Origin of the sequence: Caulobacter sp. UC70_42 (assembly GCF_044056025.1) — a bacterium.
Lineage (GTDB): Bacteria > Pseudomonadota > Alphaproteobacteria > Caulobacterales > Caulobacteraceae > Caulobacter.
The window spans coordinates 1-57077 of the sequence record NZ_CP171994.1 but is presented as its reverse complement, the minus strand read 5'-3'; the positions used below and the strand labels follow the sequence as shown (position 1 = coordinate 57077).

Here is a 57077-nt window from a genome sequence, read left to right as displayed (position 1 = left end):
GCGCATCCGGCCATGTCGCTGGGCAGCTATCCGTTCTTCAGCCCGCCGGACGTCTATGGCGCCAATCTCGTCCTGCGCGGTCGCGACGCCGCCGAGCTGGACGCGGCGGTCGCCGAACTGATCGCCGCCCTGACCGAGGCCGGGGCGCTGAACATCGAGCTGCTGGCGGATCCGGCCTAGAGGGGCAGCGCGGGCTCTATTCCTCGCCGGCGATGGCCTTGGCCAGGTCCACCAGATGCTTGCGCATGCCTGTCGACGGGATCGCCAGGTAGGAACGCGCCAGTTCCGGACCGCCGGGTTGCGACCAGAACGCGGCCATCTCGTTGGCCAGGTCGGCGGCGGTGGTGTCGGCCTCCTCGGGATCGTCCAGACCTTCGAAGAAGAAGCCGATCGGCGTCTTCAGGAACATCGCCGTGGCGTGCAGCTTGCTGGCGCTGATCCGGTTGGACCCGCCCTCGTACTTCTGCACCTGCTGGAAGGTCAGGCCCAGGGCGTCGGCGAGCGACTGCTGGGAATAGCCGAGATCCTTGCGACGCATACGCAGGCGGCGGCCGACATGGATGTCGACGGGATCAGGGGTCTTATCTTCAGCCATGCTCACAAACTCGGACGCGACGGTGGGACGGAAACGACTCATCGAGTGGCGATAAGCGAACGCCGTAGCGATCTTGAGCGGAGTCGATGTCCCAAGAAACGTATAATCTATGCGGTTCGTCGTATTCACGTAGGGCGGGAAAGGCCTGGCGGCGCACGCCTTTTGGTCACATCGCGCAGCGCGGGTTCCGCGTCAGGGCCGCAACCGCTCGCGAGGACGGGATCGCCGTCGATTGCAGGGACGGTGGGACTCGAACCCACACGGGGGGCTTCAACGGATTTTTGAGTCCGGCGTATCTACCCATTCCGCCACGTCCCCGTCGCATGGATCCCATAAGCCATCGGTCCGGCGGGTCGAGGCTCGACGGGGCGCGCGGGCGTGCTAGCGTCGCCGTTCAAGTTGGATGGGGACGGATCGAATGCGTGATGGGATCAAGGCCGCGGTGCTGGCGGCGGGCATGCTGGCGGCGGGCGCGGCGAACGCGGCCCAGGTCGAAGCGGTCAGCGCCGCGCGGCTGCTGGACGTGGCGAGCGGCAAATACGTCGACAACCCGCTGGTGATCGTCACCGACGGCCGCATCACCAGCATCGGCAAGAAGGGCGATGCGGTTCCGGCGGGGGCCAAGGTCGTCGACCTGCCGGGCGCGACCCTGCTGCCGGGCCTGATCGACATGCACACCCACATTGACGGCCTGGCCGAAATCGGCGGCTACAACAGCCTGGAATACAGCGACCGCTTCTGGAGCGTGGTGCAGGTCGCCAACGCGAAGAAGACGCTGGAGGCGGGCTTCACCACCATCCGCAATGTCGGCTCGGCCGACTTCGACGACGTGGGCCTGCGCGAGGCGATCGACGGCGGTTATGTGATCGGGCCGCGCATCGTCACGGCGACCTGGGCGATCGGCGCGACCGGCGGCCACTGCGATTCGACCTTCTTCCCGCCGTCGATGGACCAGAAGAGCCCCTACAACATCGACAGTCCCGAGGAGGCGCGGAAGGCGGTCCGGACGCTGAAGAAGTACGGCGCCCAGGTGATCAAGATCTGCGCGACGGGCGGGGTGTTCTCGCGCGGCGACGAGCCGGGCCAGCAGCAGCTGACCTATGACGAGATGCACGCCGTGGCCGACGAGGCCCACATGGCCGGCATCAAGGTCGCCGCCCACGCCCACGGGGCGGCGGGCATCCGCGAAGCGATCAAGGCGGGCATCGACACCATCGAGCACGCCAGCCTGGTCGACGACGAGGGGATCAAGCTGGCGGTCCAGCACGGGACGTACTTCGCGATGGACATCTACAACACCGACTACACCCAGGCCGAGGGCAAGAAGAACGGCGTCCTGGAAGACAACCTGCGCAAGGACCGCGACATCGGCGAGATCCAGCGCCAGAACTTCAAGAAGGCGCTGAAGGCCGGGGTGAAGATGATCTATGGCACCGACGCCGGGGTCTATCCGCACGGCGACAACGCCAAGCAGTTCGCGGTCATGGTCCGCTACGGCGCCACGCCGCTGCAGGCGATCCAGTCCGCGACCCTGACCGCGGCCGAGGCCCTGGGCCAGTCCAAGGACGTCGGCCAGGTGGCCGTCGGCCGCTTCGGCGACATCATCGCGGTGGCCGGCGATCCGCTGGCCGACGTGACGGTGCTGGAAAAGCCGGTGTTCGTGATGAAGGGCGGGGCGGTGGTCAAGCAGCCCTGATCCTCGGGCGCCGCTTCAATATGTCGCGGCCTTTGGCGCGTGAGTTGACGGGCGTTGACCGCTTGTATGTAGGTCGGGTGGCAAGGTTGTCTTTGATGGAGACGCCCCCATGAGTCGAACATCCGCTCACCGCGCCTTTCGGCGGACCATGAACCTGATCGCCGGCGGCAAATCCCTGTCGTTGGCGTTGCAGGCCATCGTGCAGGCGGTCGAGGCCGAGGATCCAGCAATCCTCTGCAGCATCGTGCTGCTCGACGCCGAGGGCCGCCATCTGGTGATCGGCGCGGCGCCTAGCCTGCCCGAGTCCTATAATCAGGCCATCGAGGGCGTCGAGGTCGGCCCCAATGTCGGATCATGCGGGACCGCGGCCTATCTTGGCCGTCGGGTCGTGGTGGAAGACATCCAGTCCGATCCGCTCTGGGCGGACTTTCGTGAGCTGGCCGCCGATGCGGGCTTGGCCGCCTGCTGGTCGCAGCCGATCAAGACGGCCGGCGGTTCGGTGGTCGGCACCTTCGCGATCTATCACCGCGAGACCCGCGCGCCGAACGAGGAGGACATCGCCTTCATCGAGGCCGCCGCCGAACTGGCGGCGATCGCCATAGACCGGCGGCGCGCCGAGGAGGTGCTGGCGGCCAGCGAGGTTCGCGCGCGGCTTTCGGCGCAGCAGGCCCTGGAGACGGCGCAGAACCTCTCGAGCTTTTTCGAGGTGTCGGCCGACATGCTCTGTATCCGCGACATGGAGGGACGGTTCGTCAAGGTGAACCGGGCCTGGGAGACGGTCCTGGGCTATCCGGTCGAGACGCTGGAGGGGGCCTGCCTCCTGTCCCTGCTGCATCCGGACGATCTGGAAGCCACGCGCGCCAACATGGACCGGGCCGACAGCAATGGCGACGTGAACGGCTTCGTGAACCGCTATCGCCGCGCCGACGGGTCCTATTGTCAGCTGGAATGGCGGTCGCGGCGGCGCGGCGATCTGGTGTTCGGCGTGGCGCGCGACGTCACCGAACGCCTGCGGATCGAGGCCGAAATGGCCGAGGCCCGTCACGCCGCCGAGGCCGCCAACAAGGCCAAGAGCGATTTTCTGGCCAATATGAGCCACGAGATCCGAACGCCGTTGAACGGCGTCATCGGCATCGCCGCCGCTCTGGGCGAAACCGCCCTGACGCCGCAGCAGACCGAAATGGTCGCCCTGATCCGACGGTCCGGCGAGACCCTGGAGCGACTGGTGTCCGACATCCTGGACGTCTCGAAGATCGAGGCGGGCCAGATGACCATCCAGGCGCAGGCCTTCGACCTGGGCGCGGTCCTTGACGGCCTGCTGGACGTCGCGCGGCTCCGGGCCGAGGAGAAGGGCGTGGATATCCGCGTCGAGCGCAGCGCGACCGCGCAGGGCGCCTTCCTGGGCGACAGCGTGCGGATCGGCCAGGTGCTGAACAACCTGCTATCCAACGCCGTGAAGTTCACCGATCGGGGAGAGGTGGCCGTCCGGATCGACGTCGACGATACGGGCGGTGGCCAGGCTTCGCGCCTGTGCGTCGAGGTCGAGGACACCGGGGTCGGTTTCGACGCGGCCAAGGCGCAGATGATCTTCCAGCGCTTCAGCCAGGCCGACAGCACAATCACCCGCCGGTTCGGCGGTTCGGGCCTGGGTCTGTCGATCAGCAAGGCTCTGGTCGAGATGATGGGCGGCGAGATCACGGCGAAGTCCAGCCCAGGCGCCGGCAGCCTGTTCCGGGTCGTCCTGCCGCTGGATCGGACCGAAGCCGCCGCGGCGGCAGCCGACGACCTGGCCGTCCCGGCGACCCGAGCCCAGGGGTTGCGGGTTCTGCTGGCCGAGGATCACCCCATCAATCAGCGCGTGGTGCAGCTGATTCTCGAGCCTTGCGGCGCCACGGTGACCGTGGTCGAGAACGGCGCCCAGGCGGTCGAGGCCATGGCCTCGCAAGTCTATGACGTGGTGCTGATGGACATGCAGATGCCGGTCATGGACGGGTTGGCGGCCACCCGCGCCATCCGCGGCCTGGAGGCTCCGGGCCGCCGCACGCCGATCATCATGCTCAGCGCCAACGCCATGGCCGGCCATCGCCAGGATGCGCTTCTGGCCGGGGCCGACCTGCATGTGGCCAAGCCGATCACGGTGGCGGCCCTGCTTGACGGCATCGGCCAGGTAATGACCTCCGATACGCGCCGCGCCGGCTGACGGCGGCGGTTTCCCTTCACCTTTGCCGGCTGAACGCCTAAATCGGGCGGCTTGCGGTCGTCGGCCGCCTGAACCATTCTCGGACTTGGCTGCGTGATCACCTTTCAGGACGTCTCCAAAACCTATGGCCTCGGCGGTCACGCGGCCCTCAGCGAGGTCTCGCTGTCGGTGAAGGCCGGCGAGGTGTTCGGCGTGATCGGCGCATCGGGCGCGGGCAAGTCGACGCTGATCCGGTTGATCAACGGCCTGGAGACGCCGACCGGCGGCAAGGTGATCGTCGACGGCGACGACGTCGCGGCCCTGGGCGTCGAGGGCTTGCGGGCACTGCGCAGGCGCGTCGGGATGATCTTCCAGCACTTCAACCTGCTGTCGGGCAAGACGGTCGCCCAGAACGTCGCCTTCCCGCTGAAGCTGGCCGGGCGTCCGGCCGCCGAGGTCAAGGCGCGCGCGGCCGAGCTGCTGGCGCGCGTCGGCCTCACCGCCCACGCCGACAAGTATCCGGCCCAGCTGTCTGGCGGCCAGAAGCAGCGGGTCGGCATCGCCCGGGCGCTGGCCACCAATCCCAAGGTGCTGCTGTGCGACGAGGCCACCAGCGCCCTCGACCCGGAGACCACCGAGCAGATCCTCGACCTGATCTCGGGGCTGAACCGTGAGCTGGGCCTGACCATCGTGCTGATCACCCATGAGATGGACGTGGTCCGCCGCGTCTGCGACCGGGTCGCCGTGCTGGACGCCGGCCGCGTGGTGGAGGAGGGGCCCGTCGAGGACGTCTTCCTGCATCCCGAGAGCGCCACCGCCCGCCGCTTCGTGCGCGAGGCGGACGGTGAAGTGACAGCCGCCGCTGGCGTCGATGGCCGCGTCGTGCGCCTGACCTTCCGGGGCGAAGCGACCTACAAACCGGTGCTGGGCGAGGTGGCCCGGACCACCGGCGTCGACTATTCGATCCTGGGCGGACGCATCCACCGTCTGCGCGAGACGCCCTACGGCCAGCTGACCCTGGCCCTGGCCGGCGGCGATGTCGCCGCCGCCATCGCCCAGTTCCAGGCCTCCGGCGTGCGTGTCGACGAGCTTTCCGGGGAGACCGCCCGATGAGCGTCTCGAACATCGACTGGAGCGAGATCGGCCAGGCGACCATCGACACCCTGTCCATGCTGGGCGGCTCGCTGGTGCTGACCATCGCCCTGGGCCTGCCGCTGGGCGTGATCCTGTTCCTGACCGGCAAGGGCCAGATGCTGGAGAACAAGGTCGCCAACGGCCTGCTGTCGCTGCTGGTCAACGTGCTGCGGTCGGTGCCGTTCGTGATCCTGTTGATCGTGATGATCCCGCTGACCGTGGCGCTGGTCGGCACGTCTCTGGGCGTGGCCGGGGCCATCCCGCCGCTGGTGGTGGGCGCGGCGCCGTTCTTCGCCCGCCTGGTGGAGACCGCCCTGCGCGAGGTCGACAAGGGCGTGATCGAGGCCAGCTTCGCCATGGGCGCCAAGCGGCGTCAGGTGGTGCTGGGCGCGCTTCTTCCGGAAGCGCTGCCGGGCCTGGTCGCCGCCGCGACCGTCACCGCCGTGGCCCTGGTGTCCTACACCGCCATGGCCGGGGTGGTCGGGGCGGGCGGCCTGGGCGACCTCGCCATCCGCTTTGGCTACCAGCGCTTCCAGACCGACGTGATGATCGTCACCGTCGTGCTGATGCTGGTGCTGGTCCAGGTGCTGCAGATGATCGGCGACGCGGTGGTGCGCCGCGTCTCGCACAAATAGAGCTGACGATGACCGACGATATCGACGCCGACGTCCACTGGGACGCTGATTTCGCCAAGGGGCTGCTGGGCAAGACCCTGCTGATGAACCTGACCTTCCTCGACGAGGACGGCGAGGTGGCCGAGCGCCAGCAGTTCTTCGGCGTGGTCATCGACGCCACAGAGGACGAGGGCATCGTCCTGGACCTGCTGGGAGAGCACGACGGCGACACCTACACCCTGCCGCCCCAGACCTCGGCCATTCAGGCCGCCGAAGCCGGCGTCACCACCCTGGCCGGCGAGACGCCCGACTTCATCGCCAACTGGGTCATCCACGGCGAGCCGGACGTTCCCGAAGCCGCGAACGACGAGGATTAGGCCTGGTCGAACGGGTGCGGCAGGCGGCCGGCCTTGAACAGGATGTCCGGGTTCTCGTCGTAGTCGCCCAGCTCGACATCGGCGCTGGCCGAGAAAGCGACCACGCCTTCGCGCAGCGGCGCCAGGCGCTCGGCCTTTCGGCGCGCCTCTTCCGCCGTCTTGCAGCCGATCTGCTGTTCGGCCTTGAGGGCCTGCCCGCGTCCGGCGACATAGGCTTGCACGATGTGGACGGTTTCCTTGGCCATCTCCATCCAAGCCGCCTGTTCGAGAGAGCGGTCAAGCGATCACTCGACGCCCTGCCAGGAAATCTGATTTCCTCCCGAGCCGCTAACCGGGCAAAAGCCTACCCATCAGATCGCCTTATGGAGCCGTTCATGGTCGCCCGCCGCGCTATCCTCGTTCTCGGCCTCGCCGCCATGACGCTCGCTGCGTGCGGCCCCAAGGAACCCAAGGCCAGCGCGCCCGACACCCTGACCGTGGCAGCCACCGCCGTGCCGCACGCCGAGGTGCTGGCGTTCATCAAGCCGAAGCTGGCCGCCGAAGGCCTGAACATCGAGATCAAGGTGTTCAACGACTACGTCCAGCCCAACACCCAGGTCGCCGAGAAGCGCATCGACGTCAGCTATTTCGAGACGTTGCCGTATCTGGAGAGCTTCAACCACGACAAGGGCACGAACCTGATCCCGATCCAGGGCGTCCACGTCGAGCCGATCGGCGCCTATTCGTCGAAGTGGAAGTCGATCGCCGCCCTGCCGGACGGCGCCACCGTGGCCATTCCCAACGACGGCAGCACCGAGGGGCGGTCGCTGATCCTGCTGGCCAAGAACGGCGTCATCACCCTGAAGGACCCCACGAACGCCCTGGCCACGCTCCGCGATATCACCGGCAATCCAAAGAACCTGAAGTTCAAGGAGCTGGAAGCGCCGGCCTTGCCCCGTGTGCTGAACCAGGTCGACCTGGCGGTGATCAACACCAACTACGCGCTGGACGCCAAGCTGAACCCGTCCAAGGACGCGCTGATCATCGAGGACAAGACCAGTCCCTATGTGAACTACCTGGTCGGGCGTCCGGACAATAAGGACGACCCGCGCGTCAAGAAGCTGGCGGCGGCCCTGACGACGCCGGAGGTCAAGGCGTTCATGGAGCGGAAGTACGCGGGGGCGGTGGTCCCGGCGTTCTAGTCGCTAGCCACTTCTGAAATTTCACACTACCTATCAGCGACCGCCGCTCACGGATCCGTCCATGGCCTCGCTTTCGCTCAACGCCGCTCGCACCCTGGTGCTGGACGTCGCCAACTCCTCGGGGCTCGAGGACTGGTCGCCGGACCTGCAGAAGACCAAGGTCTATGAGCGGATCCTGCTGGACCTGATCCTGGGCGAGCTGCCGGCGGGCGCGCGTCTGGACGAGCAGTCGCTGGCCGCCCACTACGACACCGGCCTCGCCGGGGTGCGTGACGCGCTGGGGCGGCTGGCGCTGGAGGGCCTGGTGATCCGCCGGGCCCGTTCGGGCACCACGGTCGCGCCGCTGGACCTTGTCGAACTGCGCCAGGGTTACGAAGCCCGGGTGCTGATCGAACCGCACTGCGCCAGCCTGGCCGCCAAGCACGCCTCCAAGGCCGAGGCCCGGGCGATGTATGACGTCTTCGCCGACGGCGAGGCGGCCGCCAGGACCTGCGATCTGCCGGCCCTGGTGGCCATGGACCTGCGCTTCCACGCTCTGGTCGCCCGCGCTTCCGGCAACCTGGCCCTGGCCCGGATCCTGATCCCGCTGCAGCACAAGGCCGCCCGTTTCTGGGTGTTCTCGTTCAACGGCGCGACCGAGCAGGAGCTGCTGGACGAGATCGAGGAGCACCGCCAGGTCGCCCGGGTCATCGCTGGCGGCGACGCCGAGGCCTCGCGCAACGCCATGTTGCGGATCCTGAACGTCCAGCCGGAAGCCCAGACCCGGCCGCACGTCGGCGCGGCCTAGCCTCAGCCAGAAAATCTGCGACTTTCCCGCCACAGCCCCTTCGCAATCTCAACTGAAATGTCAGAAGGCATTTTGACGAAGATCAAGACGTCCCCAGATATCGGCGCGTGACCGCCCGGCCTTTCCGCGCGGCGGCGAGAAGGCCGAAACTCCGATGCCGTTCAGAAGCGCGTTCCTGTCCGCCAGCGTCCTGGCTCTTTCGAGCATGACGGGCTTCGCCGCTTACGCCGAAGACCAGGTGGCCGATCAGGTCGATGCGGTGATCATCGTGGCGCGCGACAAGGCGGGCCTGCTGGAAAGACAGCCGAGCCAAACGGTGTTCGGCCTCGCCAAGCCGCTGGTCGAGACGCCGCGCTCGGCCAGTCTGGTCAGCGACGTGACCCTGGAGCGCTATGGGGTGCAGACCCTGGACGGCGTCACCAAGGTCTCGCCCGGGACCCACACGGCCAGCTTCTACGGCGTGCCCGGGGCGCTCAACATCCGCGGCACCCTGGCCGAGAACTACTTCAGGGGCTTCAAGCGGGTGGAGAACCGCGGGACCTATTCGACCCCGATCGGCGGGGCCTCGCGCATCGAGATCCTGCGCGGCCCGCCGACTCCGGTCTATGGCGCCGGCAAGGTCGGCGGCCTGGTAAACTTCATCCCCAAGTCCGCCCGTGACGAGGGCCGCTTCCTGGCCGAGCCCGAAGGCGAGATCACCGCCACGGTCGGCGGCTACAACAAGAAGCTGGTCACCGCCCAGTTCGGCGCGCCCGTGAACCTCGGCGCGGCCGAGGGCGGCGTCTATGTCTATGGCGAGGCCGAGGACAGCCACAGCTACTACAAGGGCGTCTATCCGCGTCACCAGACGCTGGAGGTCTCGTCGGACTTCGACCTCGGCGACGGCTGGAGCACCGCTTTCGGCGGCATGGCGTTCCACTCGGACGGCGACGTGCAGACGCCGGGCTGGAACCGCCTGACCCAGGACCTGATCGACAACCGCACCTACATCACGGGCCGCGACACCAGCCTCGTGGACGCAGACCACAACGGCAAGCTGACGCCCAATGAAGTGGGGTTCTATCCCTACGCCAGCGCCCTCTACATCCCGTATTACGGCTCCCCTGGCACGGACGCGGCCCACACCTTGGACACCGGCGTCGGCACGACGAAGCTGGACAGGCGCACGGTCTATATCAGTCCCGCCGACTTCTCGAAGACCAACACCCGGACGCTCTATTTCGACCTTGCCAAGGACCTGGGCGGTGACCGCGCGATCAAGCTGCAGCTGTTCCATGACCGCCTGGAGAACCGCCGCTTCGTCTCCTATGGCTATCCGGCCACGACCGACGCCAAGGTCAGCGAGATCCGCCTGACCTACGCCTTCCCGACCGATGTCGGCCCTGTCCGCGCCCGAACTCTGGTCGGCGGCGCGCATCGCTGGTTCGAGGGCCGCCGGCGCGAGAGCTTCAACAGCGGCCTGATCGCGCTCGATCGCCGGGACATCAGCTTCGGCGCCACGCCGACCGACACCATAGACAGCCCGTTCGACACCGAGCCCGGAAACATCGGGCTGCAGTGGGAGAACGACAACCGCTCGACGTGGAAGCAGACCGGGGCCTTCGTCACCTCAGACATCGAGGCCGGGCGCTTCAATCTGGTGCTGGGCGGCCGCTGGGACCACTACAGTGTCGAGAGCGAAGACACCGGCGTCCTGAGCTACGTCATCGCCGGCAGGCAGGCGGATGATCGGAACAAGGCGACCTGGAACGCCAGCCTGACCTACAGGCTGCCGATCGGCCTGATGCCCTATGTCAGCTACGCCAAGGCCGCGGCCCTGGAGATGAGCCAGGCCGGCGACGTCGCGCCAAACCTGGTGGCCGACGGCTCGTGGCTGTCGAGCTCGGACCTGACCGAGGCGGGCGTGAAGTTCCAGTTGCTGCGCGGGACCTTGATCGGCTCGCTGGCGGCCTATCGCCAGAACCGCACTCAGATCGCCGGCGCCATCGCCCCGCCGGTGGTGCAGGGCACACGCGCCAAGGGCGTCGAGGTCGAGGTTCGCTGGCTGGCGTCGGAGCATCTGTCCTTCACCTTCGCCGGCAACAGCCAGCGCACGACGGTGAAAGGGCCGGACACCTCGTTCCAGTACATTCCGGCCTATACGGCGGGCGTGCCTGGCGCGCAGGGTTATGGCGGCTCGTACGTGGTGTGGAGCTTCGCCAGCCTGCCGGGCCGCGGCGGCGACTATGCCTACACCCTGATCCCGAGGTCGGTGGTCAGCCTGTACGGGACCTACACCAGCAAGGGCTATGACTGGGGGCAGGCCGGGGCGACGGTCGGCGTCAGCCATGTCAGCCGCACGGCGGGCACGGTGCAGAACGCGGTGCGCTATCCGTCCTATTCCTTGGTCAACGCTTCTGTTTTCGTGAACCACGGGCCGTACACCCTGTCGGTCAATATCGATAACCTGTTCAACAAGTTCTATTTCACCCCAGACGCCGACACCTACGCCAACCTCGGCGCCTTGCCGGGCAAGGGCAGGGAGTGGCGGGCCACCCTGAAGCGGACGTTCTGATCGTGACGACATCCTTGTCTGAGACTCCCCCGCGAGGCGGGGGAGTGGCCTCCGAAGACCGCTTCCGCCCGTGGCTGTTGCTGGCGGCGTTCAGCCTGCTGCTGTTCCTGATCACCGCCTCGACCTACGGTTCGCTGGGCGTCGTCCTGCCGGCCATGATCGGCGAGCTGAAATGGAGCTTCGAGAAGGCGTTCCTGGGCTTTTCGGTGCTGGGCGTCTTCACCGGCGCCTCGTCGTGGCTGCCGGCCATCCTGATCCGCCGGATCGGCGTGCGCGGCACGCTGTTGCTGGGCGCGGCGGTGCTGGCGGGCGGGTTCCTGGGGCTGGCCAACTCCGAGAGCCTGCTCAGCTACTATGTCGGGGCGGCGGCCTGCGGCGTCGGCTTCCAGATGGCGGCCCTGATCCCCGGCACCCACGTCCTGTCGTCGCTGTTCCGCAAGCGCGCCCTGCCGTTCGGGATCTACTTCACCTTCGGCTCGCTGGGCGGCGCGGCCGGGCCGTGGATGACCCTGACCCTGATGGGCATGAGCGGCAATGACTGGCGAGCCTATTGGATCGTCCAGGCCGGGCTGGCCGCTGTCGTCGGCCTGGTCTGCGCCATGATGGTCGGTGGCTCCAGGTGGCTGAACCAGGCCGCCCACGAGGTCGACCTGGAAGTCGAACAAGAGGCCCGCGAGGCGCCGGCCAACGCTCGCGTCTACTGCACGGCCTACGAATGGACCGTGCCTCAGGCGCTGCGGACCCCGCAGTTCTACATCCTGGTGGCCGCCTATTTCAGTCACCTGCTGGTTGGGGTGACCGTGGCCAGCGTCTCGGTGACCCACCTGACGGAGCTGGGCGTCGCCGCCGGCGTCGCGACGGTCGCGGCCGCGGCGCTTGCGGCCAAGATGCTGAGCCTGGAATCGCTGATGCAGACCCTGGCCCGCCTTGCTGGCGGGGCGCTGGGGCGACCGGATCGATCCGCGCTGGTTGCTGATCTTCGCGCAAGGGATGCTGGTCATTGGCCTCTTGGCCCTGGCCAAGGCCGCTAGCCCCACCTTGATGCTGCTCTATGCCATCGGCACCGGCGTCGGCTTTGGCCTGACCGTGCTGGCCGTGACCGTGCTGTTGCTGAACTACTACGGCCGTCAGTCGAACCTGGAGCTGTTTTCCCTGACCTGCCTGGTCGGCGCGGTCTCGGCGGCGGGGCCGTTCATCGCCGGGGCCATGCGCGACCGGCTGGGCAGCTTCTCACCGACCTTCGAGCTGTTCGCGGCGGTGACGGCGGTGGTGTTCGTCGCCGTGCTGGCCATGCGGCCGCCCCAGGCGTCAGCCTGACCAGCATAGAAAAAGCCGCCCCGGCGAACCGGGGGCGGCTTCGTCTTTTCGCGATTGAGCTCGAGCGAGCTTAGAACGCGGCCTTCAGGCTGACGGCCACGCGGCTGTCATAGATCTTGCCGTAGCTGTGTTCGTCGGTGTCGTGATAGCGCACGTCGATCGTGGCGTTCTCGCCGAGCAGGAAGCCGACGCCGACGTTCCAGGTGTTGTAGTCGCCGTAGTTCTTGATTTCCTGGTGACCGACCGCGCCCGAGAGGGTGAAGTACTTGTTCAGCGGCAGGGCGGCGTTGCCTTCGTAATAGGTCGCGTCGCCACCCTTGCCCGGCCATTCCGGCGAGTAGTAGACGGCGGCGCCCAGGGTCGCCGGACCGAAGGTGTGCGACGCGGCGGCCTTCAGTTCGGTGTAGCTGTTGGCGCCCGGCGCGCCGTTCTTGTCCTTGCGGTAGCCGTAGTACAGCACCCCGAAGTCGAACGAGGTGTCGCCCACGGTCGGCTTCACGCCGGCATAGAAGTCAACTTCCAGGTCCGGGTCCGGCACGCCGAAGTCGACGTTCGAGGCCCAGGCGCCAGCGTAGAAGATGCCGTAACCGGCGTCGACGCCGCCCGAGATGGCCGGATCGCCCTGGGTCTGGCTGATGCCGCGGAACACGTAGTCGTTGGTGATGCCCAGGTTGAACGAGATGGTGGGCTTGGTGGCTTCCTGGGCCATTGCGGCGCCCGAGAGGGCGACGGTGGCGGCGGCTGCGGCCAGCACGATCTTCATGGTTTTCATTTCTATCCCCTTATCTGTGTCGTTCCCCCGGGCTGTGGACCCGGAACCCCGACGCGCGCCTGCAAGCGCTTGCGTCCCCCAAGGATTAGTTGAGGGCGTACCTTTTGTTGCAACCGGGGACTCGAAAGCGCCAGCGAGATCGGCGCCCAAAGCTCAAAGTTTGAGCGTAGTGTGACGCTTTTGCTTCAGAATGGACGCAGACAAGTCACAGGTGCTTAAAAAGACGATAGCGCTTGGCCTGTGGCTTTACCGCATTGAAAGACTTGCTCCGCCCAGGTGCAGGCCCGCATCGACAAGAAGTGTCTCGCCCGTAACGTGGCGGGATGCTGGCGAGGCCAGGAACACTGCGGCGCCGGCGATGTCCTCGGCCGTCGAGGCGACCTTCAACGGCGTCGCCGCGGCGGCGCCCGCCCTCAAGCGTTCCATCGACTCGTCGGACACATCCTTGAACCAGGGCGTGTCGATGAAACCGGGGCAGATCGCGTTGACGCGGATGCGGGGGCCGAGCGACCGCGCCAGCGACAGAGTCATGGTGGTCATGGCCCCCTTGGAGGCGGCATAGGGCACCGACGAGCCGATCCCCTGGGCCGCCGCGATGGAGCTGGTGTTGACCACGGCGCCCGGCGACGGCGCGGCCTCCAGCAGCGCGCGGGCGGCGCGGACCATCTGGAAGGCGCCGACCACATTGACCGCGTAGAGCTTCAGGAAGTCCTCGGCGTTCACCGCGTCGAGGTCGGCGTGGTTGGGCGCGAACTTGGTCACGCCGGCGTTGTTGAACAGGGCGTCGATGCGGCCGGTCGGCGCGGCGGCCGCGACGATCTTCTTGCAGTCTTCGTCGCTGGCGACGTCGCCTTGGACCAGGACCGCTTTCGAGCCCTCGGCCTCGACCAGGCGGGCGGTCTCGGCCGCCTCGTCGGCGCTGCGGGCGTAGTTGACCACCACCAGACCCGCGCCGCGCCGGGCGACCTCCACCGCGATCGCGCGGCCCAGGCCCGTGGAGGCCCCCGTGATCACCACCGTGAAGCCGTCGAAGTCCCGTCCCGACATGGTTCTCTCCCAAACAAGTGTTTGCGACCTTGTAGCGGCAGGCGCATGGCTTGTCTCGCGGGGCGCGGGAGCCTAAATCGCGCCGATGACCGATCTCAACGTCACCCAGCTGGGCCGCGTCGTCGACGCGCCCGAGAGCCCCGAAGCCGCCACCCTCGAGCGCGTGCCCAATCCGCAGCACGACGTGTTGTACCTGGCCCGCTTCGTCGCGCCGGAATTCACCTCGCTCTGCCCGGTCACCGGCCAGCCGGACTTCGCCCACCTGGTGATCGACTACGCGCCGGGCGATTGGCTGATCGAGAGCAAGTCGCTGAAGCTCTATCTGACCAGCTTCCGCAATCACGGCTCGTTCCACGAGGACTGCACTGTCAAGGTCGCCCGCAAGATCGTCGAGGTCGCCCAGCCACGCTGGCTGCGCATCGGCGGCTACTGGTACCCGCGCGGCGGCATCCCGATCGACGTCTTCTGGCAGACGGGCCCGGCGCCGGAAGGCCTGTGGGTCCCTGACCAGGGCGTGGCCCCGTATCGCGGCCGAGGCTGAAAAGGCGTCGCCGCGCCTCTGAGGCGCGGCGACAGGGGTTTTTGGAGCAACCGCCCCGGACGGGGTTCACCTGTCTGAGGGATTTGGCCAGGGGCGCCTGGCCGAGGCGGTCGCGCCTTCATCGCCCAGCGGAGAAGCGCTGTCGGGTCTCGTGCGACCGGGCCGCGTGAGCGGGCGGCGGAGCGACGAAAGCGGACGCCGGCGCGCCGGACGCGGGCTGTGCTTTCGCCACCTTCGGCTACACTGGAAGGCATGACCGCTCCGGACGCCGGCTCGAGATCTTCCCCTCTGTCGCGGCAGGCCGCGATCCTGACCCTGGGCGTCTGGGGGCTGGACATGCTGCTGTTCGGTTTGCCGCCCCTGGCCGCGGGCAAGCCGCCATTGGCCGGGGTGACAGCCAGCTATGTCCTGTTCGCAGCCCTGGGGCTGCTGCTGTCGATCCTGGTCTATCGGCGCGCGGGACTGACGACGCGCGAGGACGGGGCGATCCGGTTCGCCGCCCTGGTCCCGACCGTGCTCTGCCTCGCCGCGGTCATCGCCGTGTTCGACATGGTCGTCGGCGGTCCCGTGCGCGCCATGCTGGATGGCGCCCATCCGACGGGGCGGGCCATCGCGGCCCGCGCGGCCGGTCAGTTCCTGATGGCTGCCTGGATGTTCGCCTTGCTGGGCGCGCTGTACCTGATGATGATCGCCCTGCGCGTCACCCACGAGCGGGAGCGGCAGCTGGCCGACGCCCGCGCCCAGGCCCTGGCCGCCGAGGCCCAGGCCAGCGCCGCGCGGCTGGCCGCCCTGCGCTACCAGCTCAATCCGCACTTCCTGTTCAACACCCTGAACGCCGTTTCGGCCTCGGTGATCACCGGCCGCAACGACGAGGCCGAGTCGATGCTGGCCCGCCTGGCCGAGTTCCTGCGCCTGACCTTGGCGGCCGATCCCCAGGCGATCATCCCGCTCGAGGACGAGCTGGCGACCTGCAGGCCTATCTGGAGATCGAGAGCGTCCGTTTCCGCGACCGGCTGGGCGTGGCGTTCTCGTGCCCGAACGAGCTGCTCGGCGCGCTGATCCCCAGCTTCGTGCTGCAGCCGCTCATCGAGAACGCGGTCAAGCATGGCGTCGCCCCCACCAGCCGGCCCGTGACCATCCGCCTCGAAGCCTCCCGCGACGGCGATGATCTGGTGGTGATCGTCGAGGACGACGGCGAGGCGCCAAATCCTGCTGGAGCCCAAGCGACGGGCGGCATGGGCGTGGGCCTGACCAATGTCCGCCAGCGGCTGGAGGTGCTGTACGGCGCGCGCGGCGTCTTGCAGGCGGCTCCGCGAGAGCGCGGGTTCCTGGTGCTGATCCGCATCCCGCTGGCGCTGGAAACCCAGGCGAGGGCGGCCTGATGCGGCTGAAGGCCCTGCTGGTCGACGACGAGCCCGCCGCCCTGGAGCGGCTGACGGCCCTGTTCGATCAGATCCCCGATGTCGAACTGGTCGGCGTGGCCCGCAATGGTCGCGAGGCGGCGCAAGCCATCGCCGACCTGTCGCCCGATCTCGTGATGCTCGACATCCAGATGCCCCAGCTGAGCGGCCTGGCCCTGGCGTCCGAACTGCCGGCCGAGCACAGGCCCGAGATCGTCTTCGTCACCGCTTTCGAGGTCTATGCCGCCGACGCCTTCGCGGTGGAGGCCGCCGACTATCTGCTCAAGCCCGTGCGCTTCGACCGCCTGCGCCAGGCTGTCGAGCGGGCTCGCCGCCGCCGCACCTTGCAGAAGGTCTACGAACGGGCCGAGGCGGCGACCGCGCCGGCTCGGGAGACCGACCTCGACGGCATCTGGGTGGCCACTCGCAACGGCCATGTCCGCGTGGCGGTCGGCGAGATCGACTGGATCGAGGCGGCCAAGGACTATGTGCTGCTGCACACCGCCACCCGCAGCCACATCCACCGCATCACCATGAGCGCCCTGGAGCAGGGGCTGGACCCCGCCAAGATGATCCGCGTCCACCGCTCGGCCTTCGTCAGCCCGGACCGGGTCGAGGCGGTCAACCGCCTGGGCAAGGGCCTGATCGCGCTGGTGCTGCGGGACGGCGTCGCCGTGCCGGTGGGGCCGACCTATGTGAAGGCGGTCCAGGCCCGGCTGGGTCTGGCGGTCGAGGCCTAGCCCTTCGCCAGCCGCCGCCGGTTGGCGCGCACCTTCTTGCGCAGATGCGCCAGCGAACCCGCCGCGATGGCGGGCCCGGACGCGCCCAACTGACCGGTCATGGCCAGCATCGGCAAGGTCATGCTGGTGGCGAGCTTCTCGCCGACCATCAGCTGGGCCTCGGCCTGGGCCGCCGCCCCGCCGGCGGCGAGCTTCATCATGCGCAGGCCGATCACGGTCGAGGCTTCCAGCCCCAAAGACCAGGAATCTAAGGCCAGGCTCGTCCAGGGGTCTTTACGCTTGGCCATGGGGTGTCCTCGTTGTGCTGAAGGAACGCGGCGAGCCTAACTAGGGCTCCACTCCGTCGTGATCGCCGCCACGTCGGGGCGCACGCGCTCCTGCGGCTGCTCGGTCGACGTGCCGAGATAGAGGTAGCCGGCGACCTGCTCGCCCTCGGCCAAACCTAGGATCGCCGTGGCGCGCGGGTCGTAGCTGTACCAATCGGTGATCCAGTTGGCGCCCCAGCCCAGCGCGGCGGCGGCCAGCAGCAATTGATGGCAAACCGCCGAGGCGCTCTGGCGCTGCTCCCACTCGGGGATCTCACCCGGGATGAAGCGCGAGATGACGGCCACCGCGACCGGCGGACGGGTCAGCTTGCGCAGGGCGGCGTTGGCCTTGACCGGATTGGCCTGGCTGTCGGCCAGCTGGGTGATCCGTTCGGCGAAGGCGTCCTTCGCCGCGCCCTTCAGGATCACGAACCGCCAGGGGGCCAGCTTGCCGTGGTCGGGCACCCGCGCGGCGACGCGCAGCAGATCGGCCAGCTGGGCGTCGTCCGGTCCCGGGGCGGCAAGACTCATGGCCGAGGCCGAGCGGCGCCTGGCCAGGAAGGCGACGACTTCGGGCGACGCCTCGATCGGCAGCGTTTCGGCGAATTGCGGCGCGGGGGGAACTGAAGCGGCCAAGACGGTTTCTCCGAAACGATATAAGCCGCACACCTATGGCCGCGGCGCGGCCGCCACAAGTCGCGTGAGCCGCCATGTCCGAAAAGCCCGCCTGGCTGAAGCCGCACGGAAAGCCCTGGGGCGTCTCGTCCCGTCAAGTCGTGTACGACAACCCGTGGATCACCCTGACCGAGTATCAGGCCATAGCCCCGACGGGCCGGCCGGCGCTGTACGGCAAGGTGGGTTTCAAGAACCAGGCGATCGGCGTCGTGCCGCTGCACGCGGACGGCACGGTGACTCTGGTCGGCCAGAACCGCTTCTCGCTGGCCAACTACAGTTGGGAGCTTCCCGAGGGCGGCGCGCCGCTGGACGAGGATCCGCTGGACGGCGCCAAGCGCGAACTGGCCGAGGAGGTGGGTCTCCAGGCCGCCGACTGGCGCCAGATCCTGCGGATGGAGCTTTCCAACTCGGTCACCGACGAGATCGCCTACGGCTTTCTGGCCATGGATCTGACCCCTACGGAAACCGCGCCGGACGAGACCGAGGACCTGGCTGTCGCCCGCGTGCCGTTCCAGGAAGCGCTGGACGCGGCGACCGCCGGCCACATGCCCGACGCAATTACGGTGGCGTTACTGCTGCGGACGCACCATATGGCCGTCCGAGGGGAACTGCCGGCCGAGTTGGCGGCTCTCATCTTGGCGTAGCCGGCTTTCATCGGCTGGTTCGAGCATTTTTCAAAAAAATGCTCTATGAGTATAGCCTGCTGGGAAGGGAGAGCCCGATGGCCAAGCCTCTGGAAGTCGTGACGGCGGAGACGGAAACCCCCGTCTGGATCGCCCTGCGCAACCAGGCCGAACATGCCGCCAAGGCCGAGCCGGCCCTGGCCTCGCTGCTGAACGCGGTGATCCTGAGCCATGACAATCTGGCCGACGCCCTGACCTTTCAGCTGGCGCGCAAGCTGGGCGACCAGGAGATGCGGGCGATGACGGCGCGCGAGTTCGCCGCCGACGCGTTCAAGAGCGACCCTTCGATCGTCGAGGCGGCGGAGGCCGACCTGAAGGCGGTGTTCGAGCGCGATCCCGCCTGCAAGGGCTATGTCCAGCCGTTCCTGTTTTTCAAGGGCTTCCTGGCCCTGCAGACCCACCGCGTGTCGCACTGGCTGTGGACCGAGGGTCGCGAGACCCTGGCCTTCTATCTGCAGAGCCGGTCCAGCGAAGTCTTCCAGGTCGACATCAATCCCGCCGCCAGGATCGGCAAGGGCGTGTTCATCGACCACGGCACGGGCATCGTCATCGGCGAGACCGCCGTGGTGGGCGATGATGTCTCGATGCTGCACGGCGTGACCCTGGGCGGCACCGGGGCCGAACGCGGCGACCGCCACCCCAAGATCGGCAACGGCGTCCTGCTGGGCGCGGGGGCCAAGGTGCTGGGCAACATCACCGTCGGCGACTACGCCAAGATCGCCTCGGGTTCGGTGGTGCTGCGGGCCGTGCCCGCTCACTGCACGGCGGCCGGCGTGCCCGCGCGCCTGGTCAACTGCCCGACCTGCGAGGAGCCTGCCCGAACCATGGACCACACCCTGGCCGAGGCCGTCTATAGCGGCTCCGACATCTGATCGCGCGGATGCCCATGGGCGCTTTGCTTCGCGGCCTGGTTGGGCTGATCCTGTCGTCCGTGCTCGTGACCAGCGCCCTGGCCGCGACCGCGCCGGTCGGCGGCTACACCGTCGTGAAGGCCTATCCGCACGACACCGCCGCCTTCACCGAGGGCCTGTTCTATCGCGACGGCTTCATCTTCGAGAGCACGGGCCTGAAGGGCCGCTCGTTCATCCGCAAGTGGAATCTTGAGACCGGCGTCTCCGAGCAGGAGCGCATCGTCGACAGCCGCTATTTCGGCGAGGGCGTCGTCGACTGGAAGAACAGGCTCTACGCGCTGACCTGGACCGACGAGATCGGGATCATCTACGACATCGACAGCTTCGAGCGGATCGGCGAGTTCAGCTATCCGGGCGAGGGCTGGGCCCTGACCCGCGACGACAAGCGGATCATGATGAGCGACGGCACCTCGTTCATCCGCTTCCTGGACCCTGAAACCTTGAAGGAAACGGGGCGTATCGAGGTCACCGACCACGGCGTGCCGGTGCGCAACCTCAATGAACTGGAATGGGTGAAGGGCGAGCTGCTGGCCAATGTCTGGCAGACCACGCGCATCGCCCGCATCGACATCAAGACCGGCAATGTCGTCGGCTGGATCGAGCTGGCGGGCCTGCTGAAGGACGCCGGCGTCACCGGGACCCAGGACGACGTGCTGAACGGCATAGCCTATGACGCCGTCGGCGACCGATTGTTCGTCACCGGCAAGCTGTGGCCCAAGCTCTACGAAATAAAACTCGCGCCGGCGAATTAGCGGGCGGAACCACGTTCAGGGACTGGCGTTTATTTCACGTCCGCCCCTCTACGCCCCCCCGACCTAGTGGGCGGACCTGGGCCCTGGCAGCGTAACGCGCCGGGGCCCAACCCCTATCTGGGACATGGTTTCTTGTTGATCAGCCTTGCTTGGCGCAGGCGACGAGGGCGGGCTTCTTCAGTGAGATTTGATCGACTACCGGCGGTCGCTTGGCTGTGACGCCATAGATCACGGCGGTCCAGATCGCCATCAGGGCCAAAACCTGGGGCAGGGTGATGCGTTGCGGAGCTGCGGCGGGCATGCGCGCGACTATCCATCGGTTGCGCCGCCTGGGATAACGACTTATCGGTCGGCCTTCTGTGAGGTTTAATCACATGGCCCGCCGACAGCTGCCCTCGCTCAACGCCCTGCGCGCCTTCGAGGCGTTCGGCCGCCATGGGCGCATGACCCTGGCCGCCGATGAGCTGTGCGTGACTCACGGCGCGGTCAGCCGCCAGATCCGCCAGTTGGAAGAGCATCTGGGCGTCGCCCTGACCGAAGGCCCGCGCACCCGCCTGCGCATGACCCAGGCCGGGCTAAGGCTGGCCCAGGCCCTTTCCCCAGCCTTCGACCAGATCGAGGCCGCCGTGCCGCGTCCGGAGCCGGTGGGACCCAAGCCCCTGGTGGTCTCCTGCCTGCCCACCTTCGCCATGAAGTGGCTGATCCCGCGGCTGCCCGGCTTCCAGGCGGCGCATCCGGACATCCCGGTCCGAGTCGCGGAGTCCAACGGGCCGTTCGACTTCAAGGGCGATGGCGTCGATCTGGCCATTCGCATGCGCTCGCCCGACACGGTGGTGACCTACGACGCGGTGGTGACGCCGTTCATGGAGCACTTCCATGGGCCAGTGATGGCGCCGGAACTGGCCAAAACGCCGATGACTCTGGAGCAGGTCTGCGCCCTGCCGCGCCTATTGACCCGCACCTTCCCGGAAAGCTGGTCGGACTGGGCGCGCAATTTCGAGGTCGCCGACCTGCCGCCGCCCGTCAGCGAGCAGGAGTTCGATCACTATTTCTACATGCTGGAAGCCGCCGCCGCCGGCATGGGCGTGGCCATCGGACCATGGGCCTTCGTGCAGCGCGACCTGGCCAGCGGACGCCTCGTGGCGCCGCTCGGCTTCACGTCCGGCCGGGCCAAGATCGTGGCCGTCACGCCGCCCGATGGAGCCACCGACGAGGCCGTCCTTTTTCGCGACTGGCTGCTGTCCGAAGGAGCGTCCACACCTCATCCGCCGGAAGCGCTTGCGCCCCACGCCCCGGACGCTAGTTTCGCCCCGACAACGCGCTCCCGGGCGCACAGCTAGAACAAGAGGCCCCCCGTGGACGCCAACGACATCGCCAAGCTCGAAAAGCACCTGAAGCGCACCTTCGGCAACCCGCACATCGCCGTGAAGCCGCGCCCCAAGCAGAAGGACTCGGCCGAGGTCGAAGTCGCTGGCGAGTTCATCGGCGTGCTCTTCCAGGACGAGGACGAGGACGGCTCGTTCATGTTCGAAATGGCCATCCTGGCCGAAGACCTGGACTAAGCCTCTCTGGTCGCCGCGCGCCTCTGGCCAGAGCTGGCTTGGGGCCGCGCGGCGGATCGTCCTGTTGTCGCGCTTGAATGGACGCATGACCGCCAACGTCCTCGCCCATGTCCTGGATCGCCCCGTCGTCTCCACCCTGACCGGCCGCCAGAAGCATCTGGCCGTCCAGCGCGGCGGCGCGATCCGGATGCATCCCGACTTCGGCCTGTTCGCCGGGACGCTGGACGACAGCCCCGAAGGTCTGGCCGACCTGGGCGCGCTCGTCCGCGAGATGGGGACCGTCGGCCTCGTTGAACCGACCACGCCATCGCCGCCGCCCGGGACACGGATCGTCTCCAGCGCGCCGTGCCTGCAGATGGTCGCCGAGCGCGTCGCGCCGGCATGGGATGTGGACTTCGACATGCTGCCGCTGGGCGACGCCGACGCCGCCGAGATGCTGGCCCTGGCCACCCTGACCAAGCCCGGCCCGTTCTTCTCGCGCACCCATCAGCTGGGCGACTTCATCGGGGTGCGGGTCGACGGGCAGCTGGTCGCCATGGCCGGCCAGCGGATGCGGCCCGACGGCTATACCGAGGCCAGCGGCGTCTGCGTCCATCCCGACCATCGCGGCAAGGGCTACGCCGCGCGCCTGCTGCGCGAGGTGACGGCCACGATCCTGGCGACGGGGGAGAAGGTCTTCCTGCACAGCTACGCCGACAACGCCACGGCTATCGGGCTCTATGAGTCGCTGGGCTATCGGGGGCGGGCCGAGGTGATGTTCACGATCCTGGCGGCGGATTAGGCAACGCTCAGTAGGCCAGCCGGCCCTTCATTTCGTCGAACGGTATCATGACGTGCTGGCGATAGGCTGGCCGCTCGCGAAGTTGCGCGTACCAGGCCTCGACGTTCGGCGTCTTCGGCCGTTCGATCTCAAGTTCGTAGTAGCGGTAGAGGTGTGTTCCGGCCGGGATATCCGCCAGGCTCGGCGCCGCGCCACCCAGGAACGGTCGGTCGGCCAGCACCTTGTCGAGCAGTTTGAAATGCCGAGCACAGGCGGCGAGGGCGGTCAGGATCGCCAGTTCGTCCCGCTGGGCTTCCGGCGTCCGGTACCAGCCCCAGAACACGCCGGTCAGGAAATCACGCTGCAAGGCGGTCTGGGCCCAATCCATCCAGCCATCGGCCTCGGCGCGCTCGGCGGGCGCTTGCGACCACCAGGCCGAGCCGCCGTATCGCGCGGCGAGATAGCGCAGAATGGCGTGGGACTCCAAGACGACCACGCCGTCGTCGTCGATGCCGGGACCCGTCCATGCGGGTTCATGGCCAGAAAGTCGGGGTCGTGGAGTCCGCCGTGGTCGCCGCCGGCGGGGAGGTGCTGGTGGGGAAGACCAAGCTCCCCCACCAGCCACAACACCTTCTGGACATTGAAGGAGGAGCGGCGGCCCCAGACCCTCAACGCCATGGGCCTTACGCCTCGGCCGTCTTCCTGGCCGCGCCGCGCGCCCAGTTATAGAGCCCGAACACCACGACCGCCGCGGCGATCAGGGACAGGATCATGCCGACGTGCTCGGACGGCGCGAACGGCAGGGCGAGAGGCTCGCCCTTGCCGGTCCCGACGATCAGGCCGGCCAGGGCGACATTGAACAGGCTCTCGCCGACGATGAAGCCCGAGGCGACCAGCACGCCCAGGCGCTTGGCGGCCTCGCCGGTGCGGTCTTTGTCGACCAGCTTGTCGTAGATCCAGCCGACCACGGCGCCGACGACGACGGGGGCGGTGACCGTGCTGGGCAGATAGATGGCCAGGCCCACGCCCAGGGCCGGCAGGCTGTAGCGGCCGGCCGAGGTCTTGCGCAGCGTCTCGTCGACGGCGACCAGGGCCAGGCCGATAAGGGCGCCGACGCCCAGCAGGCTCCAGTTCAGGTCGCCGCCCAGCACGCCCTTGGCCAGGGTCGAGATCAGGGTGGCCTGGGGCGCGGCCAGCGGGTCATTGGCGATGGCGTTCAGGTTCGGGGCGCCGGCGAAGCCGTTCGACAGGTTCAGCAGCTCCAGTACGAACGGGATGACCACCGCGCCGGAGATGACGCCGATGATCAGGCCGACCTGCTGCTTCCACGGGGTGGCGTCGACCAGTTGGCCGGTCTTCAGGTCCTGCAGGTTGTCGTTGGCGACCACGGCCACGGCGAGGACGACGGTGGTGACATAGAGGGCGAAGGCGACCAGGGCCTTGGTGACGTCAGGGCCGATGACGCCGCGGCCGACCGCGCCGACCATCAGCGAGGCGCCCAGCACCGTCAGGATGGCGATGCCCGAGACGGGGCTGTTGGACGAGCCGATCAGGCCGGCCATGTAGCCGCAGACGGCGGCGGCCAGCAGGCCGGCGATCAGCACATAGCCGATGCCGATGGCGACCAGGGGGACCGTCAGGTGGGCGATCGGGCCGCCGACCAGGAAGTGGGCCAGGAACCAGCCGGCCGGGGCCAGCAACAGCAACGAGATCAGGCCGACGATGGTGATCGGGATGTCCTGCTCGATGCGGGGAATGACGCCGCCGGCCTTGCGGGCCTTGCCGGCGTCCAGCGACGAGACCAGACCGCTCCAGATCGGGGCGGCCAGCTTGCCGAGGGTCCAGATGGCCGCCGCGCCGATGACGCCGGCGCCCATGAAGCGCACCTCGGTCTTCCAGACGGTCAAGGCGTGGGTGGCCGCGTCAGCGCCGGGGATCTGGTGGAGCGTGGTCATGATCGGGACGAGCACGCCCCAGGCGATGGCCAGGCCCGCGAACATGGCGATGCCGACCGTGATGCCCATCAGGTGGCCCGCGCCCATCAGGGCCAGCGAGCTGGAGGCGCCCAGGCCCGTCGCGCCGGCCCCGGCCTTGAAGTAGCCGGCCACTTCGGCGGCGAAGATCTTGGCGGCGGCCAGGGCGCCGAAGGCGGCCGAGGCCAGAGTGCCCAGGGCGACGGCGACCAGGCCCGCCTTGCCCTCGGCCGCGCCCTCGCGGGAGCCAGTGCCGACCTTCAGCACCTCGGCGGCGGCGACGCCTTCGGGGTAGGGGAGGTTGGAGTTGGTGACCAGGGCCCGGCGCAGGGGGATGGTGTACATCACGCCCAGGATGCCGCCGACGGCGCAGGCGCCGAAGGTGGGCAGGAACGGAACATGCGCCCACCAGCCGATCATCAGCAGGCCCGGCAGCACGAAGATCACCGACGACAGCGTGCCCGCCGCCGAGGCGATCGTCTGGACGATGTTGTTTTCCTGGATGGTCGCCGTCTTGAACGCCCGCAGCAGGGCCATCGAGATGACGGCGGCGGGGATCGAGGTGGCGAAGGTCAGGCCGACCTTTAGGCCCAGATAGACCTGGGCGGCGGTGAAGACGAGGGTGATCAGGACGCCGAGGAGGACCCCTCGCAGGGTCAATTCTGTGCGCGGCGCTACGGGGTCGGCCATGAACGAGTCCGGAAAAGTTAAGACGGCGGACCTTGCACGTCCGACCGCCCGCAACTCAAGCTCGGATTTGGGGCCATGAAGGCCCAAAGGCCCCCGTTTCGGATCGAAACGAGGGCCCCAGGGGATGGTTGTTCTAACGAAGCGCTAGAGGACGCCCAGCATCTCCGCGACCAGCGGATGACGGACGATGTCGCGGTCGGCCAGACGGACGACGGCGATGTTGTCGACCGCCTCGAACCGCGCGGCGACATCGGCCAGGCCCGAGATGCCGGGCAGCAGGTCCGACTGGTTCGGGTCGCCGGTGACGACCATGGTCGAGCTCCAGCCCAGCCGCGTCAGCAGCATCTTCAGCTGCATGTAGGTGCAGTTCTGGGCCTCGTCGATGACCACGAAGGCGTTGTTCAGAGTGCGGCCGCGCATGAAGCCGACCGGGGCGATCTCGATCGCGCCCTCGGCCATCAGAGCCCGCATGCGCTTGACCGACAGGCGGTCGGTCAGGGCGTCGTAGAGCGGGCGCAGATAGGGGGCCAGCTTGTCCTCCATGTCGCCCGGCAGGTAGCCGATCGACTCCCCGGCCTCGACGGCGGGGCGCGACAGCACGATGCGGCCGACGCGGCCCGCTTCCAGGGCCTCCACGGCCTTGGAGATGGCGATGTAGGTCTTGCCGGTGCCGGCCGGACCCAGGGCCATGACCAGATTCTTCTCGTCGATGGCTTCCATCAACTGCGCCTGGCCTGGTGATTTTGGTTTTATGGTTTTCAAGTAGCTCTGATCGCGCTCCGGATTGTTTGGCGCGCCATCATGCCCCAAGGGATTCCAGCTGTTCCCCCGGTCGCGAACATCCACCGGCAGGCGGCGCACCTTGGCGTCATCACCATATTGGCCGGTCTCATACGCGCCTTCGCGCGCCATCCGCTTCAGGGCTCGCTTGGTCATCAAAGCCTCCATGAGGGCAATAAAAAAGGACGAGGCCAAAAGGCGTCGTCCTTGTCGGTGAGCTGGATGATGGAGACGAAGTCGCGTGCGCGGCGAGGCGGCCCGGAGGGGCTTCCGATAGGCGGTGCTGTACGCCGGAACGCCAAATGCGACACCTTCTTCGTCAGCGGGTGGGCCGATGGCGGTGGTCGCCCCCGACCCGTACGAGATAAGAATCATCCCCGCTGGAGGAATGTTCCCTCTCGAATCGCCCAACTACAATGCCGCATTATGGTTTCCGGGGGGTTAACCGGAAAATGGCGCGCAAGAAAACGAGGCATACGGATGACTGTCTATTCCCTGGGCGCCACGACGCCGACGCTTCCCCCGCAAGGCGAATACTGGATCGCCCCAACGGCCAGCGTGATGGGCAATGTGATTCTCAAGAAGAACGCCAGTATCTGGTGGGGCTCGGTGGTGCGCGGGGACAACGATCCCATCACGATCGGCGAGAACAGCAATGTCCAGGACGGCTCTGTTCTTCACACGGATGCTGGCGTTCCTCTGACCATCGGCGCCAACGTGACCATCGGTCACATGGTGATGCTGCACGGCTGCACGATCGGCGACGGCTCGCTGATCGGGATCGGGGCGGTGGTGCTGAACGGGGCCAGGATCGGGAAGAACTGCCTGATCGGCGCCGGCGCCCTGATCACCGAGGGCAAGGAGATCCCGGACAACTCGATGGTCATGGGGGCGCCGGGCAAGGTGGTGCGCGAGGTCAGCGAACACCATACCATGATCCTGCAGGGCTCGGCCCTCCACTATGTCGAGAACTGGAAGCGCTATGTCCGCGATCTGAAGGTGGTGGCCGAGTAGCCTGGAGAGGTCAGGGAGCGCCGCATGCTGCTTGGGGGATGCGATGCGGCGCTCCCCCCTCCTCGCGCGGGTGAGCGCGAGGAGGGCCCGCCGCGCGAAGTCCATCCGCGTGGCGAGACGGCGCGGGCGAGCCCGCCTCCGTTTCGACTTCAGGTAGTATGTAGCGCGGTTCGGGTTGAGGGGGAACGTATAACTCGCGTTTTCCCTTCACGACGTGAGGGAACCTTGCGCTGTGATCGATCCCGGATCACTCTCTGGCTTAACAATGATAACCTTCCAGGGAGGGCGTCGGGGCATGGCCAGCGAACGCTATGATTACGTCATCATCGGCGCCGGCTCGGCCGGCTGCGTGCTCGCGGCGCGTCTGACCGAGGACCCCGGCGTCAAGGTCCTGCTGCTGGAGGCCGGCGGCAAAAACACCTCGCTTCTGGTCAAGATGCCGGCCGGCGTGGGCGAGCTGATCAAGGCCAAGGGTGAGCAGAACTGGGGCTTCTGGACCGAGGCCGAGCCCCATCTGGACAATCGCAAACTCTGGTGGCCGCGCGGCAAGGGCCTGGGCGGCAGCTCGGCCATCAACGGCATGATCTATATCCGCGGCCATGCGCGCGACTACGACCAGTGGCGGCAGATGGGCCTGTCGGGCTGGTCGTATGAAGAGGTGCTGCCTTACTTCAAGCGCTCTGAGACCCACCACGCCGGCGGCGACGCCTATCACGGCGACAAGGGGCCGCTGCATGTCTCGAAGGGCGAGAGCGACAGCCCCTTCTATTCGACCCTGATCGAGGCCGGCCGGCAGGCGGGCCACAAGACCACCAAGGACTTCAACGGCTTCCAGCAGGAGGGCTTCGGGCCCTACGACCTGACCATCCGCGACGGCCAGCGCTGGAGCGCGGCCATGGCCTATCTGAACCAGGCCCTGGCGCGTCCGAACCTGACCGTCGTGACCGAGGCCCGCACGACCCGGATCATCGTCGAGAAGGGCCGCGCGGTCGGAGTCGACTATGTGGTCGGCAAGGCCGCCGAGAAGAAGACCGCCCATGCCGACGCCGAGGTTCTGCTCAGCGCCGGCGCGGTGCAGTCGCCGCACATCCTGCAGCTGTCGGGCATCGGCGCGCCGGACGACCTGAAGGCGCACGGAATCGCCGTGGTCCATGAATCCAAGGGCGTCGGCGGCAACCTGCAGGACCACCTGGACGTCTGCGTCTCGTGGACGGCCAAGAACCTCAAGACCGCCTATTCGGCCAACAAGGGCCTGAACAAGCTGGGCGTCGGCCTCGGCTACATGTTCTTCGGCAAGGGTCTCGGGCGGCAGCAGTTTCTCGAGAGCGGCGCGTTCCTGAAGTCGCGACCCGACCTCGACCGCCCCGACCTGCAGATCCACGGCGTGCTGGCGATCATGCAGGATCACGGCAAGGTCGTGGTCGAGAAGGACGGCTTCACCCTGCACGTCTGCCAGCTGCGCCCCGAGAGCCGCGGCAAGATCGGGCTGCGCTCGGCCGATCCGTTCGACGATCCAACCATCCTGGCCAACTATCTGGCCACGGACGAAGACCGTCGGGCCATCCGCGAGGGCGTACGCATCGCCCGCGAGACGGTGGCCCAGGCCGCCTTCGATCCCTATCGTGACGCCGAGTACGCGCCGGGCGCGGATGTCCGCAGCGACGCCGACCTCGACGCCTGGATCCGCGCCAAGGCCGAGACGATCTACCACCCGGTCGGCACCTGCCGCATGGGCGTCGCCGGCGATCCTCTGGCGGTGGTCGACGACCAGCTGCGCGTGCAGGGCCTGCAAGGCCTGCGGGTCATCGACGCCTCGGTCATGCCGACCCTGGTCGGCGGCAACACCAACGCCCCGACCATCATGATCGCCGAGCGGGCGGCCGACCTGCTGCGGGGCAGGACCTTGCTCGCGCCGCTGGACGTTCCGGTGTTCGAGGACGGCCGCGCCGTGGCCGCCGAGTAGAGGAAATCCCATGCGCCACCGTCCGCTCGGCCGCTCCGGCCTTTCGACCGCGCCGCTGGTGTTCGGCGGCAACGTGTTCGGCTGGACGGCGGACGAGGCGACCTCGCACCGGCTGCTGGACGCCTTCGCCGACGGCGGCTTCAACGCCGTCGACACGGCCGATGTCTAATCGGCCTGGGTCCCGGGCCACGAGGGCGGCGAGTCCGAGAGCGTGATCGGTCGCTGGCTGCAGGCGAGCGGCAAGCGCGACAAGGTGCTGATCCTGACCAAGGTGGCCATGTGGCCGAAGCAGCCGGGTCTGTCGGCCGCCAATATCGCGGCGGCGGTCGAAGGTTCGCTCAAGCGGCTGCGGACCGACTATATCGACCTCTACCAGTCCCATCAGGACGACGCCGGCACGGCGATCGATGAGACGCTGGAGGCCTTCGATCGCCTGGTGAAGGCGGGCAAGGTTCGGGCGGTCGGCGCCTCCAACTTCTCGGTCGAGCGCCTGCGGGGCAGTCTCGAGATCTCCAAGGCCAAGGGCCTGGCGCGCTACGAGACCCTTCAGCCAAAATTCAACCTGGTCGACCGCGAACAGGTCGAGGGCGCGATGGCCGAGCTGACCCAGGCGGAGGGCGTGGGCGTCATCCCGTACTACGGCCTCGGCGCCGGTTTTCTCAGTGGCAAGTACCCGCGCCGAGGCCGACTTCGAAGGCAAGGCGCGGGGGCGGACGATCCTCCGCGACTACTGGAACGACAAGGGGCGGGCGGTGCTGGCGGCGCTGGATGACGCGGCGGCCGAGGTGGGCGCCTCCCAGGCCCAGATCGCCCTGGCCTGGATCATGGCCCATCCGGTGATCACCGCGCCGATCGCCAGCGCGACCTCGGTCGCGCAGCTGGACGAACTGATGGCGGCCGCCCGGCTGGAATTGCCGGGCGAGGTGTGGCGGAGGCTGGATGAAGCGGGCCGTCTCTAGCCTTGGGGGTTAGGCGATCCGCCGCCCGTCCAGCGTCGCCAGCCGCAGACGCGGCATGTCCGCGTTGCCGTCGCCCAGCGGCTTGATCTCGCGAATGCCGAGCTCATGGGCGGAGCGGCCCATCAAGCGGGCCATCATGGCGATCGGCTGGTAGAGGCCCAGGAACCGGTCGGTTTCGCCCGAAGCGCCCTGAAGCGGCGCGAACAGCACCTCCATGCCCACGCTCGGCACGCCATGGGCGCGGATATCGGCGGTGACCACCACCGGCGTGCGGCGCTTGCGCGCGACGTCCAGGGCGCTCTTCAGTTCCAGTCTGTGGGCGAGAGCCCATAGCGACAGGGCGTCCTGGCCGCGCAGGTCGCGGGCGTGGAGCTCGGTGACGAAGCCGCCGGCCAGGCGGAACGGCAGCTTGCCGCCGTCGCGACCCAGCACGAACACCTGCGGCAGAAGCTCCAGGAATTCGCCCGGATTGATGTCGGCGCGGCGGGGCAGGGCGGCCTCACCCTTCTTGTCGCGCCAATAGTCTATCAACCGTTCCGTGCTTGGATGGAACATCGTCGTCCCCTGGCGGGTCACTCACGGCTGTTTTCGGCCGCACGAGGCTTGCTGGGAGAACCGGGCCAAGGGCTCGACCGTCCCATTCTGGCGCAATCCAGGCGGAGCGGCGGGTCCGGCCCGATTCTTGCTTAACCAAAAGCGGAACGACCCGATGTGAAGGGAACCGCCCGATGAAGGCGCCGAAACTGAACCTGCGCGGACTGCTGATCGGCCTGAGCGTGCTGCTTGGCGGCGTGACGATCGGCGGCATCGCGATGGCGTGCACCACGGGCTGTCCGCCGCCGCCGACCTGCTGCTCTCCGCCGCCGGCTCCGCCCAAGCCGCCCGCGCCGCCGACCGGGTGCTGCGGCGGCGGTGGTGGTGGTGGTCACCACGTCAACATTCCCGGCGTCAATGTGAACATCGGCGCGACGGTGATCGTGAACGCCAATTCCAGCGCCTCGGCGGTGGCCAATCGGGCGCCAGCTCGGGGGCCGGCGCCGGCTCCCTGGCCGGCTCGGCCGCGGGCACGGTGAACTATTATGGCGGCGGCGGTCACGGCGGTTACTATTCCGGCCCGATGGCCAGCGGCTACATCCAGGGCCTGAACGTTGAGGGGGGCGAAGCCCGCCGTCGCCAGGCCTATGAAGCCACCCGCACCCGGACGCGCCGCGTGATCATCCGCGCCGTCTGCCTGGACGACCGCGACATCCCGCACCCGGCCTCACAGGTCACCCCTGATCGCGATATCGACGACAGCTACAATGGCGAGCTCTATCGCTGCATCGCCGGCTCGCGCATGCAGTACGTGATCGCCGACTACACGGGCCAGATCGACATCTCGACCGGCGGCGCCGGCCAGACCTTCATCTGTCAGAAGAACGAGGCGCTGTATCACGTCCCGGGCGCGGCCCAGGGGCAGGCCAGCATCTCGTGCCGCCCGCAGGCGCCGGCCCGCGACTGCAACGAACGCTCGCTGCTGCGCCGCTTCGGCGCCGGGGTGAAGATCCTGACGATCATCACCACCGAGACCTACACCGCCTACCGCGAGGAAACGGTGCAGGAGCGCCAGACCCTGACGACCAGCTTCAGCCTGGATGGCGGGGTTGGCGGGGTGGTTTACTAGGCCGCTCGCGAGTCAGAACGGAAAAGGCCCTCCCGCTCGGGAGGGCCTTTTTGTTGGATGCTACTTCGCCGCGGCGCCGGCTTCCGGCTTGACCAGCAGCAGCCACGACTGGTCGTCGCCGAGATAGGTCCTGGCGGCCTTCTGCACGTCGGCCGGGGTGACGTGGGACAGGCCCGCCAGCACCGAGCGGGTGGCGTCCAGCAGGCGCGGGTCTTCCTGAGCGCCCGAGAGCGCGCCGACCCAGTACTCGTTGGTCACGCGAGCCTTCTCGATCTGGTCGATACGCGGCTTCTTGGCCCGCTCCAGTTCGTCGGGGCTGACCGGCTTGTCGCGCAGGTCGGCCGCGATCTTGCGGATCGAGGCCACCACGCTGTCCAACTTCTCGGGCGGAACCTCCAGGCTGACGGCCAGATAGCCCCAGTTCTTGAAGGTGACATTGGCCGTGGCCGAGGCGTTGGGCGAGTAGGTCGCGCCCTGTTTCTCGCGCAGTTCGTCGATCAGCCGCAGCTGCATGACCTGGCTAAGGATCGAGACGTCGCGTGAGCGCTGCAGGTTCGAGAACAGGTCGTCCGTACGCCAGACCATGAACAGGGCCGCCTGGTCGGGACGGCCCTTGTGGGTGCGGATCACCGGCTCGGCCGACGGCGCGGGGAAGGGCGCCTTGTCCGCCCCGGCCAGCGGCGGCTCGCCCGGACGCTTGGGCAGGGCGCCGAAGGTGTCGGCGACGGCGGTGATGGCCTTGTCGACCGTGGTGTCGCCGACGATGACGATCTCCAGGTCGCCCTGGGCCAACGGGTTGGCGACGGTGGCCTTCAGTTGCTCCAGCGACGCGCTGGCGATCTGTTCGCGGGAGGGGAAGGTCCAGCGCTTGTCGCCGCCGTGCATCAGCCCGCCCAGGTCGCGGCTGAGGACGCCGCCCGTGGTGCTTTCCAGCTGATCGTGGATCGTGCCGTAGGCGGTCTTGACGCGGTTGAAGGCTTCAGGGCGCCAGCCGGGCTCGGCGGCGTAGGCCGCCAGCACCTGCAGCTCGGTCGCCAGGTCCTCTGGCCGCGTGCGGCCGCTCAGCGAGAAGGCGTCGTCCTCGACGCCCAGCGAGGCGTTCCAGATCTTGCCGGTCAGCACGCGTTCCATGTCCGAGGCGCTGATCTGCTTGAGGCCGCCCTCGATGAAGGCGCTGGCCGACCAGAGCGGGCTCTGGGCGTCGGACGGCATGTCCAGCAGGCCATGGCCGGCGCGGACCTTCACCACGATCTGGTCGTCGCGGAACTTGGTCGGCTTCACCGTCAGGCGCACGCCGTTCTCGAAGCGCACGAAGACGGCGTCCAGATCGGTGACGTCCCTCTGTTCGACGACCTTGCCGCTGGGGCCGAAGCTGGAATAGGGCCAGAGGCTCACGCCGGGCGCGGCCGGCGGGGTGACCGGCTGGCTCTTCAGCTCGTCATAGGCCTTGAGGATCGCCGGTTCGCCGCCGTCGATATTGCCGGGCGCGGCGATGACGATCAGCGGACCCGAGCCGACGAAGGCGCTCTTCAGCACGGCATTGACCCGCTCGGCGGTCAGGCCCTTCACCAGTTCGTCGAAGAAGGCCAGGTTCTGGCTGGGAGAGGTGATGACCTCGGCGTCGCCCAGAGTGTTGAGCAGCTGGTTGGCCAGGGCGGGCGTGCGCTGGGTGGCCTCGCCGGCCGCGGCGGCGACCAGGCTGGCGCGCAAGGTGGCGATCTCGCGGTCCAGCTCGTCCTGGCGTACGCCGTACTGCACGGCGCGACGCTGCTCGGCGTCGAGCGCGCTCATCGCCTCGCGCCAACGATTGGGCTGGGCGGTGGCGCCAAGGGTCGTCACCCGCACCGCGCCGTACTGGTCGCCCTTGAAGGCGCCGCCGGCGATGAACGGCGGCTCGGCCGAGCGGCCGATGGCCTGCAGGCGGCGATTGATCACCGCGAAGGCCAGGTTCTCGATCATGTCGCGCTCGTCGAGCGCCTTGGTTTCGATCAGGCCGTCGGGCTTGCGCATCCAGGTCATCTGCACCGACCAGGGCGCGCCGGTCTCGACGATCAGCTTGGCGGTCGGGCCGCGCTTGGCCACCGCGCCGATGTCGGGGTTCTTGCCGGGCTGTCCCTTGCCGACCCAGTCGCCGAACTTGGCCTTGATCTTGGCTTCCATGGCGTCGACGTCGAAGTCGCCGACCGCCACCAGCACAGCCCGCTCTGGACGATAATAGGCCTCGTAGAAGTCGCGGATGCGCTGGGCCGGAGCGGTCTTCAGGATCTCGGTCTTGCCGATCGGGATCCGCTTGGGCGGCAGCTGGCCTTCCATCTGCGCCGACAGGGTGGCGATGGCGACGCGATAGCCGGGCGTATTGCGATTGCGCTGTTCCGACAGCACCACGCCCCGCTCCCGATCGACCGCGTCGGGGGCGATGGTCAGCTCGCCGGCGGCCTCGCGCAGCAGCATCAGCGAGGTGTCGACCGTTTCGTCATCGGCCTTGGGCAGGTCCAGCTGATAGGCGGTCTCGTCGAAGCTGGTCTGGGCGTTGGTGTCGGCGCCGAAGGCCAGGCCATGGCGCTCCAGGATCTTGACCATGTCGCCCTCGGGCACGTTCTTCGAACCGTTGAACGCCATGTGCTCCAGGAAGTGGGCCAGGCCCTGCTGGTCGTCGGCCTCCATCATCGAGCCGGCGTCGAACCACAGGCGCACCGAGGCCTGGCCCGGCGGAGTGGCGTTCTTGCGGATGGCGTAGCGCATGCCGTTCGGCAGCGCGCCGAAGCGCCAGGACGGATCGGGCGCGACGTCGGACAGGGCCTGGGCCCACTGGCCCGGCTTCAGGTCGCTGATCTTGGGGCCGGTCAGCGGCGGAGCCTCGGCGATCCTGGGCGCGGACGCGGCGGCGGCCGGCTTGTCGGCTCCGTCCTTGTTCATGAACGGGATGGAAGGCTTGGGAAGATGCGAGCAGGCGGCGAGCGAGAGGCCGGCGGCGGCGACGAGCGCCAAGCGCGAAGCGCTGATCATCGAGAATCCAGGGCAGGAGAAGAAGAGGGCGGCACCTTGGCCGTCGGACATGGCGCACGCAAGGCGCGCGAGCGGCCGGTTTTCGCCTTAATGCTCTAGGCGGAGTCGTGTGGGCGGCCGCCCTAAGCCGCGGCCACGTCGCCCGTGGTGCGGCGCAGGCGCCAGAAGCGGATCGTGCGCAGGGCCGACTCGCGGGGCAGGGCGGCATAGAGCTCGCCGTACGACTTGGCCTTCAGCATCACGTCGTCGGTCGGCTCGAGGATCAGCAGGGCGAAGGTCAGGAACAGCGAGCGGTCGAAGTCTGCCGCCTTGCAGATCACCGACAGGGCGTCCATCTCGCGCCGCTCCAGGATCTTGCGGGCGGTGTGGAAGTCGACGTCGGCCATGTCCGCCAAGGCCACCAGGAACAGGGTCGTGCGCTTGGCCCGCAGCATGTTGGCCAGGATCTGCGGCGAAATCTGCGCCTTGGCCCGCAGGGTGCGGAATTCCTTCTCGGCCTCGGCGAAGTCGGCCGGCAGGGCGCCGTCCTCGACCGCGACGCGCTTGCGGCCAGCCGTCAGGGCGGCTTCCAGCATGGCGGGATCGACGCCGGCGTTCTTTTCCATGATCCGGTCGCGCAGGCGCGCCTCGACCATGAAGTACATCTCGTTCAGCAGGTCGACCGGCAGGCTGTTGCGGTCGATGACCGCTTCGTGCAGCGACGGGTTGGCGGCGGCGCGGTCGACGACGGTCTCGTGCGCCTCGCGCGACAGCACCGCGCCCTCATTGCGCAGCAGGACGCCCAGGGTGTCGTCATCGCCGCGCGCGACGATGGCGTCCGACACCACGCTGGACACGCTGGGACGCTGCGAGATGGCCCGCAGGTGGTCCTGACCCTGGGTGCGGGCCACGTGCAGCAGGTCCTCGTCGGTCAGGGCGCTGGAGTTGCGCAGGATCGGAGCGGCGACGGCGATCGAATCCGAGGCCAGGGCGCGCGACAGGCCGCGCGGCGGGGCCGGAGCTTCGCCGAGACGCTGAGCCAGCTCGACCTTGACCGCCTCTTCCATCTCGCCGGCCAGCTGGCTCATGACGTCGTCGAACAGGCTCATCTCGACGGCGTTGTGGCCCTCGCCGGCGAAGAACATGTCCGTGACGCCGCGCAGCAGCTCCCTGCGCTTGACGCTCGAGGGCTCGTTGGCGAGCGTGATCAGGTCGTGGAGGCGGGACGACTGCATTACTGGCTGTTGTCCTTCTCGGGCTTGGCCGACCAATCGCCGGCGCCGTCTTCGCGTGGCTTGTCCTCGTCTAGCGCCGGCGGAGCGGTGATCAGGACCATGCGCGGCGGACCGGCGGCGGGGATGGGGTCGGGGGCCATGCCGAACTGGCGGCCGACGGAATAGGTGCGGGCGCCGATCTGGCCGTCGCGAAATTGCGGCGCGGGTTGAGTCTGGCCAGGCGCGGTCGGCGCTGCATAGGCGACCGGAACCGGCGCGGCGCGGGGCGCGGGCGCGTCATAGATGTTCTGCGGCAGGGCGGCGCCGGGGGCTTGCGGAGCCTGGGGCGGCTGATAGGCGGCGCGCGCCGTCGGCGGACGCTGAGCCTGCGGCGCTTGAGGCGCCTGGCGAGCCCACCAGGGCTGAACCTGGGCGGCGGTCTGAGCCTGAGGGGCGACGATCTCGCGCTTGCCGCTCCAGCCCAGGGCGCGGCCGCCATAGGTCGAGCCGGTGTAGCCGGGCGCCCGGCCGTTCACCGGCGTGGGCGCGCGCTCGGGGGCGGGACCATAGCGGCTTTCCTTGCCAGTCTCCGCATACGCGCTCGCGCACGCCAGTGGGGCGCAGGCGAGGGCGGCGATGAGGAGGGCGGCGCGCATGGACCGGTCCGAAAGACGTCTATCGAACACCTGTCGTAAGTCGTGTCGCTTAATCTTGGGCTAACGCCCGCGCCAGGCGTTCAGAAGCCGACGCTCGATCGCCTCCATCACCGCGTTCAGGACGACGCCCAGTACGGCCAGCGACGCCAGAGCGGCGAAGACCTTGGCCGTCTGCAGCCGATTATAGGCCTCCAGGATCCGCCAGGCGAGGCCCTGGGCCCCGCCGGAGCCGGCCACGAACTCGGCCACGACGGCGCCGATGATGGCCAGGCCGGCCGCGACCTTATGACCTTCCAGCAAGGCCGGTACGGCCGACGGCAGGCGCAGGCGGACTAGGCGCTGCCAGGGCGAGGCGCCATAGAGGTCGAACAGGCGGGCCAGGTCGGGATCGACCGCCTTGAGCCCCGCCAGGGCGCCGGAGAAGATCGGGAAGAAAGCGACCACGGCGGCCAGGCCGATCACCGCGCGCTCGGGATGGTCGATACCGGCCCAGATGGTCACCAGCGGCGCGATGGCCACCAGTGGCGTCACCTGCAGGGTGACCGCGATCGGCCGGACGGCGTCTTCAAGCAGGCTGTTCAGGCTGACCGCCAGGGCCAGGGCGCAGGCGACCAGGCTGGCGATGACCAGGGCCAGCAGGGCGGTCGACAGCGTCGCCCAGGCGGAACCCAGCAGCAGCGGCCAGGACTCGGCGAAGGCGTGGGCGATGGCGCTGGGCGTGGGCAGCAGGTAGGGCGGGATCGCCAGCGCGCGGCAGGCGATCTCCCAGCCGCCCAGCAGGACGGCGATCAGGATCGCTGGGGCGAGGACGCGCTTCACGCCGCGTGCTCCGTGGCCCGGGCCAGCAGCGTCGAGACCGCCTCGGCGGCGGCGCGGAAGGCCTCGGTCGTGCGAAAGCCGGACGGCCGGATGACGGGACCGTCGATGGCGATCTCGCCGGCTATGCGGCCGGGGCCGGGGGTCATGACCACGACGCGGCGCGCCATGTAGACGGCCTCCTCGACATTGTGGGTCACGAAGACGACGGCGGGCTTCAGCTCGGCGGCCAGGGCCAGCACGTCGTCGGCCAGGGCGCGGCGGGTGATCTCGTCGAGGGCGGCGAAGGGCTCGTCCAGCAGCAGCAGGCGCGGACGGGTGACGAGGGCGCGGGCCAGCGACGCGCGCATGGCCATGCCGCCGGACAGCTGGGCGGGACGGGCGGCGAGCGCGGCGCCCAGGCCGACCTGGTCCAGCGCGCCCTCGGCGGCGACGCGGGCGGCGGCCTTGTTCATCCCGGCCAGCTCCAGCGGCAGGGCGACATTGTCCCGCGCCGACAGCCACGGCGCCAGGGTATGCGACTGGAAGACGACCGAGGTTTCACCCTTGCCGGCGGCGCGGGTCACGGTTCCGCGCGTCGGCGCCTCCAGGCCGGCCAGCAGCCGCAGGGCGGTGGACTTGCCGCAGCCGGACGGTCCGACCAGGGCGACGATCTCGCCGGCTGCGAGCGTCAGGTCGAGCGGTCCCAGGGCGCTGCCCCGCGCATAGTCGACCTCGGCGCCGGAAAGGCGGGCGACCGGATCGCTCATTGGCCCTTGGGCAGGAATTGCAGCGTGTAGGCCTTCTTGAAGTCCCCGTCCTTCGGATAGACGCCCTGCGCCATGGCGTCCTTGAAGAACGCGCTCCACCGTTCGTCGGTCATCAGGCCTATGTCGCCTTGACCATTGTTGGCGCTGATCACGCCGTACGACCGCATCTTGTCGCGGGCCTGGTCGAGGACATCCTGGGTCATCTCCGGATTGTCCTTCAGGATCGCCGCGTCGCCCGGCTTGGGATCGCCGTAGAGGTAGGACTTCCAGCCCGCCGCCGTGGCCTCGACGAAGGCCCGCACGGCCGCCGGATTGCTGGCGATCAGGCTGTCATTGACCAGGGCCATCGAGCCGTAGGCCGGATAGCCGCTGTCGGCCAGCAGGAAGACCTTGGGTTTGACCTTGCCTTCCTTCTCGATGAGGTAGGGCTCGCTGGTCACATAGCCCTGCTGGACCACGCGCTTGTCGGCCAGGAATGGCGCGGTGGAATAGTTGTACTTGCGGACCTGATCGTCGGTGAAGCCGTACTTGGCCTTCAGCCAGGCCCAGTAGCCGGTGATCGAGGCGTCGGACAGCAGGACCGGATGGCCCTTGATGTCGGCGATGCTGTTCACGCCCTGGTCGGGGTGGGCGATCAGCGACCACGGGTCCTTCTGCATGAAGGCCGCCACCGCCTTCACCGGCGCGTTCTCCTTGATCAGGTTCATGACCACGTAGCTGTTGGACCCGACGCCGACGTCGACCGCGCCGGTGGCCAGGAGCTGGGGCACGTTCACCGCCGGGCCGCCCTGGATCAGGGTCACGTCCAGGCCGCGCTTCTTGTATTCGCCGGTCGCCAGGGCCTGGTAGTAGCCGCCCAGCTCGGCCTCGGCCCGCCAGTCGGTGGCCAGCTTCAGCTTGGTCTCGCTGGCCGGGGCGGCGGTCTCCCGCTTGGCGGGCGAACAGGCGGCGAGCAGGGCCATCAGGCCCAAGGCGGCCCCCGTGACGACAAAGGCGCGGCGCTGCATCGGAAAGGTCTCCCCCGTTTTCGGAGGCAAGTTAAGCAGCCGCGGCGCGCGCCGCTAGCCCGGTTAAGTCTCCGCCGCCGCCTTGTGGTTCAGCCAGCGCTCGACCTTGGCGTACAGCACCTCGCGCTGGATCGGCTTGGCGATGTGGTCGACCATGCCGGCGGCGTAGCAGCGCTCGACCTGGCGGGGCAGGGCGTCGGCGCTCATGGCGATGATCGGGGCCTTGCCCGCGCGTCCCGGCAGCGCCTTGATCGCCCGCGTCGCCTGCAGTCCGTCCATCTGCGGCATGTGGATGTCCATCAGGATGATGTCGTAGTCGCCGGCTTCGACGCGTTCGACGGCCTGCTTGCCGTTCTCGGCGACGTCGACCTCGAAGCCGACCATGGTCAGCAGGGCCGCGCCGATCTCCAGATTGATCGGGTGGTCGTCGACGATCAGGATCTTGGCTGCGCCCGGCGTTCGAGGTCTTGGGCCGCTCGGGTACGGCGATCGGCTCAGCGGTCGGGGCCAGGAGCTCGATCCAGAAACACGAGCCGCGGCCCGGCACGCTGTCGACGCCGATCTTGCCGCCCATCACGTCCACGAGCGCCCGGCAGATGGCCAGGCCCAGGCCCGCCCCGCCATGCAGCCGGCTCATCGAGCTGTCGGCCTGGGAGAAGCGCTGGAACAGCAGCGCCTGCTTGTCCAGGTCGATGCCGACGCCGGTGTCGATGATCTCGAAGCGCAGGCGGTCCTCGAGGTCGCCGGGCTCGACGATCAGGCGCGCGTCGATGCGGCCCTCGTCGGTGAACTTCACCGCGTTGTTCAGGAGGTTGATCAGCACCTGGCGCAGACGGTCGGCGTCCAGGTCGTGCAGGGCCTCGACCGGGTCGATGATCTCCAGGTCCAGGGTCAAGCCTTTGGCGCGGGCCTCGGGCGCCATGATCGCCACCGTGTCGCGCATCAGGCCAGCGGCCGAGGTCGGCTGGGGCATGAGTTCGATCTGGCCCGCCTCGACCCGCGAGAAGTCGAGGATGTCATTGACCACCGTCAGCAGGGCCGCGCCGGCGCTGTCGATCAGGTTGACCTGCCGACGGGCGTCGGGCGGCAGGTCGTCGCGCGCCGCCAGCAGCTGGGCGAAGCCGAGCACGCTGTTCAACGGCGTGCGGATCTCGTGGCTCATGGTGGCCAGGAACTCGGTCTTGGCCTCGGTGGCGGCCAGGGCCCGGGCGCGGGCGGCGCGGGTCAGCTGCTCGCGGCGCAGCAGCAGCCGCTTGAGCCGGTCCTGCTGCGCCAGGGCCAGGCCGGCCGCCAGACAGGTGTAGAACAGCACCAGGATGAACACCTGGATGGTCCGCGCCTGGGCGGTGGGGCCAAGGACCGCGTTGAAGCGCGGGGAGGCGCCGGCCATCGCGATCGGCAGGACAATCACCGCCACAATGAGCGCGGCCATGGCCGCGCCGCGCGCGCCCAGGCGATAGGCGGCGATCAGGGCGACCGGGAAGATCAGGAACGGCGGCAGGCCCGAAGCCGGATGGGCGCACAGCAGGGTGATCGCGCCGACGCCGAACATCAGCGCCAGGCGCTCGCGCCAGGTCCGATGGAACGAGCGGCGGTGCTCGGCGTCGATCAGGACCAGGGTCGCCGGCAGAGCGATCGCCAGACCCAGGGCGCCGCGCAGGAACCAGTCGACCAGCACGCTCCAGAAAGGGTCGCCGAAAGTCAGCGTGAGGAGCCCGGCGCAGAGAACGGAGAACCCGGCGGCGATCGGCGTGGTCACGGCCGGCAGCATGACCAGCGAGCGCAGGGTGCGGATGCGCGGCGGGCCGCCCCAGAGGCGCAGGAAGACGGCCTGGACGGCCAGGGCTTCCAGCGTGTCGACGCCGGTGTTGAAAGCGGCGCGCGCGGGGCTGTCGCCCACGAGCAGGTCGAACGCCAGGTGGAAGATCACGAAGATGGCGGTCAGCGCCCCGCGCCGCGACCCGGCCAAGGTGAGCAAGCCCGCGGCCAGCAGGGCGTTGGCGGGCCAGAAGGCGGCGACGCCCAGGATGGAGCGGCTCAGATAGTCACTGAACGCCAGGCTGGCGACGATGGCGACGGACAGCCCCAGCAACAGCGCGGTCTGCCGTTGTTGTTCCTGTTGGGCCAGCCTGTGCGGCATGCCGTCTACGCCTCCCCCAATGGACCCCTTGATCGGGCGTCGACGTCCGAACGGGTTCGGGGACAACGCCGGCGTCGCCACGCTCTCGGAAGTGATCGCTAGGCGATCCCGGGAGCGACGACGTCACCATTCAATACGCTCGCCCAGGGCCCAGTTGCCGGCTTATCGCTGGATGTGTCGTTTCGCCGCAGCGCGCCTCGGCGACGTTGATACCGTAAGAGATTGTATTTCCAAGGTTGAGAGCGAGCATCGCTGAGAATGCATGGGCGCTCCGACAATTCAAGAGGTCGGCGGCGCTCTCGCGGTCGCACCGCCGTGAGCCCGTGGCGCGACGCGAAACCTGGATCAGCCGGCCAGGTTCTCCTTCTTCTCTTCCAGTTCCAGCCACTCCATCTCGGCCTGTTCCAGGTCGGCGCGCGCCTTGTCGAGGGCCTTCATGGTCTTGTCGAAGGTCGCCGGATCGCGGCTGTAGAGGTTCGGGTCGGCAAGGGTCTTCTCAAAGGCGGCTATGATCGCCGGGCTCTTGGCAATGAGGGCTTCGCACTCTTCGAGACGCCGTTGGTCCTTGAAGGTCAGCTTGCCGGCCTTCTTCGGCGGAGGCGCGGCGGCCGCCGGAGCGGGCGCGGCGGCCTTGCCCCCCCGGGCCACCGGCGTGAACGACGCGCCGACACTGGCCCCACGGGCTCCTTTGAAGAAGTCGGGGCTCTGGTCGATCAGGTCGCTCCAGCCGCCGGGGGTCTCCAGCACCTTGCCGTGACCGTTCATGGCGATGGTCGAGGTGGCGAGGCGATCAATGAAGTCACGGTCGTGGCTGACCAGGATCAGCGTGCCGTCGAAGTCGGCCAGCAGGTCCTCCAGCAGGTCCAACGTGTCCATGTCCAGGTCGTTGGTCGGTTCGTCCAGCACCATCAGGTTGGTGGGATTGGCCAGGGCCCGGGCCAGCAGCAGGCGGTTGCGCTCGCCGCCCGACAGGCTGGTCACAGGCTGGCGCAGCTGGGCCTCGGTGAACAGGAAGTCCTTGGCGTAGCCGGCCACGTGCTTGGGCTGGCCGCGGACCAGGATGGAGTCGCCGCCGCCGGGGGTCAGGAAGTCCCACAGGGTGATCTTGTCCGACAGCGCCATGCGGCCCTGGTCGATGTAGGAAACCTCCAGATTGGTGCCCAGCTGCACCGTGCCGGCGTCGAGTTCGAGTTCGCCCAGCAGCAGGCGCACCAGCGTGGTCTTGCCCGCGCCGTTGGGGCCCACCAGAGCCACGCGGTCGCCGCGCATGATGCGGGTCGAGAAGTCCTCGACGATCACGCGGTCGCCGAACTTCTTGGTCAGGTGCTTGGCCTCGATCACCTTCTTGCCCGAAGTCGCGGCGCTCTCGACGGCCATGTACATCGAGCCGCGCTTGTCGCCCTGCAGGTCCTTCTTCTGGGCGCGCAGGTCCATCAGGGCGCGGCGGCGGCCTTCATTGCGGGCTCGGCGCCCCTGGACGCCGCGCGCCAGCCAGGCGTTCTCGCGTTCCAGCACCTTGTTGAGGCGGCGCTCTTCCTCGGCCTCGGCCGCCAGCACCTGCTCGCTCCAGATCTCGAACTCGGCGAAGCCCTTGTCCAGGCGGCGCACCTTGCGGTGCTCCAGCCAGTAGGTGCGCTGGGTGACCCGGTTCAGGAAGGCGCGATCGTGGCTGACGATCAGGGCGGCGCACTTCGAGTTGGCCAGCTCTTCTTCCAGGGTCTGGATCGCGAAGATGTCCAAGTGGTTGGTCGGCTCGTCCAGCAGCAGCACGTCAGGCTTCTCGGCGAACGCCCTCGCCAGCGCGGCGCGGCGCTTCTCGCCGCCCGACAGGCCTTGCGAGCTCTTCTCCGGATCCAGGCCGAAGTCCGCCAGGGCGGCCTGGGCCTCATAGTCCTCGGCGCCGCCGGCGGTGCAGTAGTCCAGCAGGGTGTCGCCGGTGATCTCCGGCTCCTGGCTGACGAAGATGATCTTGGCGCCCGGCTGCACGGCGCGCTCGCCGCTGTCGGGCTCGACGCCCTGGGCGGCCAGGATCTTCAGCAGCGTGGACTTGCCCGCGCCGTTGCGACCGACCAGGCAGGCGCGGACGCGCGGCTCCAGGGCCAGGTCGACGCCGTCGAACAGGGGCTTGGCGCCGTCGGCGAGACGAACGTCCTTGAGGGCGAGAACAGGCGCGCGGGTCGGGGAGGCCATGATCGTTCAATACTAAAGCGGCGGTATGTCGCGGAGGTCTGGGCCCTATAGCAGGCCGCGCGCCGAGGAAACGTCAAAATCGCGGGCCAGTCTGCGGGAGCCGAGCACGGAGCGCGGGTTGGCGGGGTGCGACAAATTTGCCCGTTAACGGCTCACCAAGCGCGGCCTGTTAGAGAAACCGAGCTTGAGGAGCATCAGTAATCGCCTTGAAGCCGAGCGCAGACAATATTGCTGCTTCTGATGTTCCCGCGCGTCTTGGTCTGGGCCTGGACGGCCTGCGACGGCCTGTCTGGGTGTTCGACGACGTCCGCAAGCGCAAGGTCTACGCCAACCGCGCGGCGGTCGCGCTGTGGGGCGCGGCCTCGCTGGACGAGCTCCTGGCGCGCGACTTCTCCGACCAGTCCCCTGCCGTGCGCGTGCGCATGGAGGACATCGCCAAGCGCATCGAAGGCGGCGGCGCCGTTCGAGGAGCGCTGGACCTTCTATCCGAAGGGCCTGCCGGTCACGGTCCAGACCACGATCTCGCGCATCCTCTTGCCGGATGGCGGCCAGGCGCTCCTGTTCGAGGGCGCGACGGTCGCCCCGGAGGCCGACGAGCATCGCGCCATAGAGGCCCTGCGCCACACCAGCGCTCTGGTCTCGCTGTACGACGCCGACGGCTTTCGCATCTTCGGCAACCCCGCCGCCCTGGCCAGTTACCCGGGCGAGAACACCCGTTTCGCCGAGATCTTCGCCGATGGCGACGCTGGCGGCGCGTTGTGGGCCTCGACCCTGGGCGGCGAGACGATCGAGGGGGCCTATCGGGTGATCACCGCCCACGGCGAGCGCTGGCATGGTCTGGCCGCCCGCCGCACGCCCGACCCTGTAACCGGCGATCCCTGCATCCTGGTCAACGAGACCGACATCACCGAGGAGGTCGAGGCCCAGTCCGCCCTGGCAGACGCCCGCCAGCGGGCCGAGGCCGCCATGGCCGCGCGCCAGGACTTCCTGGCCAATATGAGCCACGAACTACGCACGCCGCTGACCAGCATCCTCGGCTTTACCGATCTGCTGGACGCTTCGGAGTTGGACGCCGAACAGCGCCGCCGCCTGGCGCGCATCCGCGATGCCGGGACCGTGTTGCTGGACACCCTGAACGACGTCCTCGACTTCTCGAAGCTGGAGGCCGGCGGGGTCAGTCTGGAGACCCGGCCGTTCGAGCTGCGCGCCCTGCTCGGCGCCACGGCCGGCATCTTCGAAGCCCAGGCTGGAGCCAAGGGGCTGGACCTCAAGCTCGACATCGATCCGTCCTGCCCCGCTTGGCTGGAGGGCGACGGCGATCGCCTGCGCCAGGTGCTGGTGAACTTCCTCGGCAACGCCGTCAAGTTCACCCAGGTCGGCTCCGTGGTGCTGAGCGCGGCGCGGCGCGAGGGCGCGCAGCCTGGCTTCGCCCGTCTGGAGCTTGCGGTGTCCGACACCGGCGTCGGCGTGCCGGAGGCGATGCTGGGCTTCGTTTTCGATCGCTTCGCCCAGGCTGGGCCCGAGGTATCGCGCAAGTTCGGCGGTACGGGCCTGGGCCTGGCGATCAGCAAGGAGATCGTCGAACTGATGGGCGGCCAGATCGGCGTCGACAGCATCGCCGGGGAGGGCGCGCGTTTCTGGTGCGTGCTGGACCTGCCGGTCGCCGTGGCCCCCGAAAGCCGCGAGCCCGAGGTCCCACAAGCGCCGTCGCGGCCGCTGAACCTGTTGGTCGCCGACGACAACGAGGCCAATCGCGAACTGATCGGCGCGCTCGTCCGCGCGATGGGCCACGCGGCCGACGTCGTCGCCGACGGCCACGCGGCGGTCGAGGCCGTGGCCTCCGGCGGCTACGATCTCGTGTTGATGGACGTGCAGATGCCGCGCATGGACGGTCTGGCCGCCACCCGGGCGATCCGGGCCATGCCGGGCGAGACGGGCCAGACCCCGATCATCGCCCTGACCGCCAATGTCCTGCCCGAGCAGATCGCCTTCTATCGCGCCAGCGGCATGGACGACCACGTCGGCAAGCCGATCAGCCCGCGAGAGCTGCTGCTGAAGGTCTCCCTCTGGGGCGATGACCGCGGGCGGAAGCCGGCGGATGGGGCGACGCTGGACGGCGTTCGGGCCTGAGATCGGCCCCCCGGACGCGCCGCGATGCGCGCCGGAACTCTCGGCTCGTTAGCATCGTTGATCGAACAAGGCGCGGCTATGGACGCGAAGCGCCCTTTCATCTCGAGCAAGGGGCTTCACGCCATGCGATCGATTCTTCTGATGCTGCTGGGGGTTCCGCTCCCCATTATTCTCCTCCTGGCCTTCTGCACCCACCATTTTTGAGCCGGAGGACTGTCGCCATGGCTTACGGAGCCGAACTTTCAACAGTCGACATCCCCGACGAGCACCAGTCGGCCGTCAGCTGGGATGCGATCTGGGCTGGCGCCGCGGCGACGGTCGCGCTGCTCTTCGTTCTCGTATCGCTGGGCGCGGGCCTGGGCCTTAAGATGGCGCCGCGCTGGCCCGCGGGCCTGGAGGCTGATGATTTCACGCCGGCGGTCGGCGCGGTCTTCGTCGCCTGTCAGGTCGTGGCGAGCATGCTGGGCGGGTATCTGACCGGACGGCTGCGAACCAAATGGCTGCACGTCCATGATCACGAGACCTATTTCCGCGATACGGCTCACGGTCTGCTGGCCTGGGCGACCAGCGTCGTTGGACTGCTGGTGCTGGGGGCGTTGACGGCTCAGGCCCCGGTCGCGTCGGTCGATGCGCTGGCGCCGGCCGAAGTGATCCGCGCCGGGCAGATCGGCGCGCAGATCTCCCTGTTCCTGGGTATCGGCGCCCTGACCAGCGCCTTCGCCGCCAGCGTCGCCGCCACGATCGGCGGCATGCGGCGCGACGACATGCACAGGCTGCATCGCGTCGCGAAGCCGTAAGGCTTGTCGCTGGGGCAGGGCGCGTGCGTTCCGCCTAGGTGGGGCGGCCTAGTATCCTGGTGAGGTCACGTTGAAGCTGGCGTTGTTGCCGATGGCGGTCGAGACGCCCGTCACCTGGCGGCCAGAATTGATCGTGGTGCTGGAGCTGGCGCCGATGTCGGCGCTGTTGGTCTGGTTGTTGGTCACGGTCATGCGGCCGTTGCACTTGGAGCAGGCGTAGCCGGTCACCGCATTGCCCATCGCCGTGGCGCTGGTCACCGTGTCGTAGCCGTCCTGGCCCTCGAAGCTGGCGATCGCCTCGACGCCGCCGCCGGTATTGGTCTGCAGGTTGTCCAGGGTCAGATCCGCGCCGACATTGTTGACCTGCGAGGAATTGCCGGCGGCGTAGGCGCTCGTCTGGGCCGCGCCGAACAGATACGAGGTCCCCTGCGCCTGGCCGCGCACGTACGAGGTGTTCCACTGGTTGGACGTGACGTCCGCCAGCGGACCCTCGTTCTGGACCGCCAGGTTGTTGCCGGTGGCCGTGGCCACCGTCGCCGACAGGTAGCTGTTGCCGTAGGCCGTGAACTTGCTGGCCTGGGTCACCTCGGCTGTATTGGCCTGATCGGTGATGGCGCGGACGGCCGACTGGTTGCCGCCGCTGATATTGATGTTGTTGCCCGCGGTGGTCGCGGAGACCGCGCTGGTCCCCGAGACGTAGCCGACGTTCGCGCCGCCGTCAGCGAGGACATTGGCCGTGGTCGACTGGCTGATCCGCACTCCGGCCGAGCCGTTGTCCAGATTGACGCCCTGGCTGTTGCCCATGGCCAGGGTCGAGACGGTCAGGTCCTTGGCCGAGGCGTTGGCCGCCTCGACCTGGCCACGCGCGGTGACCGTGTCGGAATTGACCTGGACGACGCGGGCCGAGACCGTGCCGTTGGACGCGGAGAGGGCGCCGGAATTGCCGACCGCCGTGGTGCGGACCGCCGAGACCGCGCCGGCGTCGGCGCCGACATCCACCACGCCGTGGGCGTAGACCTTGCCCTGGTTTTCCTGGGTCGAGTCGACCGAGGCGTCGGCATTGGTCACGCCGATCGAGACGCCGTTGGCCTGGGCCGTCGTGCTGGCGGTGACGCCGTCGGACACCGTCTGGACGTTCAGCGTCTGCTCCGAGAAGAGCTCGCCGAGATTGATCTGGTTGTTGAGAACCGGGCTCGGCGAGGTCGTCTGGGCGTAAGCGGGCTGGCTAGTAACGACCGCGCTTAGAATTGCGAATATCGGGATCACGCTTCGCGTTCCAGCGAGACGGGTCGTCGCGGGTTTGCGCATTGTTCGTTCCCAGGTTGTCGTAGGCCGGAGTGAAGGCGCCGGTCTGGCCGACCGTCGCGTCGCCGAACGGGTCGTAGCGCAGGCAGCTTTGCGGGCCGGGCATGCCGTAGAGGTTGGCGCTCATCTCGACGGTGGCCCGCTCGATCAGGGCGCGCACCGCCAGCTGCATGGGCTCCAGCGCCCCGCGGCCGGCCGAGATGTCGAAGATGTTGCCGTTCAGGAAGTCGAAGATGCCGGCGCTGATCTCGCGGCCGACCACCTGCTTCTGGTACGAGATGACATCCACCACCTCGAGCGTGCGGGTGTTCACCATGCGCAGGTCCAGCGCGATGTTCATGACGAAGACGCGGCGGCGGAAGTTGCCTTTCAGCCCGTCGGTGTCCTTGTCGCCGACATAGGCGTCCACGCCGGCCGAGCGGATATTGTAGTTCAGCTCGGTGATGCCGCCGACGACGTAGAAGTCGGAGCCGGGCACCTGGCCGGCGATGATCTTGCGGTAGTCCGCCGGCGCGTCGGGCGCGGGGTTGGGACGGTCCGAGATCAGCTTGTTGTTGGCGTATTTCAGCTCGAACTCCGACACCGAGGTGTCGAAGCGCTCGACCATGGGCATGCCGGCCTTGGCGAAGGCCGAGAAGGCCATCAGCGAGGCGCCCTGCGTCACCTTGCGGCCAGAGCCGTCGGACTCTTCCTTGCCGGTGTAGTCGGCGATGCGGCCGATGGCGATGCGCGGCGCGGCCACGTGATTGGCGCGGGCGTACTGGTTCAGACAGACCAGGGCGGCCGAATAGTCGGTGGGATTGGCCGTGACCGGCGCGCTGCCGATCGGCTTGGCGTAGTTGCCCGCCGTCGAGGCCACGGGCACGCCGCCACAGCCGGTCAAAGCCGTCGCGCCCATCAGGGCCAGGACGAGACTCGTGCGTTTGAAGTTCATTGCGGAGTTCCCGCCTTCACCACGTTCGAGCCGGCGGTGACGTTGCCGTTGTTCACCTGGCTGGAATTGACGATGACCGTGTTGTTATTGCCCTGGGTGATGACCGTCAGGTTGTTGCCGATCGCGGTCGAGCCGGCGTAGCCGCCCACGCCGCCGACGCCCGAATAGGCGTCCAGCGAGCCGGACGAACGGCTCGACGAGAACACGCTTTGGTCGGAACCCGTCAGCATGACGCCGTCGACGATCACCCGGTTGCCGTTGGCGTCGCGGGTCGAATACTCGACCATACGGTTTTCCTGGCCCGAGCTGCGGCCATAGCCGGCGTTGAACGAGGCCGAGTTGGTCGACATCGACTGCGCCGCGGCGACGCCGCCGAGACCTAGCGTGGGGATGCACAGCGTGAAGACGACGGCGGTGGCCGTCGCGACGCCCATGTTCTTTTTCCGATGCCAGGCCATGAAAGGCTCCGCGAACTGTCGACACGGCGCGGCAAGCAACACCCGTGCCAAAAAGGTACAGATCGACGTGTAGGCCCTAGGTCGAGAAAAAATGGTTAAGCGCGCGCCGGGGCGATGGGCGGTGGTTCGAATCGTCGTGAGGCGCCCTAGATAGATGCCATGAGCGAGCAGCGTTCCGAGCCGATCTTCAACGCGCCCTGGCCCGCCCTGCTGGCGGCGGCTTCGATCCTGGTCCCGCACATCCTGCTGTCGCGCGCCAGCGACGCGACCGTCGAGTCCCTGGCCCTGGTCCCGCGGGACTTCTGGAACGGTGTCTGGACGGGGCCCGTGACCATGATGTTCGTGCACGGCGGCTGGGTTCACGCCCTGATGAATAGCGCCTTCGCCCTGGCCTTTGGCGCTCCCGTGGCCCGGCTGGTGGGACTAAACGGCCGGGGAGGGGGAATCTTCTGCCTCTTCTATCTGGTGAGCGGCGCGCTGTCGGGCGTCGGCTACGCGGCGATCCATCCAGACAGCGCCAATGCGGTGATCGGCGCGTCCGGGGCGGTCTCGGCCCTGATGGGCGCGGCCGCCCGGATCATGGACTATCCGGGACGGGTCGGACCGATCCTGGGGCCTCGCGTCATCTCGCTGGGCCTGGGCTGGCTGATCGTCAATCTGGTGATGGCGGTTGCGGGCGGCCTGCTGACCATGGGGGCCGGCGCGGTGGCCTGGGAGGCGCACCTCGTCGGCTTCGTCGTCGGCGTCCTGCTGATCGGTCCGTTTGCCCGCTGGGCCGGCGTTCATCCCGAAAGTCCCGAAACCCATTGATCGCGCGGCCTCTTTGCGAGACCCTCCTTCCCTAGAAGAACATAAGGGAGAAGCGCGGTGCTGGTTTCTCAGATCCTGAAAGACAAGGGCGATCTCGTGTTCACGGCCTCTCCACAGGAGACCATCGGCGCGGCGGCCGCCTTGCTTCATACAAGACGTGTCGGGGCCATGGTGGTGGTCGACGGCGAGGAGGCGGTGGTCGGAATCCTCTCGGAACGCGACATTGTCCGGGCCATCGCCAAGGAAGGCGCCGGCGCGCTGACCAAGCCGGTCAGCGCCTGCATGAGCACCAGCGTGGTGTTCGCCCAACCGGACGAGACGATCGACGCCCTGCTCGAACGCATGACCGACCGTCGGATCCGACACCTGCCGGTGGTCAGGGGCGGGCGTCTGGCGGGGATCGTCTCGATCGGCGACCTCGTGAAATACAAGATCAACGAGGCCCAGGCCGAGGCCGAGGGTCTCAAGGCCTATATCGCCGCGGGCTGATAAGGCGGCGAACCCCCTGGCGGACGCGCTCCCGCGGAGCGTGACCCTGGCCGCTGGCGCGCGGCCGGGGTCACGCTCGCAGACCTTCTCTATATATGACGGACGTCAGCCCTCGATCAGTTCGGCCCCGGCGCCTTGGACGGCGTCGGCGACGCTGTAACCTTCGAGCACGGCGGCCGTGGCGTCGCGGGCCCGCAACAGGGCTTCGCGCAGGGCGCAGGTGGCGAGATCCCGGCAGTCCTCGCAACGGCGGAAGGCGGTGCGGCTGACGCAGGGCGCCAGGGCCAGGGGGCCGTCCACCAGGCGGATGATCTCCGCGAAGCTGATCTCCCCGGCCGGACGACCCAGCACATATCCTCCGAACTTGCCTCGCCGGCTGGTCACCAGGCCCTCGCGCGACAGAGAGAGAAGAATGGCTTCCAGGAACTTGCGCGGGGCATCCGCGCGTTGGGCCAGTTCGCCAGCGGTCAGCTGGGCGTCCGCGCGGGCCAGTTCGATCATCGCGCGCAGGGCGTAGCGGGCCTTCTGGGACAACATGGACGCCGGGGACCTTTTACATGAAGCCTAGCGGGCGTGTCCGTACGGGCGCGCTCTATAGAGTGCTCAGCCTTCTGAGCGAGGCCAGGCCGGCGCGCAAGCCTGGATGACGCCGTTCATACACAGGGAATGGGAGGGTCTGGGGATGAATTCGCGATTTCCGCGCTTGCCGGAGCGGGGCGTGGGCTCTAGAAGCCGCCCCTCGCTTCGGGGCCACGGCCCGCCGGACGAAACCTTGGCCTTTTGGACTTGCGTTTCTGAAAGCGGATCGTTAAGTTCCGCAGCCTCAATCGAATCTCTTCTGACTTACGGCGCTCCCAAGCGGCGCGCCTCGGTCACCTTTTGCGTTCTGAAATGGCTTCGGCCCCCAAGGAAACAAAAGTGAAAAGGGCGGTTGACCCGGGAGTTCTGCTTCGTTAGAAGCCGCCCTCCCAGAAATACGAAGATGTTCGCAAGGGCTTCCAAGTATTTCGATCCGGGAAAGCTTCTATTTCTTTTCGAAATAATTGCTTGACTGGATTTGGTGGTTTCTTTAGAAGCTGCCGGCTCCGCTGGTGACCTTGGGGTTGGTTGGCGGGTTTGTCGAAAAGTTTTGAAAAAAAACGATTTGACACGGAATTCGAGGTTCGCTAGATAGCCGCCTCCGCCGACACCGGGCGCTAAACGGTGGGGCCGCTGAGAGGCGGTTCGGGTCTTTGACATTGTTGATTTGGAAAGAGAAACGCAGGCGGCGGCGCTCTGGCGGTTACCCTTCGAGGTAACCTTCGACGCTGACAAATGCGGTCTCTTGAAGACACCATTAATACGGTGGCTGGCCTTCGGGTTGGTCATTGTGTGATGGGAACTCGTCAAGAAACTATGCAAACCAGATACCTGATCCTGGGTTTTCCCCCCCGGGATTGGAAGTCTGAAGTCAATGTCAACTCAACCTGAGAGTTTGATCCTGGCTCAGAGCGAACGCTGGCGGCAGGCCTAACACATGCAAGTCGAACGGATCCTTCGGGATTAGTGGCGGACGGGTGAGTAACACGTGGGAACGTGCCCTTTGGTTCGGAACAACTCAGGGAAACTTGAGCTAATACCGGATGTGCCCTTCGGGGGAAAGATTTATCGCCATTGGAGCGGCCCGCGTCTGATTAGCTAGTTGGTGGGGTAAAGGCCCACCAAGGCGACGATCAGTAGCTGGTCTGAGAGGATGATCAGCCACATTGGGACTGAGACACGGCCCAAACTCCTACGGGAGGCAGCAGTGGGGAATCTTGCGCAATGGGCGAAAGCCTGACGCAGCCATGCCGCGTGAATGATGAAGGTCTTAGGATTGTAAAATTCTTTCACCGGGGACGATAATGACGGTACCCGGAGAAGAAGCCCCGGCTAACTTCGTGCCAGCAGCCGCGGTAATACGAAGGGGGCTAGCGTTGCTCGGAATTACTGGGCGTAAAGGGAGCGTAGGCGGACTGTTTAGTCAGAGGTGAAAGCCCAGGGCTCAACCTTGGAATTGCCTTTGATACTGGCAGTCTTGAGTACGGAAGAGGTATGTGGAACTCCGAGTGTAGAGGTGAAATTCGTAGATATTCGGAAGAACACCAGTGGCGAAGGCGACATACTGGTCCGTTACTGACGCTGAGGCTCGAAAGCGTGGGGAGCAAACAGGATTAGATACCCTGGTAGTCCACGCCGTAAACGATGAGTGCTAGTTGTCGGCATGCATGCATGTCGGTGACGCAGCTAACGCATTAAGCACTCCGCCTGGGGAGTACGGTCGCAAGATTAAAACTCAAAGGAATTGACGGGGGCCCGCACAAGCGGTGGAGCATGTGGTTTAATTCGAAGCAACGCGCAGAACCTTACCACCTTTTGACATGCCCGGACCACCAGAGAGATCTGGCTTTCCCTTCGGGGACTGGGACACAGGTGCTGCATGGCTGTCGTCAGCTCGTGTCGTGAGATGTTGGGTTAAGTCCCGCAACGAGCGCAACCCTCGCGATTAGTTGCCATCAGGTTTGGCTGGGCACTCTAATCGTACTGCCGGAGTTAATCCGGAGGAAGGCGGGGATGACGTCAAGTCCTCATGGCCCTTACAAGGTGGGCTACACACGTGCTACAATGGCGACTACAGAGGGCTGCAATCCCGCGAGGGGGAGCCAATCCCTGAAAAGTCGTCTCAGTTCGGATTGTTCTCTGCAACTCGAGAGCATGAAGTTGGAATCGCTAGTAATCGCGGATCAGCATGCCGCGGTGAATACGTTCCCGGGCCTTGTACACACCGCCCGTCACACCATGGGAGTTGGCTTTACCCGAAGGCGCTGCGCTAACCGCAAGGAGGCAGGCGACCACGGTAGGGTCAGCGACTGGGGTGAAGTCGTAACAAGGTAGCCGTAGGGGAACCTGCGGCTGGATCACCTCCTTTCTAAGGATGCTTCTCCAGCCTCTCACGAGGCTATTGAGGCTCCAATTAGTGCGCTAGACGCACACAAATGAGCGGATCGCCGCCGTCTTCGTTTCTCTTTCCACTTGTTTCGGACCGTTAGGTTCGGGACACGATCGCGAGCCCTGGAGCGGATCATCTGATCCGATCTGAGCGGCCTATGGGCCCGTAGCTCAGTTGGTTAGAGCGCACGCTTGATAAGCGTGAGGTCATAAGTTCAAGTCTTATCGGGCCTACCACTCTTTCCACATACGGACCGCAACCGACCAGCTCCCGCTGGGCAAGCAACTCACACCGAGTGTGAGGGGCCATAGCTCAGTTGGTAGAGCGCCTGCTTTGCAAGCAGGATGTCGTCGGTTCGAATCCGTCTGGCTCCACCATTTTTCCTCGCAATCCTCGCTACCGCTTCGCTGCTTGAGCGAGGCTAGCTGGTAGGGTTGGGAAAATCGCGATCGAGGAATGATCAAGTTTGCAGCGGCTTTCGAGCCGGTGCGAAATGACATTGTGAAGGCAGGGTTCCTCCGCCAACCGTAGCTCACCCCTGGGATACGGACCTGGTTTAAGGATGGACTTAAGAAGACATCATTGTCTGACTAAAGGTAGAGCTCATGCTCGAGACCTTCCCGCGTGACGCGGCTAGGTCTCAAAGCGCATGGGTTTTGCTGAGAACGATCAAGCGCATAAGGGCTTCTGACGGATGCCTTGGCATTGAGAGGCGATGAAGGACGTGGCACGCTGCGATAAGAGCCGGGGAGGCGCGAGCACCCTTTGATCCGGCTATCTCCGAATGGGGAAACCCACCTTTATGGTCACCCAACTTAGCTTCGCTTTCGGGCGGGGCCAGGATTGGTTGATCAGAAGAGGTATAATGACCTGAATACATAGGGTTCATTAAGCAAACCCGGGGAACTGAAACATCTCAGTACCCGGAGGAAAGGACATCAACCGAGACTCCCGTAGTAGTGGCGAGCGAACCGGGACCAGGCCAGTGCTGTCGTGACATAAAGCTGAATGTGCTGGGAAGCACAGCCATAGTGGGTGATAGCCCCGTAAGCGTCAAATAGCGACAGACTCGAGTAGGGCGGGACACGTGAAATCCTGTCTGAACATGGGGGGACCACCCTCCAAGCCTAAGTACTCCTCAATGACCGATAGCGAACAAGTACCGTGAGGGAAAGGTGAAAAGCACCCCGACAAGGGGAGTGAAACAGATCCTGAAATCGGAAGCCTACAAGCAGTCGGAGCCACCGCGCGTGGTGACGGCGTACCTTTTGTATAATGGGTCAGCGACTTCATGTGCCGTGCAAGCTTAAGCCGTTAGGTGTAGGCGCAGCGAAAGCGAGTCTGAATAGGGCGAATAAGTACGTCGCATGACGACCCGAAACCAGGTGATCTATCCATGAGCAGGTTGAAGGTAAGGTAACACTTACTGGAGGACCGAACCGGTGAATGTTGAAAAATTCTCGGATGACTTGTGGATAGGGGTGAAAGGCCAATCAAACCTGGACATAGCTGGTTCTCCGCGAAAACTATTTAGGTAGTGCCTCGGACGTATTCCTTGGGGGGTAGAGCACTGGATGGATGCGGGCGGCGCGAGCTGTACCAATTCTAACCAAACTCCGAATACCCAAGAGAACTATCCGGGAGACACACGGCGGGTGCTAACGTCCGTCGTGAAAAGGGAAACAACCCTAACCATCATCTAAGGCCCCCAAGTACTGGCTAAGTGGGAAACGATGTGGGTTTGCTTTGACAACCAGGATGTTGGCTTAGAAGCAGCCATCATTTAAAGAAAGCGTAACAGCTCACTGGTCAAGCGAACCTGCGCGGAAAATGTAACGGGGCTCAAGCCAGTCGCCGAAGGTATGGGTGTGCACTCTGTGCACGCGGTAGCGGAGCGTTCCGTAAGCCGATGAAGGTGAGGCGTGAGCCTTGCTGGAGGTATCGGAAGTGAGAATGCTGACATGAGTAGCGATAAAGAGGGTGAGAGACCCTCTCGCCGAAAGCCCAAGGGTTCCTGCGTAAAGCTAATCTGCGCAGGGTTAGTCGGCCCCTAAGGCGAGGCCGAAAGGCGTAGTCGATGGGAATCAGGTGAATATTCCTGAACCAGTTGGAAGTGACGGATCTGGTAAATTGTCGGGGCTTATTGGATTGCTCCCGGCAGTGAACAGGTCCCTGGAAATAACTCCAACGGAGACCGTACCCGAAACCGACACAGGTGGGCAGGTAGAGTATACCAAGGCGCTTGAGAGAACTGTGCTGAAGGAACTCGGCAAATTGCACGCGTAACTTCGGGATAAGCGTGACTCTCTTTTGGGCAACCAGATGAGAGTGGCACAAGCCAGGGGGTAGCGACTGTTTATCAAAAACACAGGGCTCTGCGAAGCCGCAAGGCGACGTATAGGGTCTGACGCCTGCCCGGTGCCTGAAGGTTAAAAGGAGGGGTGCAAGCTCTGAATTGAAGCCCAGGTAAACGGCGGCCGTAACTATAACGGTCCTAAGGTAGCGAAATTCCTTGTCGGGTAAGTTCCGACCTGCACGAATGGCGTAACGACTTCCCCACTGTCTCCAGCACAGGCTCAGCGAAATTGAATTCCCCGTGAAGATGCGGGGTTCCCGCGGTCAGACGGAAAGACCCTATGAACCTTTACTGCAGCTTCGCCTTGGCGTTAGCAGCAACATGTGTAGGATAGGTGGGAGGCTATGAAACCGGGGCGCCAGTTCCGGCGGAGCCATCCTTGAAATACCACCCTTATTGTTGCTGACGTCTAACCGCCGCCCCGTTATCCGGGTCCGGGACATGGCGTGGCGGGCAGTTTGACTGGGGCGGTCGCCTCCCAAAGTGTAACGGAGGCGCGCGATGGTGGGCTCAGACCGGTCGGAAATCGGTCGTCGAGTGCAATGGCATAAGCCCGCCTGACTGCGAGACTGACAAGTCGAGCAGAGACGAAAGTCGGCCATAGTGATCCGGTGGTCCTGCGTGGAAGGGCCATCGCTCAACGAATAAAAGGTACTCTAGGGATAACAGGCTGATTTTGCCCAAGAGTCCATATCGACGGCAAAGTTTGGCACCTCGATGTCGGCTCATCACATCCTGGGGCTGGAGCAGGTCCCAAGGGTTCGGCTGTTCGCCGATTAAAGTGGTACGTGAGCTGGGTTCAGAACGTCGTGAGACAGTTTGGTCCCTATCTGCCGTGGGTGTACGAGACTTGAGAGGATCTGTCCCTAGTACGAGAGGACCGGGATGGACACACCTCTGGTGGACCTGTCATGGCGCCAGCTGTGCAGCAGGGTAGCTAAGTGTGGAATAGATAACCGCTGAAAGCATCTAAGCGGGAAACTAACCTCAAAACAAGGTCTCGCTGAGAGCCGTGGAAGACCACCACGTTGATAGGCCGGGTGTGGAAGTGCGGCGACGCATGGAGCTTACCGGTACTAATAGCTCGATAGGCTTGATCGTTCTTCAGTCAAACCCATGCAATCGCATGGCTCTACTTCAGACACTGATGTCTTCTTCACAATCACTGCCCTCGAAAGAGGGCGGTCGATATCCTTTTCGCTGACCTGGTGGCTATGCCGGGGGTTCCCCACCCGATCCCATTCCGAACTCGGTCGTTAAGTCCCCCTGGGCCAATGGTACTTCGTCTCAAGGCGCGGGAGAGTAGGTCGCCGCCAGGTCCGCCAAAGGATATCAACCAAACCAAGTCCAAACCCTGCCACACAATCTCACAACACCCTGACGCGGGGTGGAGCAGCCCGGTAGCTCGTCAGGCTCATAACCTGAAGGTCACAGGTTCAAATCCTGTCC

Annotated in this window: 43 protein-coding genes, 2 tRNA genes, 3 rRNA genes and 8 pseudogenes (1 of these 56 running past the window's edge); 33 read left to right on the top strand and 23 right to left on the bottom strand. The window is 66.9% G+C overall.

The annotated features are described in order from the left end of the window. Window positions 1-180, top strand: a pseudogene (locus tag ACHMW8_RS00440) (competence/damage-inducible protein A); it begins 601 nt to the left of the window's first position. A gap of 16 nt (window positions 181-196) precedes the next feature. Here ACHMW8_RS00440 and ACHMW8_RS00435 read toward each other — a convergent pair. Beyond that, entirely contained in the window at window positions 197-595 is a 399-nt protein-coding gene (locus ACHMW8_RS00435; protein ID WP_199743372.1) for a helix-turn-helix domain-containing protein, read from the bottom strand. A 418-nt stretch (window positions 596-1013) separates the two neighbouring features. On the opposite strand from ACHMW8_RS00435, the gene ACHMW8_RS00430 reads away from it, so the two are divergent. The 5 genes from ACHMW8_RS00430 to ACHMW8_RS00410 all read left to right on the top strand — a co-directional run bounded on the left by ACHMW8_RS00430 (window position 1014) and on the right by ACHMW8_RS00410 (window position 6595). Next, window positions 1014-2291 (top strand): amidohydrolase family protein, encoded by a 1278-nt coding sequence (locus ACHMW8_RS00430; protein ID WP_395444484.1) that lies wholly within the window; start codon window positions 1014-1016, stop codon window positions 2289-2291. 109 nt (window positions 2292-2400) lie between these two features. Further along, window positions 2401-4491, top strand: coding sequence for an ATP-binding protein (locus tag ACHMW8_RS00425; protein ID WP_395444483.1), 2091 nt, complete (start codon window positions 2401-2403; stop codon window positions 4489-4491). Between the two features lie 93 nt (window positions 4492-4584). Continuing rightward, the gene (locus ACHMW8_RS00420) at window positions 4585-5583 is read left to right on the top strand and encodes a methionine ABC transporter ATP-binding protein (RefSeq protein WP_395444482.1); all 999 of its coding nucleotides are present in this window, start codon (window positions 4585-4587) and stop codon (window positions 5581-5583) included. Further along, window positions 5580-6239 carry a methionine ABC transporter permease gene (locus ACHMW8_RS00415; RefSeq protein ID WP_125155762.1) on the top strand — a complete coding sequence of 220 codons (660 nt, stop codon included), beginning with the start codon at window positions 5580-5582 and terminating at the stop codon, window positions 6237-6239. Before ACHMW8_RS00420 ends, ACHMW8_RS00415 begins: the two co-directional genes overlap by 4 nt. Before the next feature lie 8 nt (window positions 6240-6247). After that, window positions 6248-6595 carry a hypothetical protein gene (locus tag ACHMW8_RS00410; RefSeq protein WP_395444481.1) on the top strand — a complete coding sequence of 116 codons (348 nt, stop codon included), beginning with the start codon at window positions 6248-6250 and terminating at the stop codon, window positions 6593-6595. On the opposite strand, the gene ACHMW8_RS00405 is transcribed toward ACHMW8_RS00410, so the two are convergent. Beyond that, entirely contained in the window at window positions 6592-6840 is a 249-nt protein-coding gene (locus ACHMW8_RS00405) for a hypothetical protein (protein ID WP_125155856.1), read from the bottom strand. The two genes, ACHMW8_RS00410 and ACHMW8_RS00405, sit on opposite strands and share 4 nt — an antisense overlap. Window positions 6841-6957: 117 nt before the next feature. Here ACHMW8_RS00405 and ACHMW8_RS00400 point away from each other — a divergent pair, with 117 nt between their 5' ends. From ACHMW8_RS00400 to ACHMW8_RS00385, 4 genes and pseudogenes are all read left to right on the top strand, one after another. Beyond that, window positions 6958-7776 (top strand): MetQ/NlpA family ABC transporter substrate-binding protein, encoded by an 819-nt coding sequence (locus tag ACHMW8_RS00400; RefSeq protein WP_395444480.1) that lies wholly within the window; start codon window positions 6958-6960, stop codon window positions 7774-7776. Window positions 7777-7837: 61 nt separating this feature from the next. Continuing rightward, window positions 7838-8563, top strand: coding sequence for a GntR family transcriptional regulator (locus ACHMW8_RS00395; protein WP_125155765.1), 726 nt, complete (start codon window positions 7838-7840; stop codon window positions 8561-8563). Window positions 8564-8717: 154 nt separating this feature from the next. Then, entirely contained in the window at window positions 8718-11117 is a 2400-nt protein-coding gene (locus ACHMW8_RS00390) for a TonB-dependent siderophore receptor (protein WP_395444479.1), read from the top strand. 44 nt (window positions 11118-11161) lie between these two features. Beyond that, window positions 11162-12434, top strand: a pseudogene (locus tag ACHMW8_RS00385) (CynX/NimT family MFS transporter). Between the two features lie 70 nt (window positions 12435-12504). Here the strand turns inward: ACHMW8_RS00385 and ACHMW8_RS00380 are convergent. Together ACHMW8_RS00380 and ACHMW8_RS00375 are read right to left on the bottom strand one after the other, a co-directional pair. Next, window positions 12505-13206, bottom strand: coding sequence for a TorF family putative porin (locus ACHMW8_RS00380; RefSeq protein ID WP_125155768.1), 702 nt, complete (start codon window positions 13204-13206; stop codon window positions 12505-12507). Between the two features lie 246 nt (window positions 13207-13452). Next, a pseudogene (locus ACHMW8_RS00375) lies at window positions 13453-14270 on the bottom strand (SDR family NAD(P)-dependent oxidoreductase). Window positions 14271-14338: 68 nt separating this feature from the next. Between ACHMW8_RS00375 and queF the strand changes: the two are divergent. From queF to ACHMW8_RS00355, 4 genes are all read left to right on the top strand, one after another. After that, entirely contained in the window at window positions 14339-14794 is a 456-nt protein-coding gene (queF, locus tag ACHMW8_RS00370; protein WP_125155770.1) for a preQ(1) synthase, read from the top strand. A 252-nt stretch (window positions 14795-15046) separates the two neighbouring features. After that, on the top strand, window positions 15047-15853 hold the full coding sequence (locus ACHMW8_RS00365; protein ID WP_395444478.1) for a histidine kinase: 807 nt from the start codon (window positions 15047-15049) through the stop codon (window positions 15851-15853). Beyond that, the gene (locus ACHMW8_RS00360) at window positions 15814-16176 is read left to right on the top strand and encodes a sensor histidine kinase (protein WP_395444477.1); all 363 of its coding nucleotides are present in this window, start codon (window positions 15814-15816) and stop codon (window positions 16174-16176) included. Before ACHMW8_RS00365 ends, ACHMW8_RS00360 begins: the two co-directional genes overlap by 40 nt. Next, window positions 16176-16934: a LytR/AlgR family response regulator transcription factor gene (locus tag ACHMW8_RS00355; protein ID WP_395444476.1), complete on the top strand. Its 759-nt coding sequence runs from the start codon at window positions 16176-16178 to the stop codon at window positions 16932-16934. Before ACHMW8_RS00360 ends, ACHMW8_RS00355 begins: the two co-directional genes overlap by 1 nt. Here ACHMW8_RS00355 and ACHMW8_RS00350 read toward each other — a convergent pair. Then, window positions 16931-17221 carry a hypothetical protein gene (locus ACHMW8_RS00350; RefSeq protein WP_395444475.1) on the bottom strand — a complete coding sequence of 97 codons (291 nt, stop codon included), beginning with the start codon at window positions 17219-17221 and terminating at the stop codon, window positions 16931-16933. The genes ACHMW8_RS00355 and ACHMW8_RS00350 overlap by 4 nt on opposite strands. Window positions 17222-17257: 36 nt before the next feature. Then, window positions 17258-17875, bottom strand: coding sequence for a nitroreductase (locus ACHMW8_RS00345; RefSeq protein ID WP_395444474.1), 618 nt, complete (start codon window positions 17873-17875; stop codon window positions 17258-17260). Between ACHMW8_RS00345 and ACHMW8_RS00340 the strand changes: the two are divergent. From ACHMW8_RS00340 to ACHMW8_RS00330, 3 genes and pseudogenes are all read left to right on the top strand, one after another. Next, window positions 17826-18558 (top strand): annotated as a pseudogene (locus ACHMW8_RS00340) (NUDIX domain-containing protein). The gene ACHMW8_RS00345 and the pseudogene ACHMW8_RS00340 overlap by 50 nt on opposite strands. Before the next feature lie 77 nt (window positions 18559-18635). After that, entirely contained in the window at window positions 18636-19469 is an 834-nt protein-coding gene (cysE, locus tag ACHMW8_RS00335) for a serine O-acetyltransferase (protein WP_395444473.1), read from the top strand. Between the two features lie 14 nt (window positions 19470-19483). Then, window positions 19484-20260, top strand: coding sequence for a glutaminyl-peptide cyclotransferase (locus ACHMW8_RS00330; protein ID WP_395444472.1), 777 nt, complete (start codon window positions 19484-19486; stop codon window positions 20258-20260). Window positions 20261-20399: 139 nt separating this feature from the next. On the opposite strand, the gene ACHMW8_RS00325 is transcribed toward ACHMW8_RS00330, so the two are convergent. Then, a complete protein-coding gene (locus tag ACHMW8_RS00325) occupies window positions 20400-20561 on the bottom strand; it encodes a hypothetical protein (RefSeq protein ID WP_395444471.1) in 162 nt (53 codons plus the stop codon). A 73-nt stretch (window positions 20562-20634) separates the two neighbouring features. On the opposite strand from ACHMW8_RS00325, the gene ACHMW8_RS00320 reads away from it, so the two are divergent. From ACHMW8_RS00320 to ACHMW8_RS00310, 3 genes are all read left to right on the top strand, one after another. Next, the gene (locus ACHMW8_RS00320; protein WP_395444470.1) at window positions 20635-21600 is read left to right on the top strand and encodes a LysR substrate-binding domain-containing protein; all 966 of its coding nucleotides are present in this window, start codon (window positions 20635-20637) and stop codon (window positions 21598-21600) included. A gap of 15 nt (window positions 21601-21615) precedes the next feature. Continuing rightward, window positions 21616-21822: a DUF3126 family protein gene (locus ACHMW8_RS00315; RefSeq protein WP_099576144.1), complete on the top strand. Its 207-nt coding sequence runs from the start codon at window positions 21616-21618 to the stop codon at window positions 21820-21822. 85 nt (window positions 21823-21907) lie between these two features. After that, window positions 21908-22603 (top strand): GNAT family N-acetyltransferase, encoded by a 696-nt coding sequence (locus ACHMW8_RS00310; RefSeq protein ID WP_395444469.1) that lies wholly within the window; start codon window positions 21908-21910, stop codon window positions 22601-22603. Window positions 22604-22610: 7 nt separating this feature from the next. Here ACHMW8_RS00310 and ACHMW8_RS00305 read toward each other — a convergent pair. The 3 genes and pseudogenes from ACHMW8_RS00305 to ACHMW8_RS00295 form a co-directional block, all read right to left on the bottom strand. After that, a pseudogene (locus ACHMW8_RS00305) lies at window positions 22611-23260 on the bottom strand (glutathione S-transferase family protein). A gap of 5 nt (window positions 23261-23265) precedes the next feature. Then, on the bottom strand, window positions 23266-25245 hold the full coding sequence (locus ACHMW8_RS00300; protein WP_395444468.1) for an OPT family oligopeptide transporter: 1980 nt from the start codon (window positions 25243-25245) through the stop codon (window positions 23266-23268). A gap of 144 nt (window positions 25246-25389) precedes the next feature. Beyond that, window positions 25390-26193, bottom strand: coding sequence for a PhoH family protein (locus ACHMW8_RS00295; RefSeq protein ID WP_125155781.1), 804 nt, complete (start codon window positions 26191-26193; stop codon window positions 25390-25392). A 312-nt stretch (window positions 26194-26505) separates the two neighbouring features. Between ACHMW8_RS00295 and ACHMW8_RS00290 the strand changes: the two genes are divergently transcribed. The 3 genes and pseudogenes from ACHMW8_RS00290 to ACHMW8_RS00280 all read left to right on the top strand — a co-directional run bounded on the left by ACHMW8_RS00290 (window position 26506) and on the right by ACHMW8_RS00280 (window position 29961). Then, complete coding sequence (locus ACHMW8_RS00290) at window positions 26506-27039, top strand: gamma carbonic anhydrase family protein (protein ID WP_125155782.1); 534 nt, start codon at window positions 26506-26508, stop codon at window positions 27037-27039. Between the two features lie 295 nt (window positions 27040-27334). Then, window positions 27335-29002: a choline dehydrogenase gene (locus ACHMW8_RS00285; protein WP_395444467.1), complete on the top strand. Its 1668-nt coding sequence runs from the start codon at window positions 27335-27337 to the stop codon at window positions 29000-29002. 10 nt (window positions 29003-29012) lie between these two features. Continuing rightward, window positions 29013-29961: pseudogene (locus ACHMW8_RS00280) on the top strand (aldo/keto reductase). 9 nt (window positions 29962-29970) lie between these two features. Here ACHMW8_RS00280 and ACHMW8_RS00275 read toward each other — a convergent pair. Then, the gene (locus ACHMW8_RS00275; RefSeq protein ID WP_395444466.1) at window positions 29971-30516 is read right to left on the bottom strand and encodes a PAS domain-containing protein; all 546 of its coding nucleotides are present in this window, start codon (window positions 30514-30516) and stop codon (window positions 29971-29973) included. Window positions 30517-30689: 173 nt separating this feature from the next. On the opposite strand from ACHMW8_RS00275, the pseudogene ACHMW8_RS00270 reads away from it, so the two are divergent. Then, window positions 30690-31624: pseudogene (locus tag ACHMW8_RS00270) on the top strand (hypothetical protein). 60 nt (window positions 31625-31684) lie between these two features. On the opposite strand, the gene ACHMW8_RS00265 reads toward ACHMW8_RS00270, so the two are convergent. The 8 genes and pseudogenes from ACHMW8_RS00265 to ACHMW8_RS00230 all read right to left on the bottom strand — a co-directional run bounded on the left by ACHMW8_RS00265 (window position 31685) and on the right by ACHMW8_RS00230 (window position 43381). Next, entirely contained in the window at window positions 31685-34630 is a 2946-nt protein-coding gene (locus tag ACHMW8_RS00265; protein ID WP_395444465.1) for a M16 family metallopeptidase, read from the bottom strand. 122 nt (window positions 34631-34752) lie between these two features. After that, on the bottom strand, window positions 34753-35844 hold the full coding sequence (locus tag ACHMW8_RS00260) for a DUF2336 domain-containing protein (RefSeq protein ID WP_125155788.1): 1092 nt from the start codon (window positions 35842-35844) through the stop codon (window positions 34753-34755). After that, the gene (locus ACHMW8_RS00255) at window positions 35844-36479 is read right to left on the bottom strand and encodes a hypothetical protein (protein ID WP_125155789.1); all 636 of its coding nucleotides are present in this window, start codon (window positions 36477-36479) and stop codon (window positions 35844-35846) included. Before ACHMW8_RS00255 ends, ACHMW8_RS00260 begins: the two co-directional genes overlap by 1 nt. Before the next feature lie 60 nt (window positions 36480-36539). Further along, complete coding sequence (locus ACHMW8_RS00250; RefSeq protein ID WP_395444464.1) at window positions 36540-37298, bottom strand: ABC transporter permease; 759 nt, start codon at window positions 37296-37298, stop codon at window positions 36540-36542. Further along, window positions 37295-38044, bottom strand: a complete 750-nt coding sequence (locus ACHMW8_RS00245) for an ABC transporter ATP-binding protein (RefSeq protein WP_395444463.1) — start codon at window positions 38042-38044, stop codon at window positions 37295-37297. The genes ACHMW8_RS00250 and ACHMW8_RS00245 overlap by 4 nt, the downstream gene beginning before the upstream one ends. Then, the gene (locus ACHMW8_RS00240) at window positions 38041-39051 is read right to left on the bottom strand and encodes an ABC transporter substrate-binding protein (protein ID WP_395444462.1); all 1011 of its coding nucleotides are present in this window, start codon (window positions 39049-39051) and stop codon (window positions 38041-38043) included. Before ACHMW8_RS00240 ends, ACHMW8_RS00245 begins: the two co-directional genes overlap by 4 nt. 63 nt (window positions 39052-39114) lie before the next feature. Next, window positions 39115-41191, bottom strand: a pseudogene (locus ACHMW8_RS00235) (MASE1 domain-containing protein). A 345-nt stretch (window positions 41192-41536) separates the two neighbouring features. Next, window positions 41537-43381, bottom strand: a complete 1845-nt coding sequence (locus ACHMW8_RS00230) for an ABC-F family ATP-binding cassette domain-containing protein (RefSeq protein ID WP_395444461.1) — start codon at window positions 43379-43381, stop codon at window positions 41537-41539. A 534-nt stretch (window positions 43382-43915) separates the two neighbouring features. On the opposite strand from ACHMW8_RS00230, the gene ACHMW8_RS00225 reads away from it, so the two are divergent. Together ACHMW8_RS00225 and ACHMW8_RS00220 are read left to right on the top strand one after the other, a co-directional pair. Further along, window positions 43916-45511: an ATP-binding protein gene (locus ACHMW8_RS00225; protein WP_395444460.1), complete on the top strand. Its 1596-nt coding sequence runs from the start codon at window positions 43916-43918 to the stop codon at window positions 45509-45511. 221 nt (window positions 45512-45732) lie between these two features. Beyond that, window positions 45733-46308 (top strand): hypothetical protein, encoded by a 576-nt coding sequence (locus ACHMW8_RS00220; RefSeq protein WP_395444459.1) that lies wholly within the window; start codon window positions 45733-45735, stop codon window positions 46306-46308. Window positions 46309-46356: 48 nt separating this feature from the next. On the opposite strand, the gene hfaD is transcribed toward ACHMW8_RS00220, so the two are convergent. From hfaD to hfaA, 3 genes are read right to left on the bottom strand one after another with little or no spacing between them, the layout of a single operon-like run. Continuing rightward, window positions 46357-47616 (bottom strand): holdfast anchor protein HfaD, encoded by a 1260-nt coding sequence (gene hfaD, locus ACHMW8_RS00215; protein ID WP_395444458.1) that lies wholly within the window; start codon window positions 47614-47616, stop codon window positions 46357-46359. After that, complete coding sequence (hfaB, locus tag ACHMW8_RS00210; RefSeq protein WP_395444457.1) at window positions 47534-48547, bottom strand: holdfast anchoring protein HfaB; 1014 nt, start codon at window positions 48545-48547, stop codon at window positions 47534-47536. The genes hfaD and hfaB overlap by 83 nt, the downstream gene beginning before the upstream one ends. Next, on the bottom strand, window positions 48544-49005 hold the full coding sequence (gene hfaA / locus ACHMW8_RS00205; RefSeq protein WP_125155799.1) for a holdfast anchoring protein HfaA: 462 nt from the start codon (window positions 49003-49005) through the stop codon (window positions 48544-48546). The genes hfaB and hfaA overlap by 4 nt, the downstream gene beginning before the upstream one ends. Window positions 49006-49164: 159 nt before the next feature. Here hfaA and ACHMW8_RS00200 point away from each other — a divergent pair, with 159 nt between their 5' ends. Both ACHMW8_RS00200 and ACHMW8_RS00195 read left to right on the top strand, forming a co-directional pair. Beyond that, the gene (locus ACHMW8_RS00200; protein ID WP_125155800.1) at window positions 49165-49815 is read left to right on the top strand and encodes a rhomboid family intramembrane serine protease; all 651 of its coding nucleotides are present in this window, start codon (window positions 49165-49167) and stop codon (window positions 49813-49815) included. A gap of 57 nt (window positions 49816-49872) precedes the next feature. Then, entirely contained in the window at window positions 49873-50304 is a 432-nt protein-coding gene (locus ACHMW8_RS00195) for a CBS domain-containing protein (protein WP_125155801.1), read from the top strand. A 105-nt stretch (window positions 50305-50409) separates the two neighbouring features. On the opposite strand, the gene ACHMW8_RS00190 is transcribed toward ACHMW8_RS00195, so the two are convergent. Next, a complete protein-coding gene (locus ACHMW8_RS00190; protein ID WP_395444456.1) occupies window positions 50410-50841 on the bottom strand; it encodes an RrF2 family transcriptional regulator in 432 nt (143 codons plus the stop codon). Between the two features lie 925 nt (window positions 50842-51766). Here ACHMW8_RS00190 and ACHMW8_RS00185 point away from each other — a divergent pair. The 5 genes from ACHMW8_RS00185 to rrf all read left to right on the top strand — a co-directional run bounded on the left by ACHMW8_RS00185 (window position 51767) and on the right by rrf (window position 56947). After that, window positions 51767-53251 (top strand): 16S ribosomal RNA (locus ACHMW8_RS00185). A 180-nt stretch (window positions 53252-53431) separates the two neighbouring features. After that, window positions 53432-53508 (top strand) — tRNA-Ile (locus tag ACHMW8_RS00180). A 65-nt stretch (window positions 53509-53573) separates the two neighbouring features. Next, window positions 53574-53649 (top strand) — tRNA-Ala (locus ACHMW8_RS00175). Between the two features lie 290 nt (window positions 53650-53939). Then, window positions 53940-56729 (top strand): 23S ribosomal RNA (locus tag ACHMW8_RS00170). A gap of 103 nt (window positions 56730-56832) precedes the next feature. Beyond that, a 5S ribosomal RNA gene (rrf, locus tag ACHMW8_RS00165) occupies window positions 56833-56947 on the top strand. The 16S, 23S and 5S rRNA genes sit together here with 2 tRNA genes alongside, the layout of an rRNA operon. Window positions 56948-57077 lie beyond the last annotated feature (130 nt).

Coding starts and splice junctions, on each gene's coding strand:
- ACHMW8_RS00415 (WP_125155762.1), top strand. CDS start 5,580: ATGAGCGTCTCGAACATCGACTGGAGCGAGATCGGCCAGGCGACCATC.
- ACHMW8_RS00265 (WP_395444465.1), bottom strand. CDS start 34,630: ATGATCAGCGCTTCGCGCTTGGCGCTCGTCGCCGCCGCCGGCCTCTCG.
- hfaD (WP_395444458.1), bottom strand. CDS start 47,616: ATGCGCAAACCCGCGACGACCCGTCTCGCTGGAACGCGAAGCGTGATC.
- ACHMW8_RS00435 (WP_199743372.1), bottom strand. CDS start 595: ATGGCTGAAGATAAGACCCCTGATCCCGTCGACATCCATGTCGGCCGC.
- ACHMW8_RS00325 (WP_395444471.1), bottom strand. CDS start 20,561: ATGCCCGCCGCAGCTCCGCAACGCATCACCCTGCCCCAGGTTTTGGCC.
- cysE (WP_395444473.1), top strand. CDS start 18,636: ATGGCCAAGCCTCTGGAAGTCGTGACGGCGGAGACGGAAACCCCCGTC.
- ACHMW8_RS00320 (WP_395444470.1), top strand. CDS start 20,635: ATGGCCCGCCGACAGCTGCCCTCGCTCAACGCCCTGCGCGCCTTCGAG.
- ACHMW8_RS00405 (WP_125155856.1), bottom strand. CDS start 6,840: ATGGCCAAGGAAACCGTCCACATCGTGCAAGCCTATGTCGCCGGACGC.
- ACHMW8_RS00260 (WP_125155788.1), bottom strand. CDS start 35,844: ATGCAGTCGTCCCGCCTCCACGACCTGATCACGCTCGCCAACGAGCCC.
- ACHMW8_RS00400 (WP_395444480.1), top strand. CDS start 6,958: ATGGAGCCGTTCATGGTCGCCCGCCGCGCTATCCTCGTTCTCGGCCTC.
- ACHMW8_RS00245 (WP_395444463.1), bottom strand. CDS start 38,044: ATGAGCGATCCGGTCGCCCGCCTTTCCGGCGCCGAGGTCGACTATGCG.
- ACHMW8_RS00430 (WP_395444484.1), top strand. CDS start 1,014: ATGCGTGATGGGATCAAGGCCGCGGTGCTGGCGGCGGGCATGCTGGCG.
- ACHMW8_RS00310 (WP_395444469.1), top strand. CDS start 21,908: ATGACCGCCAACGTCCTCGCCCATGTCCTGGATCGCCCCGTCGTCTCC.
- ACHMW8_RS00200 (WP_125155800.1), top strand. CDS start 49,165: ATGAGCGAGCAGCGTTCCGAGCCGATCTTCAACGCGCCCTGGCCCGCC.
- ACHMW8_RS00220 (WP_395444459.1), top strand. CDS start 45,733: ATGGCTTACGGAGCCGAACTTTCAACAGTCGACATCCCCGACGAGCAC.
- ACHMW8_RS00275 (WP_395444466.1), bottom strand. CDS start 30,516: ATGTTCCATCCAAGCACGGAACGGTTGATAGACTATTGGCGCGACAAG.
- ACHMW8_RS00330 (WP_395444472.1), top strand. CDS start 19,484: ATGGGCGCTTTGCTTCGCGGCCTGGTTGGGCTGATCCTGTCGTCCGTG.
- ACHMW8_RS00300 (WP_395444468.1), bottom strand. CDS start 25,245: ATGGCCGACCCCGTAGCGCCGCGCACAGAATTGACCCTGCGAGGGGTC.
- ACHMW8_RS00190 (WP_395444456.1), bottom strand. CDS start 50,841: ATGTTGTCCCAGAAGGCCCGCTACGCCCTGCGCGCGATGATCGAACTG.
- ACHMW8_RS00290 (WP_125155782.1), top strand. CDS start 26,506: ATGACTGTCTATTCCCTGGGCGCCACGACGCCGACGCTTCCCCCGCAA.
- ACHMW8_RS00390 (WP_395444479.1), top strand. CDS start 8,718: ATGCCGTTCAGAAGCGCGTTCCTGTCCGCCAGCGTCCTGGCTCTTTCG.
- ACHMW8_RS00365 (WP_395444478.1), top strand. CDS start 15,047: ATGACCGCTCCGGACGCCGGCTCGAGATCTTCCCCTCTGTCGCGGCAG.
- hfaA (WP_125155799.1), bottom strand. CDS start 49,005: ATGGCCTGGCATCGGAAAAAGAACATGGGCGTCGCGACGGCCACCGCC.
- ACHMW8_RS00230 (WP_395444461.1), bottom strand. CDS start 43,381: ATGGCCTCCCCGACCCGCGCGCCTGTTCTCGCCCTCAAGGACGTTCGT.
- hfaB (WP_395444457.1), bottom strand. CDS start 48,547: ATGAACTTCAAACGCACGAGTCTCGTCCTGGCCCTGATGGGCGCGACG.
- ACHMW8_RS00410 (WP_395444481.1), top strand. CDS start 6,248: ATGACCGACGATATCGACGCCGACGTCCACTGGGACGCTGATTTCGCC.
- ACHMW8_RS00350 (WP_395444475.1), bottom strand. CDS start 17,221: ATGGCCAAGCGTAAAGACCCCTGGACGAGCCTGGCCTTAGATTCCTGG.
- ACHMW8_RS00240 (WP_395444462.1), bottom strand. CDS start 39,051: ATGCAGCGCCGCGCCTTTGTCGTCACGGGGGCCGCCTTGGGCCTGATG.
- ACHMW8_RS00285 (WP_395444467.1), top strand. CDS start 27,335: ATGGCCAGCGAACGCTATGATTACGTCATCATCGGCGCCGGCTCGGCC.
- ACHMW8_RS00395 (WP_125155765.1), top strand. CDS start 7,838: ATGGCCTCGCTTTCGCTCAACGCCGCTCGCACCCTGGTGCTGGACGTC.
- ACHMW8_RS00380 (WP_125155768.1), bottom strand. CDS start 13,206: ATGAAAACCATGAAGATCGTGCTGGCCGCAGCCGCCGCCACCGTCGCC.
- ACHMW8_RS00295 (WP_125155781.1), bottom strand. CDS start 26,193: ATGGAGGCTTTGATGACCAAGCGAGCCCTGAAGCGGATGGCGCGCGAA.
- ACHMW8_RS00425 (WP_395444483.1), top strand. CDS start 2,401: ATGAGTCGAACATCCGCTCACCGCGCCTTTCGGCGGACCATGAACCTG.
- queF (WP_125155770.1), top strand. CDS start 14,339: ATGACCGATCTCAACGTCACCCAGCTGGGCCGCGTCGTCGACGCGCCC.
- ACHMW8_RS00355 (WP_395444476.1), top strand. CDS start 16,176: ATGCGGCTGAAGGCCCTGCTGGTCGACGACGAGCCCGCCGCCCTGGAG.
- ACHMW8_RS00255 (WP_125155789.1), bottom strand. CDS start 36,479: ATGCGCGCCGCCCTCCTCATCGCCGCCCTCGCCTGCGCCCCACTGGCG.